This is a genomic window from Asticcacaulis aquaticus (genome assembly GCF_028550415.1).
Classification (GTDB): Bacteria; Pseudomonadota; Alphaproteobacteria; order Caulobacterales; family Caulobacteraceae; genus Asticcacaulis; species Asticcacaulis aquaticus.
Genome location: NZ_JAQQKX010000003.1, coordinates 230687 through 285564 on the forward strand (window position 1 = coordinate 230687; position 54878 = coordinate 285564).

At 62.0% G+C, this 54878-nt stretch carries 56 protein-coding genes and 1 tRNA gene (2 of these 57 running past the window's edge); 38 read left to right on the forward strand and 19 right to left on the reverse strand.

Going from position 1 to position 54878, the window contains the following annotated elements; genetic code table 11:
• From nirB to PQU92_RS05870, 7 genes are all read right to left on the reverse strand, one after another.
• Nucleotides 1–1267 carry the 5' portion of a nitrite reductase large subunit NirB gene (gene nirB / locus PQU92_RS05840; protein ID WP_272747269.1) on the reverse strand. Its footprint begins 1232 nt before the window's first position, so the window shows 1267 of its 2499 coding nt (coding positions 1–1267); its start codon is at nt 1265–1267; its stop codon lies off the left edge, out of view.
• Between the two features lie 205 nt (nt 1268–1472).
• Nucleotides 1473–2279, reverse strand: a complete 807-nt coding sequence (locus tag PQU92_RS05845; RefSeq protein ID WP_272747270.1) for an ABC transporter ATP-binding protein — start codon at nt 2277–2279, stop codon at nt 1473–1475.
• Between the two features lie 85 nt (nt 2280–2364).
• Complete coding sequence (gene ntrB / locus PQU92_RS05850; protein WP_438263808.1) at nt 2365–3255, reverse strand: nitrate ABC transporter permease; 891 nt, start codon at nt 3253–3255, stop codon at nt 2365–2367.
• A gap of 166 nt (nt 3256–3421) precedes the next feature.
• The gene (locus tag PQU92_RS05855) at nt 3422–4672 is read right to left on the reverse strand and encodes a CmpA/NrtA family ABC transporter substrate-binding protein (protein WP_272747272.1); all 1251 of its coding nucleotides are present in this window, start codon (nt 4670–4672) and stop codon (nt 3422–3424) included.
• 12 nt (nt 4673–4684) lie between these two features.
• Nucleotides 4685–5890 (reverse strand): alginate export family protein, encoded by a 1206-nt coding sequence (locus tag PQU92_RS05860; RefSeq protein WP_272747273.1) that lies wholly within the window; start codon nt 5888–5890, stop codon nt 4685–4687.
• Between the two features lie 376 nt (nt 5891–6266).
• Complete coding sequence (locus tag PQU92_RS05865) at nt 6267–7415, reverse strand: ABC transporter substrate-binding protein (RefSeq protein WP_272747274.1); 1149 nt, start codon at nt 7413–7415, stop codon at nt 6267–6269.
• The gene (locus PQU92_RS05870; RefSeq protein WP_272747275.1) at nt 7415–8002 is read right to left on the reverse strand and encodes an ANTAR domain-containing response regulator; all 588 of its coding nucleotides are present in this window, start codon (nt 8000–8002) and stop codon (nt 7415–7417) included. The genes PQU92_RS05865 and PQU92_RS05870 overlap by 1 nt, the downstream gene beginning before the upstream one ends.
• Before the next feature lie 290 nt (nt 8003–8292).
• Here PQU92_RS05870 and PQU92_RS05875 point away from each other — a divergent pair, with 290 nt between their 5' ends.
• Entirely contained in the window at nt 8293–9504 is a 1212-nt protein-coding gene (locus tag PQU92_RS05875; RefSeq protein WP_272747276.1) for a nitrate/nitrite transporter, read from the forward strand.
• A gap of 130 nt (nt 9505–9634) precedes the next feature.
• On the opposite strand, the gene PQU92_RS05880 is transcribed toward PQU92_RS05875, so the two are convergent.
• Nucleotides 9635–9708, reverse strand: a tRNA-Gly gene (locus tag PQU92_RS05880).
• A 308-nt stretch (nt 9709–10016) separates the two neighbouring features.
• Here PQU92_RS05880 and gcrA point away from each other — a divergent pair.
• The 3 genes from gcrA to PQU92_RS05895 all read left to right on the forward strand — a co-directional run bounded on the left by gcrA (nt 10017) and on the right by PQU92_RS05895 (nt 11579).
• On the forward strand, nt 10017–10538 hold the full coding sequence (gcrA, locus tag PQU92_RS05885; RefSeq protein ID WP_272747277.1) for a cell cycle sigma 70 cofactor GcrA: 522 nt from the start codon (nt 10017–10019) through the stop codon (nt 10536–10538).
• Nucleotides 10539–10602: 64 nt separating this feature from the next.
• Complete coding sequence (locus PQU92_RS05890; RefSeq protein WP_272747278.1) at nt 10603–11145, forward strand: hypothetical protein; 543 nt, start codon at nt 10603–10605, stop codon at nt 11143–11145.
• Nucleotides 11142–11579, forward strand: a complete 438-nt coding sequence (locus PQU92_RS05895; protein WP_272747279.1) for a hypothetical protein — start codon at nt 11142–11144, stop codon at nt 11577–11579. The genes PQU92_RS05890 and PQU92_RS05895 overlap by 4 nt, the downstream gene beginning before the upstream one ends.
• Here the strand turns inward: PQU92_RS05895 and apaG are convergent.
• Nucleotides 11576–11974 carry a Co2+/Mg2+ efflux facilitator ApaG/CorD gene (apaG, locus tag PQU92_RS05900; protein ID WP_272747280.1) on the reverse strand — a complete coding sequence of 133 codons (399 nt, stop codon included), beginning with the start codon at nt 11972–11974 and terminating at the stop codon, nt 11576–11578. The genes PQU92_RS05895 and apaG overlap by 4 nt on opposite strands.
• A 126-nt stretch (nt 11975–12100) precedes the next feature.
• On the opposite strand from apaG, the gene PQU92_RS05905 reads away from it, so the two are divergent.
• Together PQU92_RS05905 and PQU92_RS05910 are read left to right on the forward strand one after the other, a co-directional pair.
• The gene (locus PQU92_RS05905; RefSeq protein WP_272747281.1) at nt 12101–13105 is read left to right on the forward strand and encodes a 2'-deoxycytidine 5'-triphosphate deaminase; all 1005 of its coding nucleotides are present in this window, start codon (nt 12101–12103) and stop codon (nt 13103–13105) included.
• Between the two features lie 111 nt (nt 13106–13216).
• A complete protein-coding gene (locus tag PQU92_RS05910) occupies nt 13217–13432 on the forward strand; it encodes a YodC family protein (RefSeq protein ID WP_272747282.1) in 216 nt (71 codons plus the stop codon).
• A gap of 179 nt (nt 13433–13611) precedes the next feature.
• Here the strand turns inward: PQU92_RS05910 and PQU92_RS05915 are convergent, their stop codons facing one another.
• The 3 genes from PQU92_RS05915 to PQU92_RS05925 are packed head-to-tail and all read right to left on the reverse strand — an operon-like array spanning nt 13612 to nt 16626.
• The gene (locus PQU92_RS05915) at nt 13612–14562 is read right to left on the reverse strand and encodes a hypothetical protein (RefSeq protein ID WP_272747283.1); all 951 of its coding nucleotides are present in this window, start codon (nt 14560–14562) and stop codon (nt 13612–13614) included.
• Nucleotides 14562–15491: a glycosyltransferase family 2 protein gene (locus tag PQU92_RS05920; RefSeq protein WP_272747284.1), complete on the reverse strand. Its 930-nt coding sequence runs from the start codon at nt 15489–15491 to the stop codon at nt 14562–14564. The genes PQU92_RS05915 and PQU92_RS05920 overlap by 1 nt, the downstream gene beginning before the upstream one ends.
• A gap of 1 nt (nt 15492) precedes the next feature.
• The gene (locus PQU92_RS05925; RefSeq protein ID WP_272747285.1) at nt 15493–16626 is read right to left on the reverse strand and encodes a GNAT family N-acetyltransferase; all 1134 of its coding nucleotides are present in this window, start codon (nt 16624–16626) and stop codon (nt 15493–15495) included.
• 250 nt (nt 16627–16876) lie between these two features.
• Between PQU92_RS05925 and PQU92_RS05930 the strand changes: the two genes are divergently transcribed.
• The 8 genes from PQU92_RS05930 (at nt 16877) to argF (ending at nt 22538) form a co-directional block, all read left to right on the forward strand.
• On the forward strand, nt 16877–17086 hold the full coding sequence (locus PQU92_RS05930) for a hypothetical protein (RefSeq protein WP_272747286.1): 210 nt from the start codon (nt 16877–16879) through the stop codon (nt 17084–17086).
• A 33-nt stretch (nt 17087–17119) separates the two neighbouring features.
• On the forward strand, nt 17120–17524 hold the full coding sequence (locus tag PQU92_RS05935) for a hypothetical protein (protein WP_272747287.1): 405 nt from the start codon (nt 17120–17122) through the stop codon (nt 17522–17524).
• Nucleotides 17525–17535: 11 nt separating this feature from the next.
• The gene (locus PQU92_RS05940; protein WP_272747288.1) at nt 17536–17970 is read left to right on the forward strand and encodes a hypothetical protein; all 435 of its coding nucleotides are present in this window, start codon (nt 17536–17538) and stop codon (nt 17968–17970) included.
• A 14-nt stretch (nt 17971–17984) separates the two neighbouring features.
• Entirely contained in the window at nt 17985–18173 is a 189-nt protein-coding gene (locus PQU92_RS05945) for a helix-turn-helix transcriptional regulator (protein WP_023460808.1), read from the forward strand.
• 50 nt (nt 18174–18223) lie between these two features.
• Nucleotides 18224–19147 (forward strand): TraB/GumN family protein, encoded by a 924-nt coding sequence (locus PQU92_RS05950; RefSeq protein ID WP_272747289.1) that lies wholly within the window; start codon nt 18224–18226, stop codon nt 19145–19147.
• Between the two features lie 136 nt (nt 19148–19283).
• Nucleotides 19284–20255, forward strand: a complete 972-nt coding sequence (locus PQU92_RS05955) for a TraB/GumN family protein (RefSeq protein WP_272747290.1) — start codon at nt 19284–19286, stop codon at nt 20253–20255.
• A gap of 139 nt (nt 20256–20394) precedes the next feature.
• A complete protein-coding gene (locus PQU92_RS05960; protein WP_272747291.1) occupies nt 20395–21618 on the forward strand; it encodes an aspartate aminotransferase family protein in 1224 nt (407 codons plus the stop codon).
• The gene (gene argF, locus PQU92_RS05965) at nt 21618–22538 is read left to right on the forward strand and encodes an ornithine carbamoyltransferase (RefSeq protein ID WP_272747292.1); all 921 of its coding nucleotides are present in this window, start codon (nt 21618–21620) and stop codon (nt 22536–22538) included. Before PQU92_RS05960 ends, argF begins: the two co-directional genes overlap by 1 nt.
• A gap of 149 nt (nt 22539–22687) precedes the next feature.
• Here the strand turns inward: argF and PQU92_RS05970 are convergent, their stop codons facing one another.
• A complete protein-coding gene (locus PQU92_RS05970) occupies nt 22688–22906 on the reverse strand; it encodes a hypothetical protein (protein ID WP_272747293.1) in 219 nt (72 codons plus the stop codon).
• Nucleotides 22907–23128: 222 nt separating this feature from the next.
• Between PQU92_RS05970 and PQU92_RS05975 the strand changes: the two genes are divergently transcribed.
• The 9 genes from PQU92_RS05975 (at nt 23129) to PQU92_RS06015 (ending at nt 37917) form a co-directional block, all read left to right on the forward strand.
• A complete protein-coding gene (locus PQU92_RS05975) occupies nt 23129–26371 on the forward strand; it encodes an SEL1-like repeat protein (RefSeq protein ID WP_272747294.1) in 3243 nt (1080 codons plus the stop codon).
• Between the two features lie 146 nt (nt 26372–26517).
• Nucleotides 26518–27438, forward strand: a complete 921-nt coding sequence (locus PQU92_RS05980; protein ID WP_272747295.1) for a sulfite exporter TauE/SafE family protein — start codon at nt 26518–26520, stop codon at nt 27436–27438.
• 8 nt (nt 27439–27446) lie between these two features.
• Nucleotides 27447–28271: a TIGR02186 family protein gene (locus tag PQU92_RS05985; protein ID WP_272747296.1), complete on the forward strand. Its 825-nt coding sequence runs from the start codon at nt 27447–27449 to the stop codon at nt 28269–28271.
• Between the two features lie 65 nt (nt 28272–28336).
• Nucleotides 28337–31291, forward strand: coding sequence for an ATP-dependent DNA helicase (locus PQU92_RS05990; protein ID WP_272747297.1), 2955 nt, complete (start codon nt 28337–28339; stop codon nt 31289–31291).
• Nucleotides 31292–31384: 93 nt separating this feature from the next.
• Nucleotides 31385–33058, forward strand: a complete 1674-nt coding sequence (gene leuA, locus PQU92_RS05995; protein ID WP_272747298.1) for a 2-isopropylmalate synthase — start codon at nt 31385–31387, stop codon at nt 33056–33058.
• Between the two features lie 141 nt (nt 33059–33199).
• Complete coding sequence (locus PQU92_RS06000) at nt 33200–34261, forward strand: DUF2125 domain-containing protein (protein ID WP_272747299.1); 1062 nt, start codon at nt 33200–33202, stop codon at nt 34259–34261.
• A gap of 227 nt (nt 34262–34488) precedes the next feature.
• Nucleotides 34489–35343 carry a chorismate mutase gene (locus PQU92_RS06005; RefSeq protein WP_272747300.1) on the forward strand — a complete coding sequence of 285 codons (855 nt, stop codon included), beginning with the start codon at nt 34489–34491 and terminating at the stop codon, nt 35341–35343.
• Between the two features lie 61 nt (nt 35344–35404).
• Nucleotides 35405–36523 carry a histidinol-phosphate transaminase gene (gene hisC, locus PQU92_RS06010; protein WP_272747301.1) on the forward strand — a complete coding sequence of 373 codons (1119 nt, stop codon included), beginning with the start codon at nt 35405–35407 and terminating at the stop codon, nt 36521–36523.
• A 290-nt stretch (nt 36524–36813) separates the two neighbouring features.
• Nucleotides 36814–37917 carry a Rieske 2Fe-2S domain-containing protein gene (locus PQU92_RS06015; protein ID WP_272747302.1) on the forward strand — a complete coding sequence of 368 codons (1104 nt, stop codon included), beginning with the start codon at nt 36814–36816 and terminating at the stop codon, nt 37915–37917.
• A gap of 78 nt (nt 37918–37995) precedes the next feature.
• Here the strand turns inward: PQU92_RS06015 and PQU92_RS06020 are convergent, their stop codons facing one another.
• The gene (locus tag PQU92_RS06020; RefSeq protein WP_272747303.1) at nt 37996–38676 is read right to left on the reverse strand and encodes a TetR/AcrR family transcriptional regulator; all 681 of its coding nucleotides are present in this window, start codon (nt 38674–38676) and stop codon (nt 37996–37998) included.
• A gap of 343 nt (nt 38677–39019) precedes the next feature.
• Here PQU92_RS06020 and PQU92_RS06025 point away from each other — a divergent pair, with 343 nt between their 5' ends.
• Both PQU92_RS06025 and PQU92_RS06030 read left to right on the forward strand, forming a co-directional pair.
• Nucleotides 39020–39226: a twin transmembrane helix small protein gene (locus tag PQU92_RS06025; RefSeq protein WP_272747304.1), complete on the forward strand. Its 207-nt coding sequence runs from the start codon at nt 39020–39022 to the stop codon at nt 39224–39226.
• A complete protein-coding gene (locus PQU92_RS06030; protein ID WP_272747305.1) occupies nt 39219–39785 on the forward strand; it encodes a cob(I)yrinic acid a,c-diamide adenosyltransferase in 567 nt (188 codons plus the stop codon). Before PQU92_RS06025 ends, PQU92_RS06030 begins: the two co-directional genes overlap by 8 nt.
• A gap of 1 nt (nt 39786) precedes the next feature.
• Here PQU92_RS06030 and PQU92_RS06035 read toward each other — a convergent pair whose 3' ends face one another.
• Nucleotides 39787–40116 carry a hypothetical protein gene (locus PQU92_RS06035; protein WP_272747306.1) on the reverse strand — a complete coding sequence of 110 codons (330 nt, stop codon included), beginning with the start codon at nt 40114–40116 and terminating at the stop codon, nt 39787–39789.
• A 255-nt stretch (nt 40117–40371) separates the two neighbouring features.
• On the opposite strand from PQU92_RS06035, the gene PQU92_RS06040 reads away from it, so the two are divergent.
• From PQU92_RS06040 to PQU92_RS18850, 5 genes are all read left to right on the forward strand, one after another.
• The gene (locus PQU92_RS06040) at nt 40372–41118 is read left to right on the forward strand and encodes an electron transfer flavoprotein subunit beta/FixA family protein (protein ID WP_272747307.1); all 747 of its coding nucleotides are present in this window, start codon (nt 40372–40374) and stop codon (nt 41116–41118) included.
• Nucleotide 41119: 1 nt separating this feature from the next.
• Nucleotides 41120–42052, forward strand: coding sequence for an electron transfer flavoprotein subunit alpha/FixB family protein (locus PQU92_RS06045; RefSeq protein ID WP_272747308.1), 933 nt, complete (start codon nt 41120–41122; stop codon nt 42050–42052).
• Between the two features lie 104 nt (nt 42053–42156).
• Entirely contained in the window at nt 42157–43035 is an 879-nt protein-coding gene (locus PQU92_RS06050; RefSeq protein WP_272747309.1) for a 3-hydroxybutyryl-CoA dehydrogenase, read from the forward strand.
• A gap of 4 nt (nt 43036–43039) precedes the next feature.
• Nucleotides 43040–43498, forward strand: a complete 459-nt coding sequence (locus PQU92_RS06055) for a hypothetical protein (protein WP_272747310.1) — start codon at nt 43040–43042, stop codon at nt 43496–43498.
• Nucleotides 43495–44676: a DUF418 domain-containing protein gene (locus tag PQU92_RS18850; RefSeq protein WP_272747311.1), complete on the forward strand. Its 1182-nt coding sequence runs from the start codon at nt 43495–43497 to the stop codon at nt 44674–44676. Before PQU92_RS06055 ends, PQU92_RS18850 begins: the two co-directional genes overlap by 4 nt.
• Nucleotides 44677–44843: 167 nt before the next feature.
• On the opposite strand, the gene PQU92_RS06065 is transcribed toward PQU92_RS18850, so the two are convergent.
• Both PQU92_RS06065 and PQU92_RS06070 read right to left on the reverse strand, forming a co-directional pair.
• Nucleotides 44844–45428 carry a CDP-alcohol phosphatidyltransferase family protein gene (locus tag PQU92_RS06065; RefSeq protein WP_272747312.1) on the reverse strand — a complete coding sequence of 195 codons (585 nt, stop codon included), beginning with the start codon at nt 45426–45428 and terminating at the stop codon, nt 44844–44846.
• The gene (locus PQU92_RS06070; protein ID WP_272747313.1) at nt 45428–46108 is read right to left on the reverse strand and encodes a TlpA family protein disulfide reductase; all 681 of its coding nucleotides are present in this window, start codon (nt 46106–46108) and stop codon (nt 45428–45430) included. The genes PQU92_RS06065 and PQU92_RS06070 overlap by 1 nt, the downstream gene beginning before the upstream one ends.
• A gap of 37 nt (nt 46109–46145) precedes the next feature.
• On the opposite strand from PQU92_RS06070, the gene argH reads away from it, so the two are divergent.
• The 5 genes from argH to PQU92_RS06095 all read left to right on the forward strand — a co-directional run bounded on the left by argH (nt 46146) and on the right by PQU92_RS06095 (nt 50342).
• Complete coding sequence (gene argH, locus PQU92_RS06075) at nt 46146–47513, forward strand: argininosuccinate lyase (RefSeq protein ID WP_272747347.1); 1368 nt, start codon at nt 46146–46148, stop codon at nt 47511–47513.
• A complete protein-coding gene (locus PQU92_RS06080; protein ID WP_272747314.1) occupies nt 47510–47803 on the forward strand; it encodes a hypothetical protein in 294 nt (97 codons plus the stop codon). The genes argH and PQU92_RS06080 overlap by 4 nt, the downstream gene beginning before the upstream one ends.
• Nucleotides 47804–47894: 91 nt before the next feature.
• On the forward strand, nt 47895–49214 hold the full coding sequence (gene lysA, locus PQU92_RS06085; RefSeq protein WP_272747315.1) for a diaminopimelate decarboxylase: 1320 nt from the start codon (nt 47895–47897) through the stop codon (nt 49212–49214).
• Nucleotides 49215–49305: 91 nt separating this feature from the next.
• A complete protein-coding gene (locus tag PQU92_RS06090; RefSeq protein WP_272747316.1) occupies nt 49306–49839 on the forward strand; it encodes a DUF4175 family protein in 534 nt (177 codons plus the stop codon).
• Nucleotides 49761–50342, forward strand: coding sequence for a thermonuclease family protein (locus PQU92_RS06095; RefSeq protein ID WP_272747317.1), 582 nt, complete (start codon nt 49761–49763; stop codon nt 50340–50342). The genes PQU92_RS06090 and PQU92_RS06095 overlap by 79 nt, the downstream gene beginning before the upstream one ends.
• Here the strand turns inward: PQU92_RS06095 and PQU92_RS06100 are convergent.
• Together PQU92_RS06100 and PQU92_RS06105 are read right to left on the reverse strand one after the other, a co-directional pair.
• Nucleotides 50339–51043, reverse strand: coding sequence for a DsbA family oxidoreductase (locus tag PQU92_RS06100; protein WP_272747318.1), 705 nt, complete (start codon nt 51041–51043; stop codon nt 50339–50341). The two genes, PQU92_RS06095 and PQU92_RS06100, sit on opposite strands and share 4 nt — an antisense overlap.
• A 267-nt stretch (nt 51044–51310) precedes the next feature.
• Nucleotides 51311–53401: a glycoside hydrolase family 2 protein gene (locus tag PQU92_RS06105; protein WP_272747319.1), complete on the reverse strand. Its 2091-nt coding sequence runs from the start codon at nt 53399–53401 to the stop codon at nt 51311–51313.
• A 174-nt stretch (nt 53402–53575) separates the two neighbouring features.
• On the opposite strand from PQU92_RS06105, the gene PQU92_RS06110 reads away from it, so the two are divergent.
• From PQU92_RS06110 to PQU92_RS06120, 3 genes are all read left to right on the forward strand, one after another.
• Complete coding sequence (locus PQU92_RS06110; RefSeq protein WP_272747320.1) at nt 53576–53986, forward strand: MerC domain-containing protein; 411 nt, start codon at nt 53576–53578, stop codon at nt 53984–53986.
• An 80-nt stretch (nt 53987–54066) separates the two neighbouring features.
• A complete protein-coding gene (locus PQU92_RS06115; RefSeq protein WP_272747321.1) occupies nt 54067–54375 on the forward strand; it encodes a Dabb family protein in 309 nt (102 codons plus the stop codon).
• A 149-nt stretch (nt 54376–54524) separates the two neighbouring features.
• Nucleotides 54525–54878 carry the 5' portion of a hypothetical protein gene (locus tag PQU92_RS06120; protein ID WP_272747322.1) on the forward strand. Its footprint extends 75 nt past the window's final position, so the window shows 354 of its 429 coding nt (coding positions 1–354); it begins with the start codon at nt 54525–54527; the stop codon falls past the right edge of the window.

Genomic DNA, 54878 nt, shown 5'->3' on the forward strand with positions numbered 1-54878 from the left:
CCGCAACGGCGGCATTAGGGTCCACGCCGGCGAGCGCCTCCGTCACCGACTGACCGAAGATCAGGGTGTCGCGGATATCGGCGATCGACTCGCCCTTCTTGATCAGGTCGAAATACCAGGCGCCGTCGGCGGCTTCGCCGAACAGGACCGCGCCGACCAGCTGGTTTTCCTTGATGACGATGCGCTTATAGACGCCGCGCGCCGGGTCGCGGAACACAATGTCCTCGCAGCCTTCGCCGCCGTTAAATTGCCCGGCGGAGTAGAGATCGACGCCGGACACCTTGAGGCGCGTGGCCAGTTCAGAGCCGTAATAGGCGGCGTCGGGGTTCTTGCCGGTCAGCACGTCGGCCAGAGTTCGGCACATGTCCCAGATCGGGGCGACCAGACCGTAGCAGGCGCCGCGGTGCTGAACGCATTCGCCGACGGCGAAGATCGACGGGTCCGAGGTGCGCATCTGGTCGTCGACGACGATACCGCGCTCGACGGTCAGGCCAGCGGATTTGGCAGGCTCGACGTGCGGGCGGATGCCGACGGCCATGACCAGCAGCGAGGCGGGGATGACGCGCCCGTCTTTCAGCTTGAGGCCCTCGACGTGAGTCTCGCCGAGGATGGCTTCGGACTGAGCATTGAGCACGGAATGAACGCCGCGCTCCAGCAGGGCCCTTTCCAGCAGACGCCCGGCGGCCTCGTCGAGCTGACGCTCCATTAGGACGTCGACGAGGTGGATGACGGTGGCCTTCATGCCGCGTTTGGCGAGGCCGTAGGCGGCTTCGAGGCCGAGCAGGCCGCCGCCGATAACCACGGCCTCGCCGCCTTTTTCGGCGGCCTGTTGCATCAGGTCGACATCGTGCAGGTCGCGGAAGGCGACGACGCCCGGCAGGTCCGCGCCCGGCAGGGGCAGGCGGATCGGGTCGGAACCGGTCGTCAGGATCAGGTGATCGTAGGCGATGGCCTGACCGTCATGCAGGATGACTTCTTTCGCGTCGCGGTCGATCGACTGCACCCAGTAACCGAAGTGCGTCTTGACGCCGTTGATGTCGTACCATTCCTGCGAATGGGTGACGATCTGCTCGAAGGTCTTTTCACCGGCCAGTACCGGCGACAGCTGGATGCGGTCGTAGGTGGCGCAGGCCTCGGCACCGATGATCGATATGTCGAACATGCGGTCATCGCGCTTGAGGATTTCTTCGACGATGCGGCCGCCGGCCATGCCCGCGCCGATGACGACGATCCGGGGGCGGGGAGGGGTATCGAGATTAAAGGCCATGTGGGAAGCCCTTTTCGGGGAGGAAGCTGGGATTTTGGCCAAAAAAAATCCCGCAACCCCTTGGCTCACGCGGAGCGTCGGGATTGCGGGACATCTTTGTCCGGTTAAGCTGCCTGTGCCATCGTTGGCCAAAGGCGGCGAATATCTGTGGCCATCGTTGGCCGAAGTTTCATTACACGGGCAAATGCCATGAATGTCAAGTCCCTTATGCGGGTTCGGCCACTGAAACCGCGTGGTCGTGCTGTTCCAGGAACTGCACGATACGGCGACGGCAGTCCTGGAAATGCGCGTCTTTCAGCAGTTCCCTGCGGTCGCGCGGGCGCGGGGATTTAACCTCGACGATATCGCCGATGCGCGCCTTGGGGCCGTTGGTCATCATAACGACGCGGTCGGCCAGCAGGACGGCTTCGTCGACGTCGTGGGTGATCATCAGCACGGTCGCCTTGATGCGGTCGTGCAGTTCCATCACCGTATCCTGCAAATGACCGCGCGTCAGGGCGTCGAGCGCGCCGAACGGCTCATCCAGCAGCAGCACCTTGGGCTCCATAGAGAGCGCCCGGGCGATGCCGACGCGTTGCTTCATGCCGCCGGAGATTTCGCCGGGACGCTTGTCCTTGGCGTGGGTCATCTTGACCAGCTCCAGATTGCGCATGGTGCGGTCATGGAGCTGGCTGAGGTTCTCTTTGGCGCCATAGAGTTTGGCCACGGCCAGGCGGACGTTCTCATAGACCGTCATCCACGGCAGCAGCGAATGGTTCTGGAACACCACGGCGCGTTCCGGACCGGGGCCGGTGATTTCGCGGTTTTCCAGCAGGGCCGCACCCAGCGTGACCGGCACCAGACCGGCGACGACATTGAGCAGGGTCGATTTCCCGCAGCCGGAATGGCCGATGATCGACAGGAACTCGCCCTTGTTGATGCTCAGGGAGACGTTGTCGAGCACCTGCGAGATGACGCCGTCGCGTTCGAAATCGACATAGATGTTTTCGAGGGAAAGAATGGGTTTGGACATGGGAGTCTCCAAGCCCCCTCTCCCTTGAGGGAGAGGGTTGGGGTGAGGGGGAAATGCGTCCACGATGAAGGTGATATGATTGGGATTAATCCGCCGCCGTACCGCGCGACACGTACTGACCCAGCAGGGCGACAAGGCGATCGAGGATGAAGCCGACCAGACCGACCCAGATCAGGGCGACGATGATGTCCGACATGCGCGACGAATTGTACTGATCCCAGATGAAGAAGCCGATGCCGACGCCGCCGAGCAGCATTTCCGACGCGACGATGGCCAGCCAGCTCATGCCGACGCCGATGCGCAGGCCGGTGAAGATGTGCGGGGTGGCGGCGGGCAGCATGATCTTGAAGAAATACTCACCGGGCGTCAGGCGCAGCACCTTGGCGACATTGACGTAATCCTGCGGGATGTTGCGCACACCGACCATGGTGTTAATGACGATCGGCCAGATCGAGGTGATGAAGATGACGAACAGGGCCGAGGGTTGCGCTTCGCGCAGGGCCGCCAGCGAGATCGGCAGCCAGGCCAGCGGCGGCACGGTGCGCAGAACCTGAATGATCGGATCGGTGCCCTTGCGGGCCCATTCGACCGTACCGAGGAACGAGCCCAGCAGCACGCCGCAGACGGCGGCCAGACCGAAGCCGATCCCGACGCGCGACAGCGAGGTGAGGACATGCCAGAACAGGCCCTTATCGACCCCGCCACGATCGTAGAACGGATTGAAGATCAGCTCCTGCGCTTCCATCAGCACCATCGATGGCGAGGGCAGACCGCCGGGAAACGCCTGACCCAGCCCTTCCCATACGGCCAGCAGGAGACCGATGGTCAGCAGCGGCATCAGCACATTACCCGCCTTGTCGGCGATCTTGCGGCGTTTGGAGGCCGCGATCTGTTTCGCCTGAGCGGCAGCCAGCAGCTTTTCAGCCTGAGCGGCGACGGGATCGGGTACGGACTCTGAAACAGGGGAGGTGGTCATTTTTTGAACTTCGAATGGCATGGGGAGAAGCCTTGGGTTCTTCCGTTCCCCCTGCAAGCGGGGAGAAGGTGGCCGAATTTACGAGGTCGGGTGAGGGGCAAATTCCGCAAAGAAGTTCGCCCCTCACCCTAACCCTCTCCCCGTAAACGGGGAGAGGGGACTAAGGTTACGCCAGTTTCTTGATCGGCTGGCTGTTGAGATACGCACCGGGATTGGTCCAGTCGAAGGTCTTGCCGTCGAAGAACTTTTCCACGCCGCGCGAATCGCCGGGCGTCGCGATGCCGTACTGCTTGGCCACTTCGCGCCACAGGTCGGAGCGGTTGACCTTGTTGACCAGCGCCTTAGTGTCGACATCGTTATCGATGATGCCCCAGCGCTTGTTCTCGGTGACGAACCAGGTGTCGTGCGACTTGAACGGGAAGTTGGCGTTGTCGGCCCAGAACTTCATCACGTGCGGCGTCGAGCCAACATTGCGACCGTCGCCGTAATTGATCTTGCCCTGAAGGCGCGGCAGGATGTCGTTGATCGGCACGTTGATGTACTGACGGCCGGCGGTGATAGCGCACATGGCGGGGCGGTTCTTGTCGCACCACTGAGCGGCTTCCATGACGGCAGCGATCAGGGCCTTGGCGGCGTTCGGGTACTTGTCGACCCAGTCCGCGCGCATGCCCAGCGCCTTTTCCGGATGGTTCATCCAGATTTCCGACGTGGTGGTGGCGGTGTAGCCGATCTTCTGGTTGACCAGCTGACCGTTCCACGGCTCGCCGACGCAGAAGGCGTCCTGCGTGCCGGCCTTCATGTTGGCGACCATCTGCGGCGGCGGGATGACGATGGTCGAGACGTCGGTGTCCGGGTTGATCCCGGCGGCGGCCAGCCAGTAACGGACCCACAGGTCGTGCGTGCCACCGCGATAGGTCATGGCGACCTTGGCCATATTGCCCGCGGCCTTGAGCTGGGCGAACTTGGCCTTGGCCCCGGCGGCATTGAGGCCGACCTGCACGTTTTTCAGGTCGTTGCCGACGCTGATCGCCTGACCGTTGGTGTTGAGACGGGCCAGAATGTACATCGGCGTTTTCTTGGCGCCGACGCCGAGGGTGAACTGGTACGGCATGGGGCTGAGGATGTGCGCCCCGTCGATGCCGCCGCCCTGAGAGCCCAGCACGATATTGTCGCGCGTCGCGCCCCACGAGGCCTGTTTCAGGACCTCGACATTGGGCAGGCCGTACTTGGCGAACAGGCCCTTTTCCTTGGCGATGATCAGCGGCGAAGAGTCGGTGAGGGCGATGAAGCCCAGCTTGGCACCGGAGACTTCCGGGCCTTTACCGGCGGCATGGGCGCCCGACGGCAGGGCCAGCTTGGCGGCGGCCAGCGTCGCAGCGGTGGCGGCAATAGCCTGGCGGCGATTGAGATCGGTCATGAGGCGTGATCCTTACAGCTTATATTCGAAGCCGACCCACACCTTGGTGCGGGAGGCGGGCATGGTGGTGTTGGAACGCTCGAAATCGGCATATTTCAGCAGCAGTGAGACGTTCTTGGTCAGGCCAGCGGCGAACTGCGCATCGAATTCGGTGCCGATCGACTGGCTGAGGCGTTCGGTCTTCAGATCGTGATAGACGAGCGTCAGGGTCGGGTTCTTGATCAGCGGGAAGGACGGATGGGTGTAACCCGCCACCGTCAGGCCGTAGCTGAGGTTCTTGAAGCCGTTAGCGGTCGTCTTGTTGCCGGAAAAGGCCATGGCGTCGGACCAGCCGTTGAAGGCGTGGGTGGTCGCCAGCGGCGTGATGAAGCTGCGCGTGCCATTGCCCTCGAACACTTCGTAGCCGACCTTGACCGTGAACATGTCCCAGGTCAGGGCGGCATCGGCATTCCAAGCCGCCAGATCGAAATCGGCGGTGTTGTAACCGTAGTCGGTCTGCTTGGCGTAGTAGCCGGTATAGGCCAGCTTTACCGACGACAGCCAGGTCTGGCCCGTGGCGCGCAGGCCCAGCGTATTGGTCGAATTGGCCGGGGAATTTTCGAAATCCAGCGCGTAATCGAAGGCCTGAAGCTTCAGGGCCTCGCTGATCGGCAGGGTCACGTTGAGCAGGTGGCTGTCGGAATCCCAGTCGGCGGTTTCGCCCAGAACGCGGTTGACCTGAAACAGATAGGCGTAGGAGACGGCGAACTTGCCGACCGTGGTGTCGATCTTCAAAGCGTCGAAGGTCTGCTCGTCCTGACGCCAGCCGACATTGCCGACGAAACGCGCGTCGTCGAGGATGATGCGCTGACGGCCCGCCGTGACGGTGGTGAAGCTCGACGGCGTCCACACGACCTGAAGGCGGTTCAGTTCGGTCACGGTCGGGTCGTTGACCGCCGGATACTGCGTCTTGCCGTTGGTGGTCGAGTTGTAGTCGTCGTCAAGGGCGCGGGTATCCTCGAATTCGACGAGGAATTTCATATTCTTGAAGTCCGACGACTGGAAGCCGATGCGGCTGCGCAGCGTCAGGGCGTGACCGTCTTTCAGGCCGGACTGATCGACGCCTTCGTAGCGCAGACGGGATTCCAGAATAGGCTTTCCGGCGGCGAGCGCTTCAGAAAAAGTGTCCTCGGCATGGGCCTGAGTACTTGAGACGGCAAGTATAGCGCTACCTGCCATGAGTGCGGACGCAGTTATCCGGCGCAGCGAGAGTGGTGCCACGGTATATCCCCTGAATTTGAAACAAAAAAAACGCCTCAAGTTGCGACGTGGGCGCGTGGCGCACACGATTAACTTGAGACGTCGTTGTCTGATAAATATTCCCCGTGGCCATCATCGGCGGCGAGGGAATGATTAGTCGCCCTTGACTACGATAACAGCGTTTACCCGAACCGCCATTTCGTCAAGCAGTTTGTGACGGTTTTTATTTTTTATTCCGTCAGCCCTTTGCGTTGCAGCAAAAATGTCACGAAAAAGGGCGCGAACCGTGAAAATCAGCCGATTTGCGTGGTTTTGCGCGGCGATATCAACCGGTCTCAATTGAAACCAATTGGGTTCAATCGTGAGCGACCGGTGCGCAATGGAAGACGCCCCCGTCGAACAGCGCGTTTGGCGGCATGAGTATATCCGCCGGTTTGGCGCTAAGGGCCCAGACTTCGGCCTGTCCGCCTTCGTCCTTTTCGTCGGACAGGGGTTGATTGAGCCCCAGCCCGGCGGCGGCTTCGCGCCACAGATCCGGGCGATAGACGCTGCGGGCGATCGCGTCGAAATCGTGATCGGGCGTCGCCAGCCCCCAGCGGACGAATTGCCCCATGAACCATTTGGCGTGGCTGACCCAAGGGAAGGTGGCGGTTTGCGGGTCGAGGATCAGCCCGGCGCGATCCAGCGCCAGTTCGATCGCCGCCTCGGGCGCGCCGACATAGGCGCCCTGCGCCAGAATCCGGGCCAGTTCCGTCCGGTTTGCCGGATCGGACGCCCATCCCGCGGCGCGCAGCAGGGCGCGGGTCAGGGCGATGACGCCGTCAGGGTTCTCATCGGCCCAGGTGCCGCGCACCGCCAGAAGCTTTTCCGGCTTGAGCGTCCAGAAGTCAGGATCTGAAAACAGCACGCGACCATCGCCGTTGACCTCGGCCATCTGCGGCCACGGCGAGCCCGAGCAGAAACCGTCGATGACGCCGTCCTTAAGGTGGTCGGCCATGCGCGACGGCGGCAGCACCACCCACTGCACCTGACGGTCGGGGTCGATGCCGCCCGCGGCCAGCCAGTGGCGCAGGACGAAATGATGCGGCGAATAGGTAAAGGGGATTGCCAGAGTCACCTTGGCAGCCCCGGCCCCGCGTCGCAGCTGGATCACGTCGCGCAGGGCGCGCGCCGAGGCGAGCAGGGTATCGGCACCCTGACCTTCGAAGACCTCCATCAGGCGCGACGACACCACGACGCTGTTGCCGTTGACCCCCAGCGCCATCGGCGCGACGATCCGCCCCAGCGCCGGGCCCAGCCCCAGACCGCGCGCCAGCGGCACCGTCGCCAGAATATGGGCGGCGTCGAGCAGGCCATAGGAGAGCTTGTCGCGGATATTCGACCAGTTGGCCTCGCGGCTCAGGCTGACGTCGAGGCCTTCGCCTTCGTAATAGCCGAGGCTCTGCGCCACGACGATAAGCGCGGCGTCGTTCAGCGGACTGAATCCGATGCGTAGTGAGAGCATCATACGCCTCCCGTTTTCAATAGGTCGGCGATCGACAATATGTCGGCCGCGACGGCGGCGATGGGCCGGCCAGAGTCCATAGCGTGTTTGCGCATCAGCTTGTAGGCTTCATCTTCATTGATCCCCCGTGAGGTCATCAATATGCCCTTGGCGCGGTCGATGGTCTTGCGCGCCGCCAGATCGGCCTTGGCCTTGGACAGGTCGTTGCGCAGGGTCTGCATCAGGTTGAAGCGCTGCGCCGCCACCGTCAGGATCGAGGCGATGCGGTTGGGAGCGTAACCGTCGACGATATAGGCCGCCACACCGGCCTCCAGCGCCTGAGCGGTGGTGTTAGAATCGGAGCGGTCGACGAACATGGCCACCGGGCGCGGGGCCTGTTCGTTGGCGACCTGTAACGCATCGAGCGTATCGCGGTCCGGGCTTTCGCAGGCGATGATCACCATGTCCGGATTGATGTCGAGCCACTGGGCCAGTTCGAAGCGTGGCCAGTGATGGATGCGCGCCCCCTGCAGGGCTTCGTCCATGCGAATGCCCTCCGCCACGAGGGCGGCGCGGGCATCGTCGGGATCGATGATCAGGACATTCATTTAGGACATCTGACGCGCAAAAAAAAACAGTGTGAGCGAATCTCCCGCTACGGCTACTCCTAAATTTGTGCGCCGCGCAAGGGGCAATCTGCGGCAAGCGAAATTGACGGGGCGGCTTGACAAACCCCGGGGGTGCCGCCTTATATGCGGCCCAGCGATTGGGGAACTGACCAACGAAGGTCAGCCTCCGGAACGAACCGGACAGTCGTCTCTCACCCTAAAACGTCTCCCCAATATGCCGACGCCCGTTTCCATGCGGATGCGCCTGGCCCAAAATCGCAGGTATTCCTATGATTTCCAAAGACTTCCTCAAGGCTGGCCATCCGCCGACCCTGCTGTCCGCCTTCCTCTATTTCGACATGAGCTTCATGGTCTGGGTGCTTTTGGGCGCTCTGGGCGTGCAGATTGCCGCCGATCTCGGCCTGTCGCCCGCGCAAAAAGGCCTTATGGTCGCCGTTCCCATCCTGACCGGCGCGGTGCTGCGTATGGTCGCCGGGGTGCTGGTCGATCGCATCGGCCCCAAGACAACCGGCGCCATCGGTCAGGCCATCGTCATTTCAGGCCTGATTCTGGCCTTTCTCGTGAAAATCGACTCTTTCGCCGGTATTCTGGCGCTGGGCGGAGTTCTCGGGGTTGCCGGGGCCTCGTTCGCGGTCGCCCTGCCGCTGGCCTCGCGCTGGTATCCGCCGCAATATCAGGGCGTGGCACTCGGCATCGCTGGGGCCGGCAATTCCGGCACGGTGTTTGCGTCGCTGTTCGCGCCCTCGCTCGCCAAGGCGTTCGGCTGGTCCACCGTCTTCGGTATCGCCGCCGTGCCGCTGATTGCCGCCTTTGCCTTCTATCTGCTGTTTGCCAAGGACGCGCCGAATCCGCCCGCGCCGAAGCGCTTCGACCAGTATCTGGCGATCCTGAAGCAGAGCGACGCCTGGTGGTTCCTGCTGTTCTACGGCGTATCGTTCGGCGGTTTCGTCGGTTTGTCGTCGTCGCTGAACATCTATTTCAACACCGAATACGGCCTTGAGCCGGTAACGGCGGGCTTCTTTACGGCGGCCTGCGTGTTCGCGGGGTCGATGCTGCGTCCGGTCGGCGGCGGCATGGCCGACAAGATCGGCGGCATACGTACCCTGTCGATCATGTATGTCGTGGCGGCGTTCGCTCTGGTCATCATCAGCTTCAAGCTGCCGACGGCCATTACGTCGCTGCTGTTCTTCATCATCGGCATGGGCGCGCTGGGCATGGCCAATGGCGCTGTGTTCCAGCTGGTTCCGCAGCGTTTCCGTAGCGAAATCGGCGTGATGACGGGTCTGGTCGGCATGTTCGGCGGCATCGGTGGTTTCTATCTGGCCACCAGCCTCGGCCTGTCGAAGCAGGCGCTCGGCACCTATCAGCCCGGTCTGATCGGGTTCGCCTGTCTGGCGCTGATCGCCTTCGGCGGGCTGACCCTGATCAAGCGGCGCTGGCGCACGACCTGGGGCGGCGCGCTCAAGGACGTTCGTATTTAACCTGACCGAGACATCTTCGGCCAGAGAAAGCCCTGTCGTTCCGCGGCAGGGCTTTTTGCCGTCCGCAGCCACGCTCAGGGGGCTGTGAGAAGGCCGTGGGGGAACGATAAATTGTCTGGGATTGGTGTGTTGGAGCGGGTGAAGGGAATCGAACCCTCGTATTCAGCTTGGGAAGCTGCTGCTCTACCATTGAGCTACACCCGCGCGCTTAACGCACTGGCCGATGTCATTATCGCAACCCGACGCCGTTTCAAGCGAAAAATGTCCCAATTCGCAAACTTGCGCGAAATCTGTGGATGGGCGAGTCCGTTGCACGCCTTATCCACAGAAACTACCAGATATAGTTTGTTGTGGACATATCCTGTCAGGCGAAACACTAGATATTGCGGATTTTAACTTTTTGTTTACGATTAGTAGGTGCCGGAACGATTTAAACCGGCCGAGCGAATCAATATCTAGTGGTTATGGTTTGGCGGCCGGCAGGGCGCCTGAGGGGACGGAGGCTTTAAGTTATGAGCTGGACTGACGAACGCGTTGAAACCCTGAAAAAGCTCTGGCAGGAAGGTCATTCCGCCAGCCAGATCGCCAAGACCCTGGGCGGCGTCACCCGTAATGCCGTGATCGGCAAGGTGCACCGTCTCGGCCTGTCGGGCCGTGCGGCCCCGTCGCAGCCTGCCCGCCCCCTGTACAAGCCCGCCAAACCGCCGCGTCCCGCCACGCAAGCGACGCCTGCGCCGCAACCGGTCGCTCGTCGTGTTGCCGTCGAGCCCGTGGTTGCCCGTCCGGTCGCGCAGGTCCCGGCGATTTCCAGCGTCGAAGGTCCCGGCACGGCGACTGTCCTGACGCTGGGCGCCAAGATGTGCAAGTGGCCGATCGGCGATCCGTCGTCGGACGAATTCACCTTCTGCGGTCGCCGCGCCTCTGACGGCATTCCCTATTGCGTCGAGCATTCGCGCGTCGCCTATCAGCCGCAGCAGAAGAAGAAAAAAGACACCGGTACGGACCTGTCGCGTTCGCTGCGCCGCTACCTGTAATCTGAAACCATTGTGTAAAAGCCCCTTTCTGCCTATGATGTCATAGGTGGGGAGGGGTTTTTCTATGGACGATATGTTGCTGTGGACCTTGGTGTCGGCGGTCGCGACCGTCATGACCGCCCTGACCGGCGTCATCTTTTGGCTGCTCAGCCAGCACAATCAGGCCAAGACCGAAAAGGCCGAGTTCTACGTCGAATTCACCCGCCGCTACAACAGCTCCGACATGCACGACGCGCTGTACCGCCTGATGCAGCACTATACGCAAAACCCCGATAATTTCGTCGAGCTGTACCTGTCGGAGTTCCTCTCGCACACGCAGAAGGGCTTCGAGATCGAGCGTTCGCGCCGTATCGTCAGCCGCTATTTCAACGATATCGCCGAGATGCGCCAGAACCGGCTGATCGACCGCAAGCTGGCGCGGATGCTGTGTAATTTTCAGGGTTTGAACATCTATTACAATGTCGTCGTGCCGATGAGCCGCGCCCGTTATGGCAATTCCAAGACGCGCGAACGCATCTATGCGGCGCTTCGCGCCATTCGTCCGCATTTCGACGACGGTGGCTTCGGACTCAGCATCGCGCCGGGGACGACGGAGAAGAGGCTTTGAGCCACAAGGATAACCCTAGAAACGTCGGTTCAGGCATTTTGCGGACGGTTCTTGCCGTGATGGTTACACCCTTCCTGCCGGGGCTGATACTTGGCGCGTTGCTTCTTAGGACATGGGGCGATTTTAGCTTCGCGCTAATGATAAGTGGAATGATCGGTTATCCCGCTTTGCTTCTTGTGGGACTGCCGACGCACCTTTTGCTCTTGAAGTTACAGCGACCTCAGATTTGGGGCTATTTGATCGCGGGATTGGTGGCCGGCGTCGCTATATGGGGCTGCATAGTCATTTGGCCGCTTCTCGATAATGCGGATTTGTTAGTGCTCAGTTTTAGGGATTCAGCTATCCCCATCTTGCTTGTGTCAGTAGCTTTTAGTTTGTTATGCGCCGCCGCTTTCTGGCTTATGGCTGTCGCCCGGTTTGCGAAGCGCACTTAATTCAACACCCGCCGCGTTTCCGGCATGTCGAGCGAGAAGTCCGGAACCGCCACCTTGAGCCAGTGGCCGTCTTCGGTGACGCACATATAGTGACCACCCATGGCGCCGGACGACGTGTCGAGCGGGCAGCCCGACGAATAGGCATAGCTTTCACCCGGTGTGATGAGCGGCGTTTCACCCACCACGCCGACGCCTTCGACAGTCTGGATGCGGCCCAGCGCATCGGTGATCGTCCAGTGCCGGGTCTTCAGCCGCACCGCCGTATCGCTCTCGTTTTTGAGGGTGATGTGATAGGTCCACAGCCACTTGTTCTGGGCGATGGCGTCGTCGCTGCGGGGGACGAACTGGACGCGAACGCTGACCGTGATGTCGTGGGTGGTGGCCGAATAAAGCATCATCGCACCCTAAACCGCTTCGAAGCATTGATAAAGGCCCACAAGCGTTTGACTTTTTCTTTGCCCCGCGAGGAATCGTGTCTTAGATACTCTCCCCAAGAATTGCATAAGGCCTCGTCCGTTCCGATGACGACCCACGGTATCCTGCCCCTTCAGTCCATCCGCGATCTGGTCGATCAGGGCGCCATCATGAGCGCCTCCAAGCTCGACGACGATCAGATACAGCCCGCGTCGATCGATCTGCGTCTGGGGGCGCGGGCCTGGCGGGTACGGGCGTCGTACCTGCCGCGCGGCAAGAAGGTCGTCGATCGCCTGCCCGATGTGGTGATGCACGAGATGGACCTGACGCGCGGGGCGGTGTTCGAGTCCGGCTGCGTCTATATCGCGGAGTTGCAGGAGTTCCTCAGCCTGCCCGCAGGGATTTCGGCCCGCGCCAATCCGAAAAGCTCGACCGGCCGCGTCGATGTCTTCGTGCGTCTGCTGTCGGATCATGGCGACCTGTTCGACGATGTGCGCGAAGGCTACAAGGGGCCGATCTATGTCGAGATCGCACCGCAGACCTTTTCGGTGCTGGCGCGGACGGGGACGCGGCTGAACCAGTTGCGCCTGAAAACCGGCGACGTGCCCAAGCTCAATACGGCGGATTGCGGCGTCGATCTGACCGGCGATCTGGTCGGCTATCGCGCGCGGCGTCATGCGGGGGTGATCGACCTCGACAATGTCGACGGGCACGATCCGCGCAATTTCTGGGAACCGCTGTACCAGAACAAGGGCCAGCTTCTCCTCGATCCGGGCGAGTTCTATATTCTGGCCTCGAAGACAGATGTGATCATCCCCGTCGATGAAGCAGCCGAAATGCTGCCGATCGACCCCAGCGTCGGCGAGTTCCGTGTCCACTATGCCGGGTTCTTCGATCCGGGCTTCGGGACGGAAGAGGCGGGGGGCACTGGCTCGAAAGGCGTGCTGGAGGTGCGCTGCCATGAGACGCCGTTCCTGCTCGAAGACGGACAGATCGTCGCGCGTCTGGTCTATGAGCCGCTGACGGAAAAACCTGAGCGGTTGTACGGGCAGAGCGGGTCGCACTATCTAAAACAAGGCCTCAAACTGTCGAAGCACTTCCGTCCTTGGTAAGAGCGCCGTCTAAAGGCTGTCGCTCTTACTTTCGTGCCCTTTATCCCCATCGCTTTTTTGCGCGGAAATGACGCCTGATGGACTGCCACACGCAGACCAGAGGAGGCGACTATGGGCTTTATGATCGGCGATACGGTGCAACTGAAATCCGGCGGCCCGTCGATGACGGTGAACAATGTCGATCTGGACGATTACGTCTATTGCGACTGGTTCGACGAGCACGGCGACCGCCACTCCGACAAGTTCAAGGGCGACCTGCTGCAAGGTGCGGTCCCTGCGCAGACAGCGGCTGAGGCGCCTGTGCCGGTGGCGACGCCGTCACTCTAAATCATACCTCCCTGGCTATGCCGGGGAGGGGGACCACACGAGCCCGCGTAGCGGGTGAGATGTGGTGGTGGGGGTTCTTGCTTTCTTTAACCGAGCCCGTTGAAACTCAAGCAAGATCCCCCACCACCACGCCTTTCAGGCGCGGTCCCCCTCCCCAACAAGTTGGGGAGGTATAAGAATTAGGCCGCTTGCTTCTCAGCCGTCGGGACCTCGACGCCGTCATCGAAGTGAAGCACCTCGGCCTTTGACGCGTCCAGTGTAAAGCGCGGCTTGAGCGGCGACTTGTTGCCGTTGAAGCCGCCGCGCATCTTGACGATCCGCGCAAAGATCACCTTGAACGGTTCAAGAAATTTCGGCGATTTCGACATCGACGGGTTCAGGCCGAACCAGCGGCGCAGACAGCCGTTCGCGTAGATGACATTGGCACGCCAGATGGCCTTCGGCGTCATGAACTCGATCGATAAAGAGACATTGACCGAGTCCTGATTGACGATGCGGTGCGGGGCGTTCTGGACCCAGGTCAGCATCTGACCGGGATGGAATTCGACCTTCGTCGCCTGCGCGTCCCATTCCGGCGAAAAGCGCAGTTGCTCGTCCGACTCACGCAAGGCCACACCTTCGAGGTCATGATCCGAAACGAACGGCGCCTCAGGCGGGTAGACATAAACGTGTTTGACGCCGCGGATTTGCCAAAGCGTCACTAGCGGAATGTCGAGATGATAGAAGACGTGGGCGCGCGGCGATGAGATCAGCAGGCCGAGGTCCTGTTTGAGCGTGGATACCCCCGACTTTGCCTTGATTTCCGCGAACATGGCCTCGCACAACGCGCCGATTTCGGCGTCGGAATGGTTGACCTTGCGCAGGTTGAGCCACAAACGACCGGCGCGGACGCCTTCCATCAGCGCGCGCCCGTCGTGGTTGCCGCGCCGCCCCAGATACCACTGCCCCCAGTTGGTCGGGTCGTAGCCCATGGTGAACACTTCCAGCTTGTCGCGCGGATAGCGGTCGATCAGGGCGATCAGGGCCTCGTCGGTGAATAGCGGGCTCTTATCCAGATCGTGGGTGAAGTGCAGGTTTTCCTTGGAAAACGCGGCCTTCTGCGCGTCGGTCCAGTGAAGAATATCGATCATTATCTACCTGCCGGATTGGGCTTGAGGAGGGCGGTCCCGTAAAAGCCGAGCTTGTGGAACCAGATGAGTTTGCCCGCGCCGCGGGCGGCCTTGTCGAGGATGCGCGCGGCGGCTTTCGAGCCGGTGGCATAGAGCGCCACGCCGGCGCCACCGAAGACGGTGGCCTGAACCAGACCGTTGAGCATCCAGTAGGCGCAGGTAAACGGCTTCTTGATCTCGCCCGCCATGGCCGAGGTCGAGGGCCCCTGCCCGTAGGCGAAGGCGCGCGGCAGGGTGTAGTTCAGCGTCGAACGGCTTTCGGGGACGTCTTCCCAGACAAAAGCGTCGGCGGCCCAGACCATTTTCTTGCCCGCCGCCCTCATGCCGTAGAACAGCTTGTCGTCCTCCCCGCCGCAATTGTTGCGGTTGGTGTCGAAGACCTCGCCCTCGGGCAGGGCCGCACGGCGCAGCAGCGAATTGCCACAGCCGTAATAGTCGGGGATCGGGCCGCTTTCGGACGGACCGAAGCGCGAGAAAAAGGCTTCGAAATACGGACGGAACTGTGCCGATGGGCTGAGCAGCCGCGCGGTAACGGGGCCGAACACCACGTCGGCGTCGTAAGCCTTTTGCGCGGCGATCATCTTAGATGCCCAGTCGGCGGGGGCCTCTTCGTCGTCGTCGAGGAACAGGATGAACTCACCGGTTGCCGCGTTTAACGCTGTGTTACGAGCATTGGCGACACCGGGGCTGGGTTCGTGCAGATAGACCAGCGTCTGGCCGTCCGGTGGCGTCAGGGCGGCGACCTGATCGCGCGCCGAGCCTTCGGGGGAATTGTCACAGACGATGACCTGCACCGGTACGGTGACGCCGGTTTGCGAAAACACAGACGCCAGCGCCGTTTTCAGGCCTTGCGGCCGACGGAAGGTCGGGATGATCAGGCTAATGGTCATCCTATCCCCGCAGGCGCTTTCCGGCGCTCTTAAAGGCGTAGAGCGTGCCGTCGAGGCGGCTTTTCAGGTCGAGCTCAAGGCTGGCCATATGGTCGAGGCGGCGGGTCAGGCGGTCGGTCAGCGAGGCGACGCCCAGCGCTTTGGTGCCCCTGGCGGCGAGGTTCGCCACGGCGGCACTGGCGCGGCCATCGCCGGAATCGGCGTAGAGCCGCCCGTGTTGCACGACGGTATGGGTGTTGCAAAAGGCGTTCTTGTAATGCTGCTGACCGGTCGACAGGTCGTAATAACGCACACCCGCTTCTCGCAAGGGTTTATGGCATTCGTGCAGGAAGATCTGACCCGGCGAATAGGGGCTGTAGGCCGCGTCGAACGCCGAGACCCACGGATGGGCGCGCGCATTCAGGCGCGGGCCGAAGTGCCACAGGATCGGCGTGTCGCCCGCCATCAGAGTGACCAGCATACCTTCGAGGCCTTGTCCTGTGGGAGCGTCGAACAGGTTGCGCACCAGCGTCTGAACCCAGTCGGCGGCCAGAAAGTCGTGGATGCCGGTCTGCGCCGTCTGGGCGCGTTTGACGGCTAGCATGGCTTCGAAATTGGCAGAGTCGCGGTCGCCAACGACGAAGCGCACCGGGCCGTGATCGGCCTCCAGCTTGCGGCGCAGGCGGTTGATATTCTTCAGGTGTTTCTTTTCGACATTGTTGATGATCGAGACTTCGTCCAGCGTCAGGTCGATGCCGTAGGCGTCTTCGGGTGCGCCGTCGAAGCCGTCGAAGGCCCCGTAAGGGTCGATCAGGCCCGCGACCTGAAAGGCGCGAATGCCCGCCATAGCCAGCGCTTCTTTCGCCGGAAACGCCGTGTCGGGAAAGCTGATCAGGGTCGTGTAATCCGCGAACGGTGCCCCGACGGGTCGCGCGAAACGGTTCGGGCGGCGGTGGTGCGGCAGGAAGGCGATGGTCTTGCCGTTGCGGCGATAGACGGCGACCTTCACATCGTCTCGGACCTTGGCTACGGCAAGCGTAAATTCCGGCGACAGGATCGGTGAGCCGAACGCAAAGGTTTGCGCGGTCATCTCACGCCAGACGCTCAGGTCGGCCGCGGTCAGATCGGCGGGGGCAATCAGGTCGCAGGTGGTCATCTTGGTTCCGGAATCGGGAGGCGGAATGGGTGGCAGAATCGGGACCCGCCGTTATTTCGTAAGGGACACATTACGGCGAAAGGGTAAATTTTCGGTGGGGCGACAGGGTTAACGAGTCATGTTGCGGTACGCCGTGCCCGCATCCTTTTTAATGATGTGTAAAATTTTCGCGTCTTTTTGACAAGGATGCTTGACATGGCCATATGTCCGAATGTAAAGGTTGCTTGTCTTAATGTTAAGGGAGGTTGATATGAGGGAAAAGGAGATGCGCCACGAAGTGGTTTTCGTGCTTTGGCTCTCTTTTGCCAGTCTCAGCACCAGCCTGATGTTTGTTGCGGCACATCCGGCGTTCGCCGGGTTCAGGCCGTGGCTGGCCCTGATCGCCGGGGGTATCGGCGTCGTTATTCTGGGGACCGCGCGGCGGTTCCTTTATCGTCAGAAGACTTCGGAGGGGAAGTAGGAGATGAATCTCAAAAAATATGCAAAGCCGGGCATGACTTTTTTCTTCAGTGCCGCGCTGATTTTCGGCGGCCTGATCGGCTACAACAAAGCCAGCGGCGGCGACCTGTTCGGTGCGGGGCCGCAGGCGATCCAGATCATTTCCGCCTTTCTGTTAATTGGCGGGCTTGGGATCAGCATTCTGTGGTGGCACTCGATCGACGAGGCCCAGCGCGAGGCCCATAAATGGGCGTGGTACTGGGGCGGCTCGACCGGACTTCTGGCCATCATACCGCTGTTTCTTCTGGCCCGGACGGGGGGCGATGCGGTGTTTGCCGGTTATGCCCGCTTCGTGGATATGGAAGGGCACTATTTCGAACTGGGCATGCTGACTGCATTGTTTGCCTGCATCATCGGTTACAGCGTCGCGTGGGTCATCTGGTGGTGGCGGCATAGATAGGAAAAATGGAAATGGCTAAAAATCTGACACGTATGGTGGTTACGGCGCTGGTGACCTTCATCATGGCCGCCTTCTTGCTCGGGGTGTTTGCCGGTTACAACGGCATCGAAAAGGCGGAAGCTCTGAGCCGCTTCAGTTGGGTGCCGCTGACGGCCTGCATCATCGGCGGGATCATCGGTTTCGCTATTGCCATCGTCTGGTGGAAGCGTGCCGACGAAGCGGTGCGCGAGGCGCACAAATGGGCCTGGTACTGGGGCGGTTCGGTCGGGCTGATCGTCCCGGCGGTAATCCTGGGTATGTCGATCCTCGGCATCGAACTCCTGCCGGATGCCTATGTCGCCTCGACGGGCCTGTCGGGTCCGGCCAGCGGCATCCTGATCACGCTGCTGCCCATGTTTGCGGGTTATCTTGTGGCGTGGGCGGTGTGGTGGCTGAGGCATCGATGAGGGAGAGCTGGCTCATGAAAAATCGCCTCAAGGTGCTGCGCGCCGAATACAATCTCTCACAGGCCGATCTGGCCACGCGACTGGAGGTGTCGCGTCAGACGGTCAATGCCATCGAGACGGAGAAATACGATCCCTCCCTGCCGCTGGCCTTCAAAATCGCCTCGGTCTTCGACCTGAAGATCGAAGAGATATTCACACCTTGACAGGTGTAAAAATACCGTATCAATTTTAGTTCTCAATCGAGGGGAATACCATGTTCAATCTGAAAAACACGCGCCGGGCCGTCGTCACCGGCGCTCTCGCCGCCGCCGCCCTGCTGCCGATGGGCTTTGCCGCCCAGGCCAAGGAAGCCCCGAAACCCGCCCCGAAAATGTGGGTCATCAAGGACGCCGACTCGACCATCTATCTGTTCGGCACCTTCCACCTGCTCAAGGCCGACACTCAATGGAAACATGCCGGCATCGACAAGGCCTTCAACAGCGCCGACACGCTCTATCTTGAGGTTGCCGACCTCGACGATCAGGCTGCGGCTCAGGGGCTGGTCATGAAGTACGGCATCGACCCGACCAAGAGCCTGCTCACGCCCTATACGCCGGAAGAGCTGGAGGTCATCCGTGGCGTCTATAAGAAGTACGGCCTCGACGTCGATCAGCTGACCATGCTGAAGCCGTGGCTGGCCAGTCTGATGCTGATGATGAAGCAGATGGAAGTCCTCGGTTTCGATCCCAACGCCGGGGTGGACAAGACGCTTCTGGCTCAGGCGCGGGCGAAGAACCTGCCGGTCAAGGGGCTTGAAACCATGGACGAGCAGATGAAGATCCTCGCCACCAGCCTTGTCGACGAACAGGCCAAGAGCCTGCTTGACGCCGCGAAGGAAGACACGAAAACGCGCGCCCTGTTCGACGATATGCTCAAGGCGTGGTCGACCGGCGATCAAAAGGCGCTCGAAAAGCTGCTGGTCGACGAGATGAAGACCAAGACGCCGAAGATGTACGAGGCGGTTCTGGTCAACCGCAACCGTAACTGGATCGCGCCGATCAAGCAGATCCTCGCCGGTTCGGGGACGCAGTTCATCGCGGTGGGCGCCGGGCATCTGGCCGGGCCGGACAGCGTTCAGAACATGCTGAAAAAGGAAGGCGTCACGGTCGAGGCCTACGACTACCAGTCGGCGCAATAGGCGGCCCCTTAGGCCACTTCCCAGCCCCGTACGCGATATCCGCGTGCGGGGCTTTTGTATGCGCGTTAACCGCGTCTCTTTAGGGTGCGGCAACCTGAGGGGTGTATTTGTACCGCCGATCAATCGGGGGAATGTCATGCGCGATCAGCTATCTTTTTCTCAGGAAACGAAGCCGGCAGGGCGCAACTGGGGCCGCGATATCGGCATAGGCCTCGGCATCGGTGCCGTGGTCATCGCGCTGGCCTTCGGCGGCGAATACGCGCTCACCCATCTGAAACCGCCGCCGCCCAAGGTCGTTGCGGCCACCAGCCCAACCGGTGCGCCGCTGATGTGGGTATTGAAGGATGAGGATTCGACCATCTATCTGTTCGGATCGATCCACGCCTTGATGACCGGGACGAAATGGGCCGATACGCGTCTGTTTCAGGCCTTCGACACGGCCGACGAAGTCTATTTCGAGGTCAAGGACCTCGACGGGTTCAGCGACGGTTTCCGCCGCCGCCTTATGTCGTCGGGCGGTAATATACTGACTGGGCTGGATGAAACCGAGGTGCGGCAGTTGCAGGCCTTTGCCCGCGCCCATGAGGTGACGACCGATGACCTGTCGCGGCTCAAGCCGTGGCTGGTCGGCATGATGATCGAGGGACAGCAGACCGGCATGACCGGGATGCGGGGCGACAAGGGCGTCGACTATCTGCTGATGACGCGCGCCAAGACCCTTGGCCTGCCGATCAGGGGGATGGAGACGCCCGAGCAGCAACTGGCCTATTTTCTGAACCTGAGCGATGCCCGGTCACGCGACTATTTGCGCCAGAGCCTCAAGGCGCAGGTCGGTGGTCAGCTCTATCATCTGGTCGCAGCCTGGCAAACGGGTGACGAGGCGCTGCTGGCGCGGATGATCGCGGCGGACAAGGCCTCCGATCCGGCCCTGCATCAGGGGCTACTGGTCAATCGCAACACAGCCTGGGTCAGGCGAATCGAAACCATGATGGCGGGCGAAGGCCATATCTTCATCACGGTGGGGGCGGGGCATCTGGTCGGTGAGGACAGTGTTATCACCATGCTGAGACAGCGCGGCTTTACCGTTACGCGGGTCGATCCTTCATAGGTCGAAACCGCCTAAAATTATTGACATCGGCAGCGTTTTTATACACAAGGCGCGCCTAAGCCCCTTAATGCTTAGATATCTGGTCCCCTCAGTCGTTGCCCGACTTTGGGGATGCTTTCTTTTTAAGGGTTTCACGAAAATGAATACCACCTCGCCTACCGCTCCCGATGATCACCTGTTCAGCGTCTATGCGCGCGCTCAGGTCGAGGTCGAGCGAGGCGAGGGCGTGCGACTTTACGCCCGCGACGGGCGGGTGTTTGTCGACCTGGTGCAGGGCATCGCCACCAATGGGCTGGGCCATTGCCACCCGAAACTGGTCGAGACCGTCAAGGCTCAGGCCGAAAAGCTGTGGCACGTGTCGAACATCTTCCGCATCCCGGATCAGGAAGCGCTGGCCGGGAAACTGTGCGACGATTCCTTCGCCGATCAGGTGTTTTTCACCAATTCCGGCACGGAAGCGATCGAGTGCGCGCTGAAACTGGCGCGTAAGTACCACGACGCCAAGGGTAATCCGGAGCGCATCGACGTCATCACCTTCAAGGGCGCCTTCCACGGTCGTTCCTACGCGGCGGTGAACGCGGGCGGCAACGAGTCCTATACGAAGGGTTTTGGCCCGAAGCTGCCGGGCTTTGTGCACCTGTCGCTCGATGACCACGACGCCATCAAGGCGGCGGCCGAGGCCCCGACGGCGGCGGCGATCCTCGTTGAGCCGGTGCAAGGTGAAGGCGGCGCGCGCGCGCTGACCGAACAGGAACTGCGCTTCCTGCGCGACCTGTGCGACGCCAACGGTCTGCTTCTGATGTACGACGAAATCCAGTGCGGCGTTGGCCGGACCGGTAAGATCTGGGCCTATCAGTGGTCGGGCATCGAACCCGACGTCCTGACCACGGCCAAGGCGCTGGGCGGCGGTTTCCCTATCGGCGCCTGCCTCGCCACGCGCGACGCGGCGTCGGGCATGGTGCCGGGGACGCACGGCTCGACCTTCGGCGGCAATCCGTTCGCCATGGCCGTCGGCCTGACCGCCTATGGCGAATTGTCGACGCAGGCGTCGCTCGACCACGTCAATGAGGTGTCCGGCTTCCTGCGTCAGCAATTGCAGGGCCTGAAAGCGGCCTTCCCCGACGTGATCGAGGATATCCGTGGCAAGGGCTTGCTGGTCGGCATCAAGATCACGCCGAACAACCGCGAGGTTATGGCTTTGGCGCGTGACAAGGGTCTGCTGATCGCCGGCGGGTCGGACAATTGCGTCCGTCTGCTGCCGCCGCTCAACCTGACCATTGATGAGGCGCGTGAAGCCCTCGGCCTGCTGGAACAAACCTTCCAGACGGCGCGCGAAACCCTGCTCAGCAAGGAGCCGGTCTGATGGTGAAGCATTTCCTCGATATCGCCGATCTGAGCGCCGCTGACCTGCGCGGCATCCTTGACGACGCCCACGCCCGCAAGGCCGCCCGCAAGGGCTGGCCCAAGGGCCGCGTGGACGCCGACGCCCCGGCGCGCGACCGCGTGCTGGCCATGATCTTCGAGAAGAACTCGACGCGCACGCGCTTCTCGTTCGACGCGGCGATCCGGCAACTGGGTGGTGACGCCATCATCTCGACGGCGACCGACATGCAACTCGGGCGCGGCGAAACCATCGAAGACACAGCGAAAGTCCTGTCGCGCATGGTCGACGCGATCATGATCCGCGCCAACCGCCACGACGATGTCCTGCGTCTGGCGCGCACGGCGACGATCCCGATCATCAACGGCCTGACCGACAAGAGCCACCCGTGTCAGATCCTTGCCGATCTTCAGACGATCGAAGAACATCGCGGCAATATCAAGGGCAAGACTCTGGCCTGGGTCGGCGACGGCAACAATGTCTGCGCCTCGTTCATCCACGCGGCGGCGCGCTTCGACTTCACGCTGAACATCGCCTGTCCGGCGGGTTATAAGCCGTCGAACGCCGACATGTTCTTCGCCTCGGAAAACCGCGCCCGCGTGACGGTGACTCAGGACCCGGAAGCCGCCGTGCGTGGGGCCGACGTGGTCATGGCCGATACCTGGGTGTCGATGGGCGACCTCGACCACGACGAACGTCTTGAGGCCTTCGAGCCGTATCAGGTCAACGAAGCCCTGATGGCGTTGGCGAAGCCTGACGCGCTGTTCCTGCACTGCCTGCCCGCCCACCGCGGCGAGGAAGTGACGGACGGCGTCATCGACGGCCCGCAATCGGTGGTCTGGGACGAGGCCGAAAACCGCATCCATGCGCAGAAGGCTGTCATTAACTGGTGCTTTAGCTAAACATCCTCCCCTGCGCAGCGGGGGAGGTGGCTGCGAATGAAATGAGCAGACGGAGGGGGCATTTCTGTAGGCGTGCCCCCTCCGTCTTTTGTCGCTATGCTCCAAAATCCACCTCCCCCGTACGCTATGGCTACAGGGTAGGATGTTCTCTAATACTGCACCGGCGGATCGCTCTTGAGGCCAAGCAGAGTCAGGGTATGCACGATCAGGATGATCGTAACCGTGACCGACAGCAGCATGATGAACCGCCACGGCATCAGGCGCGGCTTTTCCGAGCGGAAATCGGGCGGTCGGGCGCCCAGCCAGCCCGACACGAGGGCCAGTAGCGCGAAGCCGCCGAGACAGATCAGGGTGAGCGGTAAAGTCATATCCATGCGTGCCATATGGGGCAGGGGATAAGTTTTGGGCAAGCCCCGTCGCGCAATTTTGTGGATAAGTCTTCACCGCATTGAATTTTCGCGCAAAACGCGATTCAAGAACGTTGCTCTTTCCACAGAAGAATAATGTTACCCCAGATATTGGGGTTAACAAAAGGTTTACACCCCAGATAATGAGTATTAGCCTTTCGGAAAGGTGAATAGGGGATTCGTATGACCGGCGGCACGCCCTGGAGCGTTAAGGGTATCGATTCGAAGGCGAGAGAAGTCGCCAAGGACTTGGCGCGCCGGTCGGGCATGACCCTCGGCGAGTGGTTAAATCACACCATTCTGCAAGGCGAGGACGTCGAGGCGGTGATTCGCCGCGAGCGTCAGAAGGCCCAGAGCGCCGGGAGATCGGCCAACCGTGAGCGCCGTCCGGTCGAGCCCGTTTACGACGAAGACGACCTGTACGCCGAGGACGATTACGCTCCGCGCGCCGCCCGACCGGCACCGCGCTCAGAGCCCCGGTATGATTCCCGCGCGTCCCGTCCCGCGCCCTATTCGCTGGCCGCGCAACGCGACGCGCGCCGTCCGGTGTCCGAGGCCTATTACGACGAGCCGTGGCCGGCGCGTGAATCGGCGGAACTGGGCCGCGTGACGCGCGTTCTGGAAAGCCTCGGCACGCGTATCGAATCCTCCGAAACGCGCTCGGCCTCGGCGGTGCGCGGCGTGTCTCAGGCCGTCGAAGCCTTGCTCAACCGTCTGGAACGCTCCGAATCCGCCATCGCCGAAACCCTGGCCGAGAGCGAAGGTCGTCTGGAGGAGCGTCTGGGCGAACGTTTCAGTGGCCAGACGCGCCATGTCCTCGATACGGTCAGTTCGGCTTCGGAACGCCTGTCGCAGGCCGAGGACGAACAGGCGGCGCTGGCCGAGCGACTCTATAATGCCGAACGCGTGGTCGATGCTCAGGCCGAGCGTCTGGAAGGCCTGTCGGGCCACCTGCGCGAGGAGCGCGAGCGCGTGGCGCGGCTTGAGGCCGAGTTGAAGGCCTCGCCGGTGAAGGATACGGTCGAGGCCGTCGAAGGCGCGCTCGGCAAGCTGGCCAACCAGCTTTACGAGAACGACGCCCGGGCGCGCGATACGGTCAAGGATATTCGCGGCGATATGGTCAACCTGTCGCACCGTTTGGCCCAGATGGAAATGAAGGACCACGACGCGGCGGCGCAACAGATGGTCGATCGTGTCGTCTCGCAGCTGTCCAAGCGCCTTGAGGCCGCCGAGGCCCAGACCGCCACGGCGATCCGCACGCTGGAACAGGCCTTTGCCTCGCTCGATGCCCGCCTGCTGCGCTCCGAAGAGCGCGGCGACGTCACCGATCCGGAAAGCGTCCATTCCCTCACGCGACTGACCGCCGACCTGACGCGCCGCGTCGAGGAGTCGCGCTACGATGTCATGCGCGCGCTGGAAACCGCCACGCGCCAGAATCTCGATCAGACGGTGTCGCTGCTCAATACGCGACTGGGCGAGGCTGAGGCCCGCTCGGCGCGCGCCATCGAGACCCTGGGTCAGGATGTGCTGAAAATTGCCGATAACCTCAATCGCAGGATGACGGGCGTGGTGCAGTCGAGTGAGGATGCGGCCGAGCGCGCCTCGGCCGAGGTACGCCGTTTGAGCGAGACTCTGGACGAGCGTTTTGAAACGGCCGATCAATCCCATGCCCGCGCTTTGGAGCGCCTGAGCGGTGAAATCGCGCGTATCTCCGAACGCCTGACGCAGAAGGTCGCCGAGACCGAGCGTCGTACCACACAGGTACTGCAGGGCGTTGGCGAAGAGCTCGACACCCGTCATCAGCGCGTCAATTCGGACATCGCCGATCGCATCCGTCAAAGCGAGGAGCGTACGCAGAAGCTGCTCGACGAAGCGCGCAGCAAGATCGATTCGCGTATCGGTCAGGTCCAGACTCAGACCCTGCTGCAGGAGGCCGCGCGCCCGTCCCTGCGCAAGGCCGTGGCCGAGGACATGCCCAATCCTTTTGAGGGAAGTGCGTTTGCGCCCGCAACCACAGAATTGCAGCAAAAGCCGTTCGCAGCCTTCGAGCACGGCTTCGACGAAGCCGTGGACGCGCCTGCACCCGTCGTGACGCCCGAACCCGTGGCCAGACCTGCGGCGAAAGCGCCGGTCGCCGAAGACGACGATATTGACCTGACCGGCCGCCTCCTGAGCTCGGCGCTCGATTTCGGCGACGATCCGTTCGCGGAAACGCCGGCGCCCGAAACGCGCAAAACGGCTGAGCCCGATGCGTTCAATGCCGGTCACAAGCCCGATATCGATCCGTTCGGCGATGACGACGACTTCGACGGCGGGGCGGCCGAACTGGCCATGCAAGCGCCGCTGACGCCCCGTCCGGCATCGCGCAACGACGCCCTGAACGATCCGTTTGCCGATCTGGCGGACGATCTTGACCCGTTTGCCGATGTCGATGCGTCGCGCAAGGTGTCGCCCGCTCCGAAGGCCTCGACAAACGATGTGTTCGACGCGCCGTTCGATGAACCGGCGGACCGTCCGGCCTACGAAGACGGCGGCGTGTCCATGTCGACCCGTGATGCGCTGGCCGCGGCCCGCGCCGCCGTGCGCGCCTCGGTCGAAGGCACGGGCACCGACAAGAAGCCGCTGGGCGGGCTCAAGCTCGGCCTGTCGCGCACCAAGGATACCAAGCCGGCAAAAGAAAAGCCGTCCAAGGAAAAGGGCAAGACCCTGCTCAACGCCTTTAAGGCATCCTCGGTCGCCGTCGTGCTGACGGCAGGGGTGGTGGGCGGCTATATGCTGGTCCGTGATGGCGGTGCCGAAAAGCCCGCTACGGCGGCGCCGGTGCTCGCCACGGCGGTTGCCACGGCACCGACCGCGCAGGACCTGACGCGGATGAAGGCCATGTACGAGGCGGCGTCGATCGCTCTCAAGGCCAATGATCCGAAGGGCGTCGAAGCCCTGCGTACCGTGGCGGACATGGGCTATCCGCAGGCGCAGTTCGACCTCAGCGTGCTGTACGACAAGGGGACCGAAGGCCTGATCGCCGCCGACAAGGCGCAGGCGCGCCGCTGGGTCGAGCGCGCGGCTCAGGGCGGTATCCCCGAGGCCATGTATAATCTCGGGCGCATGTACTATAACGGCGAAGGCGGGCCTCAGGACCTGCCCGGGGCGATGTTCTGGCTGCGCAAGGCGGCCGAACGCGGCGAGGCTGAAAGCCAGTACGGCCTCGGCATCATGTACATGCAGGGCATCGGCGCGCCGATGAACCTGACCGAAGCCTATAAGTGGCTGTCGATTGCCGCCGCGGGCGGGGACGGTGAATCGGCGGAAACCCTCAAAGGGCTGCGCGGCCAGATGAGCCCGGAGCAGATCGCCAGCGCCGAAACCCAGGCCAAGGCGTTTAAACCCATCGGCCAGAGCGCCCCGACCTCCGTTGCGGCGAAATAACGAGCTATTACACTTGCTTCGATACACGCCCGTATGACATCGTGCATACGGGCGTTTCGTTAAGCGATAGGCTAAAAAGTGTAGCTAAATTCTTCTTTGGCGTTTTTAGCTACAATATCGCGCCCCTCCAAGACTGAAAGGTTCGCGTGGAAATCTACCTCCCCATCGCCGAAATGTCGGTGAATGTCTGGCTGATGGCCGGGCTGGGGGTGGTGGTCGGATTCCTCTCCGGCCTGTTCGGGGTGGGCGGCGGCTTCCTTATGGCACCGGTGCTGGTGGCGCTCGGTATTCCGCCGTCGATCGCCGTAGCGTCTCAGGCCGGGCACGTGCTGGCGACCTCGACCTCATCGGTTCTCAGCTATGGCCGCGAGGCCAATGTCGATATGCGCATGGGCACGCTGATGGCCGGCGGCGGTATCCTGGGCGCCATTGCCGGGGTCGAAATATTCCGTATCCTGCGCCTGCTCGGTCAGGCCGACCTGATGGTGGCGCTGCTCTATCTGCTGCTGCTGGGGACCATCGGCGGGCTGATGCTCAATGAGAGCCTGCGCGCCCTGTTCCGCACGCGTCAGGGCCTGCCGCCGGAACGGCCCAAAAGCAAACGCCCGGTCTGGCTCTATTCCCTGCCGTACAAGATGCGCTTTCCGCGTTCAGGGCTCTATATTTCGGTCATACCTCCGCTGGCCATCGGGTTTACGGTCGGCATTCTGGCGGCCCTGATGGGGGTCGGCGGCGGTTTTCTCATCGTTCCGGCGATGATCTACATACTGCGTATGAAGGCTTCGGTCGTGGTGGGCACCAGCCTGTATCAGATCGTCATCACGACCCTGGTCACCATGATCCTTCAGGCCGTGCGCAACCACACGGTGGACGGTGTTCTGGCCTTTATCCTGCTCATCGGCGGGGTGGTGGGCGGGCAACTGGGCATCCGCGCCGCGACGCGGTTTCGCGCCGAGCAGTTGCGCGTCATTCTGGCGGTAATTATCCTGATGGCGGGCCTGCAGATGGGCTTTACGCTCTTTGTCCCGCCGGAAGACCCGTTCATCCTCGCGCCGACGAACGGGTAGGGGGGATCATGGTCGCCGCATCCCTGCCCCCGGATATTAAACAGGCCGAAACACCCGCGCCCTATGTCGAAAACCTGCCGGTCGCACCGACGATTGCCCCCGATAGCCTGTCGACCGACCTGACGCAAAGCCGCATCGAGGTGTCGTCCTCGTTTCAGGGGGCCAAGGTCATCCTCTATGGCGCAGTGTTCCAGCCGAAGGATCAGCCGTCCGACGTGGTGGTGGTCATTCGCGGGCCCAAGGCCTCGATGCGCCTGATCCGCAAGACGCAACACGCCGGGGTGTGGCTCAATTCGCGCCCGGTCGTGTTCGAGGGCGCGCCGGGCTATTACATGGCGGCCTCGTCGCAGCCGCTCGACCGCATCACCGACTTTTCGCACCGGCGCTTGCTGGGGCTGGGCCTCGACTATATCGCCATGGACACCTCGCGCGAAAACAAGGTGGTGACGCGCTATGGCGTCAAGGATGTGGTGGTCAACGGGCTTGAGGCCGACTATCTCGACTGGCGCCGGGCGGTCATCAGACTGAAATCGAAGGCCGGGCTCTATGCGGACAATCCGCTGGGGGTGCGGTTTGTCGATCAGAACCTATTCCGCGCCGAGGTGACCCTGCCGTCGGAAGCGCCGATCGGCGACTACACCGCCGAGGTCTGGCTGTTTCGCAACGGTCAGCCGGTAGGCTATTCCGAAAAGACTATGACGGTGGAAAAGGTCGGCTTCGAACGGTTCATTTTCAATTCCGCCCATCGTCACGCGTGGCTCTACGGTCTGGCCTGCGTCGCCATGAGCATGGGTATGGGCGCACTGGCGTCGCGACTGTTCAGACGGGGGTAAGCAAATCTTATACCTCCCCGACAAGTCAGGGAGGTATAAGACGTTCGACACGTTTCGCGCGCACAATGCAGTCGTTGTGGGGGCTTTTGTTTGTCGCCCATAACCGTTACATTGCCCGCGTGAACGATTTCCCCGACATCGAGGTCCCGACCGCCGTCCCTGTGCCGGACGCGTCTCTGCGTCAGTTCCTGCCGCAGCAGGGGTTTGCGCTGTTGCCCTCGCACGCGGCCTTGAGCGACGGTCACATCGCGCGCCGGGTCGGGGTGCCTGAAGCGCGTGAGGCGTGGGGCCGGGAAGGGCTGCTGGTCGCCAATGCGCCTCTGATCCGCCAGCGCCTGTTCAATGGCCGCAATCACCGCGAAGCCAAGCATTTCGACCTTCTGGAGCTGTTCGCCTTTGTGCGTCCGGCGAAGTTCTGCGCGCCGTCGGTAGCCGGGGTTGCTCTGGCTGTCGGCTTCACCGAACCCGAAGGGGCCGAGGCGCAGTCGGCCATGGTTGTGCAGGTGGCGCTGGCGCTCGGCCGCGAACTGGCCGAAGCGCCGCTGGCGTTCCGTTTGATGGCGAAGGCATCGCTCGCCTATATGCAACAGCAGAACTGGGTCTGGAGCCCGTTCGTCGAGGCGGCGTTAAATGAAAAGCCCGTGCCGGAAGGCTATGTCGCGCCGCCCGCCCTGGAGGTGTGGTCGCTGCTCGAAGAGTGGGAGGATCAGGCCCCCGCCGGAGATGCGCGTCAGGTCAGTCTGAGCGACGACGAGATTACCGGCGGTCTGGGGGCGAATCTCAAACGCGCGGGGCTGGCCGAACTGCGCCCCGAACAGCAGTTGTTCGCGCTCAGGGCCAAAGAAATCTTCGCGCCGAAATGGGCGTCGGAACAACCGAACATGCTGCTGCTGGAAGCCGGGACCGGCACCGGCAAGACGCTCGGCTACCTCTCGCCGGCGCAGGTCTGGGCCGAAAAGGCGCAGGGTCGCGTGTGGATTTCGACCTATACCAAGGCCCTGCAAAAGCAGATTTATCATGATACGCGCGCCCTGTTCGATACCGAGGCCGAGCGTGAGGCCAAGGTCTCGATCCGCAAGGGGCGCGAGAACTATCTGTGCTTGTTGAATTTTCAGGAACGCCTCGCGCCGTTGACGCAAGGCCCCGGTGAGGCGATTGTCGCGGCGCTGGTGGCGCGCTGGATCGTCTATAGCCGCGACGGCGATATCGTCGGCGGCGATTTTCCGACCTGGCTGCCGTCGCTATTGCCGCCGCAGTCGGCCGCCGCCATATTCGGCGCGCTCAACCCGGCGAACCTTGTCGACCGGCGCGGCGAGTGCATCTACAGCGCCTGCGCCCACTACCGGACCTGCTTCGTCGAAAAGTCGATCCGCAAGTCGAAATCGGCGCAGATCATCATCGCCAACCATGCGCTGGTCATGGCGCAGGCGGCCTACGACCTGCGTGAAGCGACGAAAGCCGCCGACGGCCAACCGACCGTCGAGCCCGAATCGCCGGGTCTGTCGCGGCTGGTTTTCGACGAAGGCCACCACGTGTTCGAAGCCGCCGACGGGGCGTTTTCTAGCGAACTGTCGGGCTTCGAAGCGGCCGAATTGCGCCGCTGGATTCGCGGCAACGAAGGGCGTGGGCGGCGCTCGCGCGGGCTGGAGCAGCGGCTGGGCGACCTGCTGGCGACACGCGAAGCCGCGCAGGAAGCCTTGAAAAATCTGATCCGCGCCGCCGCCGCCTTGCCCGCCGAGGGCTGGTCGCAACGCCTGACCACGCGGACGCAGTCGGGCGAGATGATGCAGCCGGTCGGCCCCATCGAGGCGCTTTTGGCAGCCGCCCTGAAACAGATCGAAGTGCGCGGCGCGGAGAGCGCCGCCAAATCCCGATTCAAACCCGACGCCGAAAACGGCGAATGCGAAGCCCATCCGTGCCTGCCCGAAGTGGCCGAGGCGGCGTCACTGGCGGCCAAGGCCCTGCAATCCATCGAAGCGCCGTTGCTGGCGCTGGTCCGAGCCATGGAAGACATCCTGACCGGTGAGGACGACCTCGATCTGGCCGAGCGGACGCGCCTCGACGGGGCCCTGCGCGGGTTGGAGCGACGGGCGCGCATGACCCTGCCGGCGTGGCGCAGCCTGTTGCAGCAACTGGCCTATGCGGAAGGTGACGATCCAACCGCACCCAGCCCGTTTGTCGACTGGTTCGCCACCGTGGCGCACAACGGGCGGCTGGTCGATGTCGGCCTGCATCGTCACTTTGTCGATCCTTCGGTACCGCTGGCCGACTACGTGCTGAAACCGGCGCACGGGGTGCTGATGGCCTCGGCGACCCTGTCGGATTCGTCGCAGGAAGAGCCGTTCGCTCTGGCGCGGCAACGGACCGGGGCGGCGCATCTGGTCATGGGGGCCAAATCTCTGCGCATCGCGTCGCCGTTCGATTACGAAGCGCAGGCCCGACTGTTCGTCGTCACCGACGTGCCGCGCGACGATCCGCGCGTCGTGGCAGGCGCGATGAAGGCTTTGTTCCTTGCGTCCAAAGGCGGGGCGCTCGGCCTGTTTACCGCCATCCGCCGCCTGAAAGCGGTCTATGAGCAACTGTATCGGCCTCTGGGTGAGGCGGGGATTTCGCTTTATGCCCAACACGTCGATCCGCTGGACGTGTCGGACCTGATCAGCGTGTTTCGCTCCGAACAGCATTCGTGTCTGTTGGGCACCGATGCCGTGCGCGACGGCATCGACGTGCCGGGTCAGGCCCTGCGGCTGATCGCCTTCGACCGCATTCCGTGGCCGCGCCCAGACGCCCTGCACAAGGCGCGGCGGGCGCATTTCGGGGCCAAGCTGTACGACGACGCGCTGGTCCGTGCCAAGCTGGCTCAGGCCTTCGGGCGACTAATCCGCAAGGCTGACGACCGGGGCGTGTTCGTCATGCTCGATTCGGCGGCGCCCACGCGGTTGTTCGCGTCCCTGCCCGAGGGCGTGGTGGTGCAGCGCTGCACGCTGGCCGAGGCGATTGTGGCGATCGAGGGGTTTTTATAATTCCCCTCTCCCCGCATGCGGGGAGAGGGGGTGGCATTGACCCGATGTCGGCTAAGCCCTAAGAGTGCGGCGATCTTTCCAGAGTGCCCTTCCATGATGCTGAAAAATCCGTCGGCCAAGTACCGTCCCTTCGTCTTCCCGCACGACATGTCCGACCGGACCTGGCCGTCGAAAACGCTCGACAAGGCCCCGCGCTGGCTGTCGACCGATCTGCGCGACGGCAATCAGGCGCTGGCCGATCCGATGGACATCGAAAAGAAGATGCGCTTCTGGAAGCAGTTGATGATCGTCGGCCTCAAGGAGGTCGAGGTCGGCTTCCCCTCGGCGTCGCAGATCGAGTTCGACTTTGTGCGCAAGCTGATCGAGGAAGACCACATCCCGGACGACGTGACGATTCAGGTGCTGGTACAGTCGCGCGAAGACCTGATCAAGCGCACCTTCGAGTCGCTGAAAGGTGCCAAGCGCGCCTGTGTGCACCTCTATAACGCCACATCGCCGCTGTTCCGCCGCGTGGTGTTCGGTCTGGAGCAGGCTGACGTGATCGGCCTCGCCGTCAAGGGTGCGACGTGGATCAAGGAAGAAGCTGCGAAACAACCCGACACCGAATGGTCGTTCGAATATTCGCCGGAAACCTTTTCGGCCACCGAGCCGGAATTCGCCGTCGAGGTGTGCGAGCGCGTGATGGACGTGTGGGACGCCTCGCCGGATAAGCCGGTCATCCTCAACCTGCCGGCCACCGTCGAGGTGTCGTCGCCCAACATCTATGCCGACCAGATCGAGTGGTTCTGCCGCAAGCTGACGCGGCGTTCGTCCGCCATCGTCTCGCTGCACCCGCATAACGACCGCGGCACGGGCATCGCGGCCGCGGAGCTGGGTGTGCTGGCCGGGGCCGACCGCATCGAAGGCTGCCTGTTCGGCAATGGCGAGCGCACCGGCAATGTCGATCTGGTGACGCTGGCGCTCAATCTCTATACGCAGGGCGTCGATCCGGAGCTGGATTTTTCCGACATCCGCGCCGTGGTCAACACCGTCGTCCACTGCAACAATATCCCCGTCCATCCGCGCCATCCCTATGCGGGTGAGCTGGTCTTCACGGCCTTTTCCGGCTCGCATCAGGACGCGATCAAGAAAGGCTTCGCCGCCCACGAACAGCGCAATGACGGCGTGTGGGAAATGCCCTACCTGCCGATCGACCCGGCGGATCTCGGCGAAAGCTACGAGGCGGTCATCCGCGTCAATTCGCAATCGGGCAAGGGCGGCATCGCCTGGATACTGGAGCAGGACAAGGGGCTGAAACTGCCGCGCCGGTTGCAGGTCGATTTTTCGCACAAGGTGCAGGACATCGCCGACAAGACCGGCAAGGAAATGCAGGCCGCCGACATCTGGCACGCCTTCGAGGACGCCTATTTCCTCAAAGGCACCACGACCTACGAACTGGTCGAATATACCGATTCCGGCGCGCGTCGGTCGGGCGTCGATCGTCTGTTTGCGGGCCGCGTGACGCATGACGGCGTCGAGACCCCGATTAACGGGCGCGGCAACGGCCTGATGGCCGCCGCCGTCGATGCGCTGAACGCCGCCTACGGACTGGGTCTTGAGGTGCTTGATTTCCACGAACACGCCCTGAGCCGTGGCACGGACGCCAGGGCCGTGGCCTATGTCGAATGCCGCACGAAGGACGACCGCAAGGTCTTCGGCGTCGGCATGGACGTCGATAGCGCGACCGCGTCGGTCAAGGCGTTGCTTTCTGCTGCAAATGCGTTGTAGGCTACCATAAACCCCCTCTCCCCGAGGGAGAGGGCTGGGGTGAGGGGGGACTGCTGGTTACGAGCGCGGTTTTACCATTTCCCCCTCACCCGGCCTATCGGCCACCCTCTCCCTCAGGGAGAGGGGATGAACGGAGTTCCTATGACTGAAGCGTCCGTTTCCAAACCCAAAAAGAAACCCTCGCGCTGGGGGCTGTTCGGGCCGATCCTGATCTTTCTGGTGCTTTTGGCCGGGTGGACCGGCTACTGGTTCTACGTCGCCAGCCAGCTTGAAAACCGCATCGCCCTGACGCGTCAGAACCTGATCGATGCGGGATATCACGTCGGCTATTCGCCGCTGCACGTACAGGGCTACCCCTTCCGCATGTTTATCGCGCTCGACAAGTTCGAGGCCATCGCGCCCACTGGCAAAGGCTTTGCCGCGCCGCGCCTCGAAGCCGAGGCTTCGGCCTTCGTGCTGGATAAGTGGGTGTTCGTGGCCACAGAGGGGTTAACCTATTATCGCGGTCGTCGCGAAACGCCGGATCTGGGGGCCATCGATCTGGGCGAGGTCAAGATCACCGGCGATGCCCTGCGGGCTAGCGTTTCCGGCTGGACCCAGCCGATCCAGACTATCGCCGTCGAAGGCCTGAACCCCATCTTTACGGTCTCGAAGGCCGAGTACCCCTTTCTGCTGCAAAGCGCCCAGCGCTTCGAGGCCTATCTGCGTCCGAATGCCGCCGCCGTGGATAATGCCGATTTCCTGTGGCGTGTGACCGGTGCCAAGGGCCATCCCGAAAGCCTGATCGGGCGGATGGGGCCGAACAAGACCTTCGACCTGCACCTTGAAGGCACGGTGGGTCAGGCGGCGAAGTTCAAAGACGGTCGGCTGACGGCGTGGCGCGACGGCGGCGGCGTAATGACCGGCGTCAAGGCCTCGCTGCACATCGGCGATCTGGAAATCTTCGGCCAGAGCGACGCCATGCGCGTCGACCCCAATCTGGCGCTGCAAGGGCCGCTCAATGTCGAGATCAAGGGCTCCGGCGATCCGGTGACCTTCCTGTTGGGGGCCGGGCTGATCGCGCCGGAATACGAGCCCCTGGCGCGGCCTTTTGTGGGCACGACCATGACGGCGGACAAACCGGTGAAACTCAAATTCGACTTCCGCGACGGCGGCACCTATGTCGGGCCGTTGAAGGTATCGGACGCCCCGGTCGTGCGTTGAGTCAGAGGGCGCTTAACGCACCTGCGAATAAATTTGCAGTGGCTCTATTGTAAAGCGCTCGATTTTGGACTGTAATCATCAAAGATACACATTCGTTTCCTGTGAAACGAATGTGTGGCCTGTGTATAATTTGCAATAAAGGCGTGTCCATCAGAAGAGACGCCAATAAAAGACCGGTTTTAGTCGTGCAGACGGCTTAGACACGAGGTTCGGAGAACGGTGTGGCCATGACGGCACGTGCGCAAACCAAGGCGAAGCCCCAGACAAGTATCGAGGTAAAAGCGGAAACCCTGCAATCGCTGCGGCTGAAAATCGATGCGCTCGATACCGATTTGCTGCGCCTGATCGACGAACGCTCGGCCCTGGCGCGCGACATCGCTGCCGCCAAGATCCGCGAAGGCGTGGCCGGTCAGTCCGTTTCCCTGCTGCGCCCCGACCGTGAAGCCCTGCTGCTGCGCAAGCTGACCGACGCCCCGCGCAAGGCCGCTTCGGACGCCGCCGTCATTGCCATCTGGCGCGAGCTGATCTCGGAATCGCTGCGTATTCAGGGTGAAGATCAGGGTGGTCTTCACCTTAATTTTTGGGCGGGCGACAAACCGGCGGAGATTTTCCAGTGGGGGCGCGAACGCTTCGGGGCCGCCCCGACGCAAGGCCCGCTGGCCGAGCCGCTGCATGTGATTGCGGCGGCGCGCGACCCGCAGAATATCGGTATCATCAGCCTTGAGACGCGCGCCGGAGCGTGGTGGGCGCGGTTGCTGGCCGAACCCGCCGTGCGCGTGATCTGCGCCCTGCCGGAACGCAATCCCGACCGCCCCAAGGCCTTTGCCATCGCCGCGCTGACCCCTGAACCGACGGGCGACGACGTGTCCTACTGGGTGACCGACAGCCGTCTGAGCGAATCCGCCCTGATCGAGGAACTGGGCCATCGCGGTCTGGCGGCGGAGTGGCTGTACAATGTCGGCGGCATGAAGCTGTTTGCTCTGTCGGGCTTCGTACAGGCGCATGACGGCCGCCTCGACCCGGCGTCGGGCAAGGTGTTGGGCGGTTTGTCTGGCATTATCGGCACGTCTGCGCGAATTTAGGCCGAAAAACAGCATGTCTATGCGCTGAAAATCCTCTATATCGCCGGGGTACTTTGTAATTATGCCGGAACCGATCATGGACAGCTTCGCGCCGCCTTCCAAACAACCCGAACCGAAACAGGGCATCTGGGGCATCGCCGCCTATGTCGGCGGCAAGTCGAAGATCGACGGCGTGGCCGAACCGGTCAAGCTGTCGTCGAACGAAAACGCCTTCGGGTGTTCGCCCAAGGCCGCGGCGGCGTTCACCGAGGCCTCGGCCAAGCTATTCCGTTATCCCGACGGTCACGCCGGCCCGCTGCGCGCAGCGGTCGCCGCCTATCACGGGCTTGAGGCCGAACGTCTGGTGTTCGGTAACGGCTCCGACGAGGTGTTCGGCCTGCTGAACCAGACCTGGCTGGAGGTTGGCGACAATATCGTCACCGGTGAACACGGCTTCCTCGCCTATCGTATCAGCGCCGAAGCCTGTCAGGCCGAGGTGCGTCTGGCCGCCGAACCCGAACAGCGCGTCGAGATCGACCGTTTGCTGGACCTCGTCGATGCGAAGACCAAGATCGTCTATCTGTCGAATCCTGCCAATCCGACGGGGACATGGAACACGCCGGACGAGATCGCCGATCTGCGTCGTCGCTTAGACCCGGCGATCCTGCTGGTCATCGACGAAGCCTATGCCGAATTCGCCGACGTGCCGAGCTATGAAAGCGCCTTTGGCTTAGCGCGCAGCCACGACAATATGATTGTCACGCGCACCTTCTCGAAGATCCACGGTCTGGCCGGTCTGCGGGTCGGCTTCGGCTATTGCCCGGTGCGCGTGATCGAGGCGATGGAACGCATCCGCATGCCGTTCAACGTCAACCTGCCGGCGCAATATGCGGCGGTGGCGGCCCTGTCGGATCAGGCGCACATCGATGCCTCGAAGGATCAGGTCGTCGAGTGGCGTCCGCGCTTTTATCAGGCGGTGCGGGCCTTGGGTTACCGCATCGATCAGAGCCTCGGCAACTTCGTCCTGATCTACTTCAAGGATGAGGCACAGGCCGCCCGCGCCAACGAGCACCTGATGCAGAAGGGCTTCATCATCCGTCATGTGGCTAACTATGGTCTGCCGCAGGCTTTGCGCGTGACCATCGGCAAGGACCATGAGAACGAAGGTTTCCTCGCCGCGCTGAGTGAGTTTGCGGGTTAATTCCTTCTAATACCTCCCTGCACTTGTGCGGGGAGGGGGACCGCACGAACCACGGAGTGGTGAGATGTGGTGGTGGGGTGTTTTACCGGATACTTCGTGCCTGTTGACGTTCCGCAAGCCACCCCGCCCGTCATCGCTGGCGAAAGCTATACTTTCGCTGCGCTATACCCCGCCAGCGGGGAGGTATAGGTTAAGGCCTGCCAAATTCCCTGCGACAACAAAACGCTTTTGAGGGTTTTGCGGCGTCTGATATATACACGGTTTGACCTTCTGACCCGCAAAAGTCCCCTATGCCCGATCAAACCGCGCCCGCCCCCGCAAAAGAACGTCTTGTCTTCGGTCAGGGCTTCCTGAAGGACGCCTGGTGGTTCGCGGCCCTGTCCGGCGACCTGAAACCCGGCAAGCTTCAGCGCTATGAAATCCTCGGTGAGCCGGTGCTTCTGGGTCGCGATACGAACGGCGATGTCTATGCCATGCGCGACATCTGTCCGCACCGCGCCGCGCCGCTGTCTGCCGGGCAGATGATCCCCGATCCGGTTACCGGAAAACCCATCGTACAGTGCCCCTATCACGGCTGGACCTTTGGGACGAATGGCGGCTGTACGGCGGTGCCGTCACTGACTGCCGATCAGCCGATGGATGTCGAGCGCATCAGGGTGCGGTCCTACGCCGTGCGCGAGCAGCAGGGCATGGTCTGGGTCTATATTACCGCTGATCCGCGCCGCCCGACCGAGCCTGATCACGAACCGCCGGTGCTGCCCGGTGTCGTCGGCGGTAACCCGATTATCGTCGAGACCATGGATTTCGACAGCCATATCGACCACGCCATCGTCGGCCTGATGGACCCGGCGCACGGCCCTTACGTTCACCAACAATGGTGGTGGCGCTCGGCCAAGAAACAGTTATCGAAGGTCAAGGCGTTCGAGCCGCGTGAGCACGGCTTTGCCATGATCCGCCACGCGCCGTCGAAAAACTCCCGCGCCTATCGCATCCTCGGTGGCGCACCGGCGACCGAAATCACCTTCCGTCTGCCGGGCATCCGCTACGAGCATATCCAGATCGGCGAGCGTCAGGTGCTGGCCCTGACCTGCCTGACGCCGATCACGCCGACGAAAACCCGCATCACGCAGATCTTCTGGTCCGACCACAGCCTGTTCCGCGCCATCGCGCCGCTGTTCCGGCTGGGGGTCAAGGCCTTCCTCAAGCAGGACGGCGACATGGTCAATCTGCAAAACGAGGGGCTGAAATACGACCCGTCGCTGCTGTGGATCGACGACGCCGATACCCAGGCCAAGTGGTATCAGCAACTCAAGAAAGAATGGTTCGCCCACCGCGCCGAACAGCGCGACTTCGTCAATCCGGTCAAGCCGGCGACGCTGAAGTGGACCAGTTAGAGCACCTCTAAAAAAGACAACAAAAAAGCCGCCGAAGTCCCCTCGGCGGCTTTTTTGTTGGTTATTTCGAACAGTAGTTTACGCGGCCTTGAGGCCCGACACGATCAGCGACACCTGAAAACGCAGACGAGCCGTCGTCGAGGCGAAGGTCTGGCCCTCGCGATAGGCGCGGCGGATGTTCGAGAAGATCAGATCTTCCAGAATTTCGGCCCCGTGGGCGACGTCGGCCGCGACCGGCAGTTCCTTTTCCGCCTGGGCGTGGCGCAGGGTTTCCAGCACCACCTGACGGACCAGATCGGTCAGGCGGGCGATTTCGGCCTGAGCCGGCTGGGTCGCTTCACCGGTCGCGTTGCCGCTCCAGTTCATGACGAAGGCCGACAGGATCAGTTTCACGTTTTCCTCGGCGGCGGCGTAGGCCGTCATCACCTGATGGTGCAGGCGGTCATCCAGCGGACGCGAGGTGTCGTGCGCGTCGATCATGGCGGTCATGACGCGGGCGGTTTCTTCCTCGACGACCTTGACGAAGATTTCGTTCTTGTCGGCGAAGTTGGCGAAGACGGCGCCGGTCGACAAACCAGCTTCCTTCGCGATATCGCGCAGGGTGGCGGCTTCGAATCCGCGATCGCGGAACAGGGCCTTGGCCGAGGCGAGGATCTTGAGGCGGTTGAGTTCCTTCGATCGGGCCCTGGCCCCTAACGGCAAGCTGGCTTCTTCCTGCACGAGTTTCTCTTTCAGTTCATACGCCTGATACATGGTCATTTACACACGATAAGCTAAGGGGATGATGCGGGTCAGCCCGATGACGCCCCCTGCGCCTTTAAATGGGGAGGGGCGCAGGTAATTCAATGGGTTGCGTGACTTAAAGCCTAAGGGCTCGGTGGCGGCAACCCGGTTTAGGTTACAATTGCGTAATAATCGCCCGAAACAGCCATTCCCCCTGTTCAGGGGTAGCAAATTCTATGCTTTTCACGTGAACGAGCGTTCATTCCGTCGCTGAACGACATAAATATGCAATAAAGGGGGCGAAAAATAGACGCTGCGTCCAAAAAAGCGTATGAGGTCCGGATTGACGTCCGAATTCGCTCAAAACCCGAGTTTATCGATGCACGGTTTTCTGTTTTCCTTGTCGCTGGTGGCGCTTTTTGCGGTCTTTGCCGTGCTGTGCGTCGGCATCTACAGCCTGTTCAAGGGCGGCAAATTCGGCGAGCGCTGGTCGAACAAGCTGATGCAGCTGCGCGTCCTGATGCAGGCGATTGCGATTGTGATCCTATGCCTGTTCGCCTGGTGGTCGGCCAACCACAGTGGTTAAGCTCAATAAAATCTATACCCGGACCGGCGATGACGGGACGACGGGACTGGCGGACGGTTCACGCCGCCCGAAGACCGATGCGCGCTTTGCCGCCATGGGCAGCGTCGATGAAGTAATTGCGGCCATCGGCGTGGCGCGGCTTTATGCCGCAGGCGAAATGGATGCGCTGCTGGCTCAGGTGCAGAACGATCTGTTCGATCTGGGGGCCGATATCGCTGTGCCCGACGACGGTCAGCCGAAGTCGTGGACGCCGCTGCGGCTGAAAGCGACGCAGGTCGAAGCGCTTGAAGCGGCCATCGATTTGTACAATGCCGACCTGTCGCCGCTGACCTCGTTTATCCTGCCCGCCGGCAGCGCCCTCAGCGCGCACCTGCATCTGGCGCGGACGATCGCACGGCGGGCCGAGCGTGACGCAATCGTGCTGATGCAGGACGCGGCACCGGTGAGCGCCGAGGTGGTCAGGTATCTGAACCGCTTGTCCGACCTGCTGTTCGTACTGGCGCGCCACGCCAACGATCAGGGCCGCGCCGACGTACTGTGGGTGCCGTCGAAGGCTTGATCTACTGCGAAGCCGCCACGGACGACGATGCCGACGCGCTGGCTGGCTTTTCTTCAGGCCTGGGCGCACCGTTCGAGGCCTGACCGGCCTTTTGCGCGTCGGGCCAGATGATCTTGCGCGGTTCCCCGGCCTTGCGACCGGTCAGCAGGGGCAGGTAGATCGGAGTTTCGCACGACCGGTATTTGTCGGTCCACCAGCCGCCCGCGGCCTCGCACTTGCGACGCGGCATCTCATAAAAGACGCCATAGATCAGGATGCCCGCGCTGATCAGAATGAACACAGCGAGAAAGCCGAGCTTGACGCGAAAGAGCGTACGGTCGTGGTTGCGCATAAAACCTACCTCAAAAACTGCGCCTCTTCTAAATCGCCGGAGGAAAAGAGGGAAGCGCTTTCCGTGGCGACCAGGTGATTTCGACTGAAACGGCCCTTGCGGCAAGGGGCCGCAAACGGGGTAAAATCGCGGAAATGTCACTGAAATCCGGCTGTTTCCGCCACGGCACCGATTGACTTTAACGTCAGGCAGCTTCACTAAATCGCCAATAATTGCGGTCCGTTTGGGCCATTTCTCGGACAAGGGAAGCACACAATGAAGGTTTTGGTGCCCGTCAAGCGGGTGTTGGATTACAACGTCAAGGTCCGCGTCAAGACCGATCAGTCGGGCGTCGATCTGGCCAATGTCAAGATGGCCATGAACCCGTTCGATGAAATTGCCGTTGAAGAGGCCGTGCGCCTCAAGGAAAAGGGCGTGGTGACCGAGATCGTCGCCGTCTCCATCGGCGTGGCGCAATGCGAAGCCATCCTGCGCACGGCGCTCGCCATGGGCGCCGATCGCGGCATTCTCGTTCAGACCGAAGACGATCTGGAACCGCTGGCCGTCGCCAAGGTGCTCAAGGCCGTCGCCGGTGAGGAAACCCCCGACGTCATTCTGATGGGCAAGCAAGCCATCGACGGCGATAACAACGCCACAGGCCAGATGCTGTCGGCTTTGCTCGACTGGCCGCAGGCGACCTTCGCGTCAAAAGTCGAAATCTCTGGTGGTGAAGCGCTGGTCACGCGCGAAGTCGACGGCGGCCTGCAAACGCTGGGCGTCACGCTGCCAGCGGTGATCACCACCGATCTGCGCCTGAACGAGCCGCGCTATGCGTCTTTGCCCAATATCATGAAGGCCAAGAAAAAGCCGCTCGATACCAAGGCTCTGGCCGATTGCGGCGTCGATACCGCCGCGCGTCTGAGCGTTGTCAAGGTCACCGAGCCGCCGAAGCGTTCCGCCGGGATCAAGGTCGCCTCGGCCGATGAGCTGGTTGCTAATCTCAAGTCCGCAGGAGTGCTGTAATATGGCTGTTCTGGTTATTGCCGATCACGACGGCGCGCACCTGCGCGACACGACGCTGAAAACCATCGCCGCGGCGCAGAAGCTTTCGAGCGATATCGACGTGCTGGTCTATGGCGAGGCGTCCGCCGTCGCCGCTCAGGCCGCTGCCGCTGAAGGCGTGCGCAAGGTCCTGACGGCGGAAAGCGCCGAGCTGAAAGCCGATATTGCCGAGGCCATTTCGGCCCTGATCGTTTCGGTCGCCGGTGGTTACGACGTCGTCGCGGTTCCGGCCACCGCCTCGGGCAAGAACTTTGCGCCGCGCGTGGCGGCTGTGCTCGACGTGGCGATTATCTCGGATGTGGTCGAGGTCGTCGATGCCTCGACCTTCGTTCACCCGATCTATGCCGGTAACGCGCTGGAAACGGTGAAGACGTCCGACGCCAAAAGAGTCATCACCGTGCGCCCGACGGCGTTCAAGGCGGTGGCGGCCAGCGGCGGTTCGGCTTCGGTCGAAGGCGTGGCGGTGCCTGCGGTGACGCTGAAGACGCGCTTCGTATCGGACGAGAAGGTCGTGTCGGACCGTCCGGAACTGGGCTCGGCCAAGGTCATCGTGTCGGGCGGCCGGGCGCTGGGTTCGGCGGACGAGTTCAAGGGCGTGCTGGAGCCTCTGGCCGACAAGCTGGGCGCGGCGGTCGGTGCGTCGCGCGCGGCGGTCGATGCGGGCTATGCGCCGAACGATTATCAGGTGGGTCAGACCGGCAAGGTCGTGGCCCCGAACCTGTACATCGCCATCGGGATTTCGGGGGCGATTCAGCACCTGGCCGGGATGAAAGACTCCAAGGTCATCGTGGCGATCAACAAGGACCCCGAAGCCCCGATCTTCCAGATCGCCGATTACGGCCTTGTCGAAGACTACAAGACGGCCATCCCGGCGCTGACCAAAGCGCTCGGTTAAAGACCGGACCCGGAGCTTGTCTCCGGGTTTTTCTTTGTCTGGCCCTTGATTACCCCGTGCGGGCGGTTAAAGCTTGGTGACACAAAGCACCGGATGGGTTCATCATGACTGAGATCAAGAGCGTCGGTATTATCGGCGCCGGACAAATGGGTTCCGGCATTGCGCAGGTCTGCGCGCAGTCGGGCTATGAGGTCTTCCTGTACGATCAGTCGGCCCCCGCCGTGGTCAAGGCCGTCGAGAAGATCAACAAGGGCTTCCTCAAGTCGGTCGAAAAAGAACTGATCACCGCCGAGGCCGGGGCGCGCGCCGCGACCCTGCTTAAACCCGCCGCCCTGGTCGCCGATCTGGCCGACTGCGATCTGGTCATCGAGGCGGCGACCGAAAACGAAGAGGTCAAGAAGGCCATCTTCGCGGCGGTGTGCGAACACCTCAAACCCGAGGCCATTCTGGCGTCCAACACGTCGTCGATCTCGATCACGCGACTGGCGGCGGCGTCGGACCGCCCGGGCCGCTTCATCGGCCTGCACTTCATGAATCCCGTACCGATCATGAAGCTGGTCGAGATCATTCGCGGCATCGCCACGGAAACCGAAACCTACGAAGCCGCGCTGGGTTTTGCCGAAAGCCTCGGCAAGATCACCGCCAACGCGCAGGACTATCCGGCCTTCATCGTCAATCGCGTCCTGATCCCGATGATCAACGAAGCGATCTATACGCTGTATGAAGGCGTCGGCACGATCGAGGCCATCGACACCGCCATGAAGCTGGGGGCCAATCACCCGATGGGGCCGCTGGAACTGGGCGACTTTATCGGTCTCGACACGGTTCTGGCCATTATGAACGTCCTCTATGACGGCCTGTCGGACTCCAAATACCGTCCGTGTCCGCTGCTGGTGAAATATGTCGAGGCGGGCTGGCTGGGCCGCAAGACCGGGCGCGGCTTCTACGACTATCGCGGCGAAAAGCCGGTGCCGACCCGATAATATCTTGCTTACCGTCCGGCAACCTTCCTATCTGTGGGTCGTGATCGCGCTGGCCGCCGCCAGCGTGGTACACGCGGTCGCGTGGTTCGTGGCGCGCGCCACGGTCCTGCCGGTGCCTGAGGCCCTGCACGAGACTCAGCGTCAGGTCATGCTGGCCCTGTTCTGGATGGTTTGTGTTTCGGCCTTGTGGATGATTCAGGCCCCAAAGTCGCGCCTCAAGGCCCTGCTGCACGTCTTAGGGTGTGCCTTTTTCGTCTGCCTGCTCGGCTCGATCGTCGCCTTCACCAACTGGATGGTGGCGCAGAATGTCGGCTTCGACCTGACCAATCTGACGACCTTCAGCTTCTATGCCCTGCTGATGATTCTGGGGCAGATGTTCCTGTCTCTGCCGTCGGCGGCCCTGTTTCAGCAGGTGCTGCTCGCCCCGCAGCGCGAAGCCCCCGACCCTGTGGAGACGGCGTGACGGCGCCGCGCTACGCTGCGCTGGACTATATCCGCGGCTTCGCCCTGCTGGGTATCCTCATCGTCAATGCCATAGCCTTTGCCTGGCCGCTGGAGGTCTATTCCAACCCCATGCGCTCTCCGCTGGGCATGAGCGCGGCGGACAAGGACGCCTGGTGGGTCATCCATACCTTTTTCGAGTCGAAGTGCATTACACTGTTCGCCCTGCTGTTCGGGATCAGCGTATTTCTGGTTAAGCGGAAGGATCAACCGCAAACCCCGACCGGTAAAACCATCCTGTTCCGCCGGCTTATGTGGCTGGCCGTGTTCGGTGTGGCGCACGGGGCTTTGATCTGGCTGGGCGACATCCTTTTAATGTACGCGATATGCGGTCTGGTCTTTGCCTATATGGTGCGCACGGATAAGCTGCTGACCTTCGGCAGTCTGCTCTATATCGTCGGGTCACTGATGATTGTCGGCTCCGGCTGGGTGCTGATATTCGTACCGCGCGACCAGATCGCCGAGCTGATCAGCGGCAGCGACGGCTTCACCTTCGCGCAGGAAATGGTACTGATGAAGGGTGATTTCGCGTCGTCGCTATATGGCAATTTCGTCATGTGGGCGACGCAGATCGTCTCGCAGATCGTGGCCTTCGGGCCGAAGATCCTCGGTCTGATGATGCTGGGACTGGGCCTGTTCAGGGCGGGTTATTTTGATTCCAAAAGCAAAATCGCCCTCCATCTGGTGATGATTTTACTCGGTGGCGCAGCACTGATCGTCATGGGCTGGCAGAATCTGATCATCCTGCGCGAAGGCTTCCCGGAGCCGGAAATCTACGGCAGCCACCGCGCCGCGGCGGAGTTCCTGAGTCTCTTCACCAGCCTCGGTTACGCCAGCGCCCTGATGCTGATCGGTCGCATTCCTGTGGCCAATCTGATCACCCAAACGCTGGAACCGGTGGGGCGAATGGCCTTTACCAACTACCTCAGCCAGTCGCTGATCATGACGGCGATCTTCTACGGCGGTCGGGGGTTTGGCCTCTATGGCACGATGGGCCACGCGCAGATTATTCCGATCGTGGCCGGTATCTGGATCGGGCAGATCGTGGTCAGCCACCTGTGGCTGCGGGCCTTCCATTATGGGCCGTTCGAGTGGGTCTGGCGGTGTCTGAGCGAAGCGCGTTTCGTGCCGATCCGTTGAAATTCTCCAAATAGGAGAATTATTCTCCTGATATTCTCGTTATTTGGGAAGTGTCGGCGACGAATTCCATGTTTCAGGTGTGATTCAGGTGGTTATGGTTTGGTTAACCACCCATGTCTCTGAATTTAAAATGAAATATGAAATACCAATACCGCAAACATTTCCAATTAAACAGAATCATTATGCGCTAATTTTCGCGCCTGTTTAAGCGATTTCACGTCGCAAACCCACGTCGGTACGGTCAGCATGATCAGGGCCGCTTCGAGTTGCGATACGACGCCCAGCGCCAGAATCAGCCAGAAAAATACGCCCGCCTGACCGGTCACAAACATCTGACTGAGCAGCGCCCACAGGCCGAGCGTAAACAATTTCGACAAGATGTGATGCGTCGAGGCTTCGCGCTTGAAACGCACATAGCTGATCAGGTGGACGCTCAGTTCCATCGCCCCCAGAACCGCGATCATAACCCACGTCGTGCCGATCAGGGCCGGATGCAGCAGGTGCACGGCAACCGCCACACTGAGCCAGAAAACGACATCGGCGCGGCTGTCCATCACGCGTAAGGCGGGCGTCACGCAGTCGAGTTTCCGCGCGATGACTCCGTCGAAAATGTCGGAAACCACGCCCACTGCCAGAAGCCCGACACAGAGGATGGAAGCGTGCGGCACGTTCAAAAGACACAGCGCGATCATCACCGGTCCGGCCAGCAATCTGAACCCGATCAGCCACCACGGTATCTGCCGCGCGATCATTATTTCGCGGCGACGGCGTCGATCAGGGCGTGCGCTTCCGGCGTATCCCATTTGGCTTCACCGCCCAGACGCGCGACCTCCATACCGGTCTTGTCCAAGATGATCGTCGTCGGCATGCCGATGACGTTCCACTTCGACAGGGGCTGCACTTCCGGGTCGTTGTAGAAGACCAGCGGTTCATGCACATCAAGGAAGTTCTTCGCCTCAGCCAGCGATTTCGCCTCGTCGATGCTGAGGGTCAGCACGGTGACCTTCGCGGGATCATAGCTCTTTTGCAGGGCGGCCAGCGTCGGCATTTCGACGCGGCACGGGGCGCACCACGTCGCCCACAGGTTCAGCACGACAACGCGGCCCTTGAATTCGGCCAAGGTGTGCGGTTTGCCGTCACGGTCGAAAAAGGTGATGTCGGTCAGTGGCTGAGGTGTTTCGTGCGTGATCAAAGTGGCCAAAGACCCCGTCGCGTAGCCTTTCAGCGGGCCTTGCGCGGTTTCAGTTTCCGCCCTCTGTTCGGGCGTGTTGGCTTGACGGAACCACATCACCCCCGCTACTGAGGCGGCAATCACCAGAACCAGTACGCCGAGCACGATAAAATTAAATCGCTGTTTCCGAACGGACTTGGTTTTGACCTCTTTTGCGGATTTAGCTTCCGCGACCTTGTTCTCGTCCAAAGGCTCATTCATGTCCGATAGTTCCCAAAAGCCTTCAGAAGGTCAAAAAATGTGGGGTGGACGTTTCTCTGCCCAACCCGACCAGATTATGCAAGCGATCAACGTCTCGATCGAGGTCGATAAGCGCCTGTGGGCGCAGGACATCGCCGGGTCGCGCGCCCACGCCGCCATGCTGGCCAAACAAGCTATCATAAGCGCCGACGCTGCCCAAGAGATCGACGCCGGATTGGCGAAAATCGTCGAGGAGATCGAAGCCGGCACCTTCCCGTTCCGCACCGAATTCGAAGACATCCACATGAATGTCGAGGCGCGTCTGCGCGAACTGATCGGGGCGACGGCAGGTCGTCTGCACACCGCCCGGTCGCGCAACGATCAGGTGGCGACCGATTTCCGCCTGTGGGTCCGCGATCGTGTCGACTATACGATCGCGCAATTGCGGGGGCTCCAGAAGGCGCTGGTCGCCCGCGCCGATGAATATGCCGACGCCCTGATGCCGGGCTTCACCCATTTGCAACCGGCGCAGCCGGTGACCTTCGGCCACCACCTGATGGCCTATGTCGAAATGTTCGGACGCGACGCCTCGCGCTTCGAAGACGCCCGCAAGCGCATGAACGAGAACCCGCTGGGCTCGGCGGCGCTGGCCGGATCGCCGTTCCCCATCGACCGTCACATGACCGCCGCAGCGCTCGGCTTCGACCGCCCGACGGCCAACAGCCTTGACGGCGTGTCGGACCGCGATTTCGCGTTGGAATCCCTGAGCCATGCCTCGCTGTGCGCCGGACACCTGTCGCGCCTAGCCGAAGAAATCGTCATCTGGACGACGCCGCAGTTCGGCTTCGTGCGCCTGTCGGACGCGTTCTCGACCGGGTCGTCGATCATGCCGCAAAAGCGCAACCCCGACGCCGCCGAGCTGGTCCGTGCCAAGACCGGCCGCATCAATGGCGCGTTCATCGCTCTGACGACTGTCATGAAGGGCCTGCCGCTGGCCTATTCCAAGGACATGCAGGAAGACAAGCCGCCGGTGTTCGAAGCCTTCGAGGCGCTCGATCTGGCGCTGGCCGCCATGACGGGTATGATCGGTGACCTGACCGCCAATACGGAGCGCATGAAGGCCGCGGCGTCCAGCGGTTTCTCGACGGCGACGGACCTGGCCGACTGGCTGGTGCGCAATCTCAACATGCCGTTCCGCGACGCCCACCACGTCACCGGCGCGGCGGTGAAGCTGGCCGAAGGTCAGGGTGTGGATTTGGCGCAACTTTCGCTGAGCGATCTGCAAAATCTGGAAGCGGGCATCACGGAAGATGTGTATAGTGTTTTGACGCCGGAAGCTTCTGCGGCTTCGCGTCTGTCCTACGGGGGCACCTCTCCGGTAAAGGTGCGTGAACAAATCCAGCGCTGGAAGGACCTCCTGGCATGACCCTCTCTGTTTCGCGTACCGTTGTGAAAGCCGTTGTACTGGCCGCCGCGCTTGGCGTGTCCCTGACCGCCTGCGCCAAGCAGGGCGATCTGGAAACCGCGCCGCCGCTGTGGGGCAAGCGCGCGCAGGAAGAGGTCGCGGCCAAGAAGAAGGCGCAGGCCGAGGGCAAGGCGACCGAGCGCGCCCTGCCGCGCAAGGAATTCAAGAACGAGATGGCCGACCCGTATCAGCAAAACCAGAAGGTCGGCGACGCGCCTCTGGAAGGTACCGGCAACGCCCAGCGTCAGTAACCAATCATACCTCCCCACTTGTGGGGAGGGGGACCGTCGGCGGAGCCGATGGTGGTGGGGGCCTTTTCCTTCACCGCACAAGGCAGACTAAATGAACCATTTCGAATACAAGAACGGTGAAATGCACGTCGAGGGCGTCGCGGTCAGGGAACTGGCCGAACGCGTCGGTACGCCGCTCTACCTCTATTCGTCGGCGACGCTTGAGCGCCACTTTCAGGTCTTTTCGCAGGCCCTGTGGAGCAAGGAAGCCCTGCAAAGCCCCAAAGGCGAAGCCCCGCTGATCGCCTATGCGACCAAGGCCAACTCCAACCTTGCCGTGCTGCAAACCCTGGCCGAACAGGGTGCTGGGGCCGATACGGTCTCTGAGGGCGAAATCCGCAAGGCGCTCATGGCCGGGGTCGCACCGGAAAAGATCGTCTTTTCCGGCGTCGGCAAGACCAATGACGAAATGGCCTTTGCCCTGAAAACTGGCATCTATCAGATCAATGTCGAGTCGCGCCCCGAGCTTGAACGCCTGAGCCATGTGGCAGGCTCGCTGGGACTCGTCGCGCCGATCGTCATCCGCATCAATCCCGGTGTCGGGGCCGGCGGCCATTCCAAGATCACCACCGGCGGGGCCAAGGACAAGTTCGGGGTTTCGGCGGCGGAAGCCATCGCCCTTTACGGTCAGGCGGCGTCCGATCCGAACATCGCGCCGATGGGTATTGCCTGCCATATCGGTAGCCAGATTTCCGACCTGACCCCCATGCAGGCGGCGTTCTCGAAGATGAAGGGCTGGGTGCAGGAACTGCGCGCCAATGGCCTGAGCGTCGAGCGCCTTGACCTCGGCGGCGGGCTGGGCGTGCCCTATTTCAACCAGCCGGAACCGCCTTCGCCTGCCGATTTTGCCCAGATGGTCGCGCTGACCGTCGGTAATCTGGGGGTACGCTATACCTTCGAGCCGGGCCGCCTGATCGCCGCCAATGCCGGGATTCTGGTCTCGCGCGTCATCCATGTGCACGAACGCGCCGATTCCGGTCAGAAGTTCCTTGTTGTCGATGCCGCGATGAACGACCTGATCCGGCCTGCCATGTACGACGCCTATCACGACATCCGTCCGGTATGTGAACCCAAGGACACCAAGAAGGGTACCTACGACGTGGTCGGTCCGGTGTGCGAAACCGGCGACACCTTTACCCGCGGGCGCGACCTGCCGGTGATGAAGGCGGGCGACCTGATGGCCTTCATGTCGGCGGGCGCTTACGGCGCGGTGATGGGCAGCGAATATAATTCGCGGCCGCTCGCCCCAGAAGTGCTGGTCCGTGACGACAAATGGGCCGTCGTGCGCCCGCGTCCGTCCTATGAGGACATGATGAATCAGGAAGTCCTGCCCGACTGGTTCCGGCCGCGCAATATGCGGGCAAGCGCGTAATCCCGTCTTAGGATTCCGCTCTTGATTCGTACGTTAACCTGAGCGAAAGTCGAAGGGTTAACGGGACGGGTCAGGTTTTGGGGAACCGGTGATGACGCTTCAACGCACCAAACGCTTTTCGCGCCTGAACCGGGCGCTGGGCTGGACGGCGACGGTCATGGTGTGGGAACGCCTGTTGCCCGCCCTGACGCCGTTTCTGTTGCTGGCGGCAGCGATCGCCGTCGCCTCGCAGTGGGGCCTGTTTCTGGCGCTGGGGACCGTCGTCCATATTGCCGTTCTGGTGGTGGGTAGTGCTGTTGCCATAACTGCCGCTGTGCTGAACCTGCGCGGCTTCAAGACCCCGACCTTTACCGAGACCAATACGCGGCTGGCTTTGGATAATAAGGTCACGCCGGAATATCTGCTCGGCCTGCGTCACGCGAAAAAGCAACCGAGCCTGAAAATCGGCAAGGCCAAGGCCGGTCTGGCCAAGGGCGATCCGTTCGCCCTGCGCTATCTGATGCTGGTCCTGATCATGTTCGGCTACCTGTCGCAGGGCCCTGTGCCATGGACGCAGGTTGCCAGCGGTTTCGCGCCCTTGGGCAAGCCGGGTGTGGTACTGGTCGCGATGGACGCTCACCCCTGAGCAGGCGATTAACGCTTATCGGACTGGCATTAGCCGGAATCGCTGCTGTCGCATGGCTGGCGGTCTATCGCGATCCGCCGAAATCCGATCCTGCTCCACCCGTTGCCGCCATTACCGGCGAAGCCGAAGCCATCGACGGCGACTCCCTGCGGGTCAGCGGCATTGAAATCCGGCTGGAAGGCGCAGATGCTTTCGAATACGACCAGAGGTGCGGGGCGTTCGCTTGTGGTACGGCGGCCAGCGCCAATCTGCACCGCCTGATCGACGGCAACACTGTCCGTTGTCAGCCCGAAGGCGAGGACCGCTACGGACGCACTTTGGCGCGTTGTTTTGTCGGCGACACCGACATCGCCGCCGCGCAAGTTCGTGCCGGTCTGGCGGTGGCTTATCGCCGCTATTCCGACCGCTATGTCCGCGAAGAAGAGGCCGCGAAAGCCGTTAAATGCGGGGCATGGGCCTACAGTTTTCAGGCACCGGAAGACTACCGGCATTCCAAAACCTAAACCGCGCACACCCCGTCATCGCAGGCCCCATCTTTACGGATTTGGCCGGCATTGCGCTGTTCCGGCGGCAGATCGTCCCACGCCCGCTGGAGCACCTGCGCGAAGGCCTCCGCCGGTTGCGCGCCCGACACGGCGTATTTGTTATTGATGACGAAGAACGGCACGCCATTGGCCCCGCGCTGGGTGATGAAATCCTGTTCCTCTACCACAGCGTCGCTGTAGCGGTCGGTTTTGAGGAAGGCTTCGGCCTCCGACGCGTCGAGGCCGGTCTCGGCGGCCAGTTTGACCAGCACGGCGTCGTCAAACAGTGACTGGCCTTCGCTGAAATAGGCGCGGTAGAGGCGTTCGACCATTTCCGCCGCCAAGCCGCGATCCTCGGCGAATTTAATCAGCCGATGAGATTTGAGCGTGTCGCCGGAAATCGTGTCGTCGAGGTGGTAGTCCAGCCCGACAGACGCTGCCATCTGCACGACGCGCGCCTGATTCTGGGCTACCTGATCTGCCGTCATATTGTACTTGCGCTGGAGCATTTCCTTCACCGGCGTAGGGGCGGCGTCGGGCGACAGGCGGAAAGCGCGATGCCTAACGGTGATCGCATCCTTACCGGCAAAATCGTTCAAAGCGCGCTCGAACTGACGCTTCCCGATCCAGCAGAAGGGGCAGATGATATCGGACCAGATGTCGACGGTAATGGCGGTCATGCTCTCGGTTTCCTTCATACCTCCCCACATCGTGGGGAGGGGGGCCGCACGACGCGCGAAGCGCTAGATGCGGTGGTGGGGGCCTGCGCTGTCGTGACAGCGGATCAATGGGCCAGCAGATTTATGCGCGGCAATCTACGCGAGCCCCCACCGTCTCGCTGCCTACGGCATCGATCCACCTCCCCCGGCACGCCGGGGGAGTATGAAGGGGGCGTCGTGTTTATATTAGGTCGCGCATAGAAACCGCAACCCGGCACCCCCACGTAACTACCGTCGATCCGGTTGCGCCAGCGCGCCGACCGGCGCTTGCAGGTTCCAGCGCACACGGTCGCGTACGACCTGTCCCTTGTAGGGGCTTTCGGCGGCAATCTGGTTCAGGCCTGGCGACAGGGTTATGTTCTTGAATACCACGATCCCGCCCGCCGCCGTTTGGGTGGCGATCGTCACGCCATTGACCTTGAGCGTCACCTGCGGCTGGTTGGTGTAGATCTTCACGTCGGTCGCCGCCTTGGTGCGTTCATCGAAACGGCGCGAGGTAATATAGACGACCGGTTCCGCCGACCACTGCGCCTTGTAGAACCAGAAGGCGTCCTTCTTCGTGCGTCGGTCGTAGGTCACCAGACCCTTGTCGTTGATGCCGCTGTGGTCGCCTTCATTGCGCCCGTCCGACGCGGCGTCGAACATCTGCCAGACAAACGCGCCCCAGATGAAGGGCCGCGCCTTCAACTGCGCCCAGTTGGCCTCGTGATAGAGCGCCTGATATGGCTCCGGATGCCAGCCCGACGGCGGATCGACGCGCGCGGGCGGCGATTCCTGATGCCTGACACTACCTCCCGCACCGTATTCCAGCACGGCGAAGGGTTTCGTCGGGAATTTCGCATGGTAAGCGTCGGCCCATTTACCCATGTCGGCGAATTCGTCCTTGTACCAGCCGAAATAGCGGTTGAAGCCGATCAGGTCCGAGGTCTGGGCCAGAGGGGCATCATCGGCCTGACAGCAATGGGCATAGATCGTCGGACGCGAACGGTCTTCGGCTTCGGCGACCGCGTTCAGCCCTTTCAGCGTCGCTGCGACAAACGGTTCGGTGCCGTGGACCTCGTTGCCCAGCCCCCAGGCGATGATGCTGGGGTGGTTGATATTCTGACGGATCAGTTCGCGCATCTGCAAGGCGGCATTGGCGCGGAAGGCCTCGGTATCGACGACCGTGCCGTTGACGGGCACTTCCGTCAGGACCAGAAACCCTCGGCGGTCGGCCTCGTCATAGGCGGTCTGGGCGTGGGGATAGTGGACGAGGCGCACGGCATTGGCCCCCATCTCCGCCATCAGGTCGAAGTCCTCGACGATATCGAGATCGCTGATCGCCCCGCCTTTGCCGGCACGGCTGGCGTGCAGATTGACGCCATGGACGGCATAGGGCTTGCCGTTGAGCAGCAGGCCTTTCTGCGCATCGAAAACGACGCTGCGCACACCGAACGCCGTCACCGTGCGGTCCAAGGTCGCGCTGTCGTCGGTGACTTCGGTGACCACCGAATAGATGTACGGATCGGCCACGCCGTTCCACAGGTGCGGATTGGGCAGCTTGCCCGCGATGACCACGCGTCCGGCCTCATTGGCCTTGAGATTAACTGGTTTCGAGGCACTGAACACCTGTTTACCATCGGCGCTGAAGATGCGGGTCTGAACGATCAGCTTTGATCCGCGCGACCGGCTGTTGCGCACGGCGACGGCCATGCTCAGGTCGGCATTGCGCTCGGAGACATTGCTGGTAGATACCGCTACGGCAGGCGAACCGTGATCGAGCCAGTCGAACCCGGCATCGCGCGTCTGGATCAGCGACACCCCGCGCGTGATGCCGCCGCAAAACGTATAGTCCCCGGCCAGAGGCGCGACGTGCGGCCAGGCGGCGTTATTGACGCGCACGGCCAGGACGTTCTTGCCCGTTTTGATATGCCGGGTGATATCGAAGCGGAACGTCGTGAAGCCGCCTTCGTGCCGGCCCACGAAGACACCATTGACGAACAGGTCGGCGACGAGGGCCGCCCCGTCGAACTGGAGATAGAGGCGCTCATTGGCGGGCACGGCGCGCATGTCCAGCGTCTTGCGATACCAGGCCGTGCCACGATAAAAGGACGGTCCCGCGGTTACCGCGCCGTCATCGCCGTCACTGAGGTTGAAGGTATGCGGCAAACTGGCGACCTGCCATTTGGTGTCGTCGAAGGCCGGGGCTTCGGCGCCCTTGATATCCTCGCGCTTGACGCGCCATTCTGTGTTGATCGAGGCGACCGATCGCGCTTCGGCGACCGACGCCGTAAGGCACAGACACAGGGCGGCCAGAATGGCGGACAGCGATCGGATCATGTCATCAAGCCCTGTTGTTTTTTATATCTGGGGTATTAGGCACCGAATATGACCCAATAAAGACCAAATAATCAGCAAGCGATAGCCTGCGCCGTGCGTTAAAATTTTCGTCACGCCCTTGCAAAAAGTTACGGTATAACATATGTCCTGTGTCCCGAAGACAGGACGTTGCGAATGGCCGTTGCCCCCAATCCGGATAAGCCGAACACGGTGATGGACCTGCTGGCCATTGCCCTGTCCGGGCTGTGTCTGGCCCACTGTCTGCTGTTGCCGTTCGCCATTGCTGCCCTGCCGGTGCTGGGGCAGGTCGCCGGCAGTCACGTCGTCCATCAGGTGCTGATTCTGGTCGCCGCCCCCCTGAGCATCTGGACGCTCAGCCGTTCGAAAGGCTGGCGCAAACCGGGTGTGGCGGTGCTGGCCGGTCTCGGTCTGGGGCTGCTGACCGGTGCGGCCTTTATCCCGGTTCTGATCGCGCATGAAACCCTGATCAGCGTCGTCGGTGCCCTGATGGTCGCCGCGGCGCACTATATCAACACGCAACGTCACCGCGACGCCGACAGAGCCGCGAAGGCCCTGCGAGTCTGAGGGCTTTTCTACTGCATACTATTGACTGAGACGCCTGACCCTATATGACGGGCGACGGTTACATTTGTCCGGATATTCCCATGCTGCGCCACATCGTCATGTTCAGTTGTAAAGACACCCAGAGCCGTGACGATATCCGCAAAGGCCTGTCGATCCTGACCGGTATTCCCCACGCGCAGAAGCTTGAGGTCGCCTTCAACGAAAAGGTCGATCAGCTTGGCAACGATATCGAAGTCGTCGTCTATGGCGAATTTGCCGATGTCGAGGCGCTGCGGGCTTATAAGGCGCATCCGCTGTATCAGGAATCGATCGATCGCGTCCGCCCGATCCGTGAGCTGCGTGTGGCGGCGGACTATACGGTCGAAAGCGCGGCAACGACCGCGCTCTGAAATCAGTGATCCATAAATCTGCGGCGTACGTAAGCAAGGGGAACATAATTTCGCCTTTGCAGTGCAGCATCATGCCTGTCACGCGCGGTTGATTTGCCTTTTCGCCTCTCAGGCGTAGGCTGCACTCTCATAATGGACGGGGGCGTTCGATGAACAGGTTCAGAACCCTTATCGCCTTGATGCTACTGGTCGCCTCCGGCGTGGCGCAGGCTCAAACCCAGACGCCTGTGACCGCGCCCCTGACCGCTGTTGAGGCCACCCAATGCCGGGCCATTGCCGAAACCCTGCGCGACCGTGAATACGAGGTGATGAGCAGCCTGATCATCCGCATCGAGCGCTCGCCGAATTTGTCGGTCGAAGGGCTGAACGCCGTGCAGAAGCAGGTCGCGCTGACCGAGGCCAGCGTCAAGACCTACGAAGGCCAGGCCGATCGCTTCGCCTTTGCGGCGGTGCCGAACGACAGCCTGAAAAGCCTGATCGGCAAGCAGGATAGCGAGGCGCTC

What these genes read in the sequence shown, in the direction of transcription:
- PQU92_RS05845 (WP_272747270.1), bottom strand. Translation starts at nt 2,279, where the DNA reads ATGTCCAAACCCATTCTTTCCCTCGAAAACATCTATGTCGATTTCGAA.
- ntrB (WP_438263808.1), bottom strand. Translation starts at nt 3,255, where the DNA reads ATGACCACCTCCCCTGTTTCAGAGTCCGTACCCGATCCCGTCGCCGCT.
- PQU92_RS05855 (WP_272747272.1), bottom strand. Translation starts at nt 4,672, where the DNA reads ATGACCGATCTCAATCGCCGCCAGGCTATTGCCGCCACCGCTGCGACG.
- PQU92_RS05860 (WP_272747273.1), bottom strand. Translation starts at nt 5,890, where the DNA reads ATGGCAGGTAGCGCTATACTTGCCGTCTCAAGTACTCAGGCCCATGCC.
- PQU92_RS05865 (WP_272747274.1), bottom strand. Translation starts at nt 7,415, where the DNA reads ATGCTCTCACTACGCATCGGATTCAGTCCGCTGAACGACGCCGCGCTT.
- PQU92_RS05870 (WP_272747275.1), bottom strand. Translation starts at nt 8,002, where the DNA reads ATGAATGTCCTGATCATCGATCCCGACGATGCCCGCGCCGCCCTCGTG.
- PQU92_RS05875 (WP_272747276.1), top strand. Translation starts at nt 8,293, where the DNA reads ATGATTTCCAAAGACTTCCTCAAGGCTGGCCATCCGCCGACCCTGCTG.
- gcrA (WP_272747277.1), top strand. Translation starts at nt 10,017, where the DNA reads ATGAGCTGGACTGACGAACGCGTTGAAACCCTGAAAAAGCTCTGGCAG.
- PQU92_RS05890 (WP_272747278.1), top strand. Translation starts at nt 10,603, where the DNA reads ATGGACGATATGTTGCTGTGGACCTTGGTGTCGGCGGTCGCGACCGTC.
- apaG (WP_272747280.1), bottom strand. Translation starts at nt 11,974, where the DNA reads ATGCTTTATTCGGCCACCACCCACGACATCACGGTCAGCGTTCGCGTC.
- PQU92_RS05905 (WP_272747281.1), top strand. Translation starts at nt 12,101, where the DNA reads ATGACGACCCACGGTATCCTGCCCCTTCAGTCCATCCGCGATCTGGTC.
- PQU92_RS05910 (WP_272747282.1), top strand. Translation starts at nt 13,217, where the DNA reads ATGGGCTTTATGATCGGCGATACGGTGCAACTGAAATCCGGCGGCCCG.
- PQU92_RS05915 (WP_272747283.1), bottom strand. Translation starts at nt 14,562, where the DNA reads ATGATCGATATTCTTCACTGGACCGACGCGCAGAAGGCCGCGTTTTCC.
- PQU92_RS05920 (WP_272747284.1), bottom strand. Translation starts at nt 15,491, where the DNA reads ATGACCATTAGCCTGATCATCCCGACCTTCCGTCGGCCGCAAGGCCTG.
- PQU92_RS05925 (WP_272747285.1), bottom strand. Translation starts at nt 16,626, where the DNA reads ATGACCACCTGCGACCTGATTGCCCCCGCCGATCTGACCGCGGCCGAC.
- PQU92_RS05930 (WP_272747286.1), top strand. Translation starts at nt 16,877, where the DNA reads ATGAGGGAAAAGGAGATGCGCCACGAAGTGGTTTTCGTGCTTTGGCTC.
- PQU92_RS05935 (WP_272747287.1), top strand. Translation starts at nt 17,120, where the DNA reads ATGACTTTTTTCTTCAGTGCCGCGCTGATTTTCGGCGGCCTGATCGGC.
- PQU92_RS05940 (WP_272747288.1), top strand. Translation starts at nt 17,536, where the DNA reads ATGGCTAAAAATCTGACACGTATGGTGGTTACGGCGCTGGTGACCTTC.
- PQU92_RS05945 (WP_023460808.1), top strand. Translation starts at nt 17,985, where the DNA reads ATGAAAAATCGCCTCAAGGTGCTGCGCGCCGAATACAATCTCTCACAG.
- PQU92_RS05950 (WP_272747289.1), top strand. Translation starts at nt 18,224, where the DNA reads ATGTTCAATCTGAAAAACACGCGCCGGGCCGTCGTCACCGGCGCTCTC.
- PQU92_RS05955 (WP_272747290.1), top strand. Translation starts at nt 19,284, where the DNA reads ATGCGCGATCAGCTATCTTTTTCTCAGGAAACGAAGCCGGCAGGGCGC.
- PQU92_RS05960 (WP_272747291.1), top strand. Translation starts at nt 20,395, where the DNA reads ATGAATACCACCTCGCCTACCGCTCCCGATGATCACCTGTTCAGCGTC.
- argF (WP_272747292.1), top strand. Translation starts at nt 21,618, where the DNA reads ATGGTGAAGCATTTCCTCGATATCGCCGATCTGAGCGCCGCTGACCTG.
- PQU92_RS05970 (WP_272747293.1), bottom strand. Translation starts at nt 22,906, where the DNA reads ATGACTTTACCGCTCACCCTGATCTGTCTCGGCGGCTTCGCGCTACTG.
- PQU92_RS05975 (WP_272747294.1), top strand. Translation starts at nt 23,129, where the DNA reads ATGACCGGCGGCACGCCCTGGAGCGTTAAGGGTATCGATTCGAAGGCG.
- PQU92_RS05985 (WP_272747296.1), top strand. Translation starts at nt 27,447, where the DNA reads ATGGTCGCCGCATCCCTGCCCCCGGATATTAAACAGGCCGAAACACCC.
- PQU92_RS05990 (WP_272747297.1), top strand. Translation starts at nt 28,337, where the DNA reads ATGCAGTCGTTGTGGGGGCTTTTGTTTGTCGCCCATAACCGTTACATT.
- leuA (WP_272747298.1), top strand. Translation starts at nt 31,385, where the DNA reads ATGATGCTGAAAAATCCGTCGGCCAAGTACCGTCCCTTCGTCTTCCCG.
- PQU92_RS06000 (WP_272747299.1), top strand. Translation starts at nt 33,200, where the DNA reads ATGACTGAAGCGTCCGTTTCCAAACCCAAAAAGAAACCCTCGCGCTGG.
- PQU92_RS06005 (WP_272747300.1), top strand. Translation starts at nt 34,489, where the DNA reads ATGACGGCACGTGCGCAAACCAAGGCGAAGCCCCAGACAAGTATCGAG.
- hisC (WP_272747301.1), top strand. Translation starts at nt 35,405, where the DNA reads ATGCCGGAACCGATCATGGACAGCTTCGCGCCGCCTTCCAAACAACCC.
- PQU92_RS06015 (WP_272747302.1), top strand. Translation starts at nt 36,814, where the DNA reads ATGCCCGATCAAACCGCGCCCGCCCCCGCAAAAGAACGTCTTGTCTTC.
- PQU92_RS06020 (WP_272747303.1), bottom strand. Translation starts at nt 38,676, where the DNA reads ATGACCATGTATCAGGCGTATGAACTGAAAGAGAAACTCGTGCAGGAA.
- PQU92_RS06025 (WP_272747304.1), top strand. Translation starts at nt 39,020, where the DNA reads ATGCACGGTTTTCTGTTTTCCTTGTCGCTGGTGGCGCTTTTTGCGGTC.
- PQU92_RS06035 (WP_272747306.1), bottom strand. Translation starts at nt 40,116, where the DNA reads ATGCGCAACCACGACCGTACGCTCTTTCGCGTCAAGCTCGGCTTTCTC.
- PQU92_RS06040 (WP_272747307.1), top strand. Translation starts at nt 40,372, where the DNA reads ATGAAGGTTTTGGTGCCCGTCAAGCGGGTGTTGGATTACAACGTCAAG.
- PQU92_RS06045 (WP_272747308.1), top strand. Translation starts at nt 41,120, where the DNA reads ATGGCTGTTCTGGTTATTGCCGATCACGACGGCGCGCACCTGCGCGAC.
- PQU92_RS06050 (WP_272747309.1), top strand. Translation starts at nt 42,157, where the DNA reads ATGACTGAGATCAAGAGCGTCGGTATTATCGGCGCCGGACAAATGGGT.
- PQU92_RS06065 (WP_272747312.1), bottom strand. Translation starts at nt 45,428, where the DNA reads ATGATCGCGCGGCAGATACCGTGGTGGCTGATCGGGTTCAGATTGCTG.
- PQU92_RS06070 (WP_272747313.1), bottom strand. Translation starts at nt 46,108, where the DNA reads ATGAATGAGCCTTTGGACGAGAACAAGGTCGCGGAAGCTAAATCCGCA.
- argH (WP_272747347.1), top strand. Translation starts at nt 46,146, where the DNA reads ATGTGGGGTGGACGTTTCTCTGCCCAACCCGACCAGATTATGCAAGCG.
- PQU92_RS06080 (WP_272747314.1), top strand. Translation starts at nt 47,510, where the DNA reads ATGACCCTCTCTGTTTCGCGTACCGTTGTGAAAGCCGTTGTACTGGCC.
- lysA (WP_272747315.1), top strand. Translation starts at nt 47,895, where the DNA reads ATGAACCATTTCGAATACAAGAACGGTGAAATGCACGTCGAGGGCGTC.
- PQU92_RS06090 (WP_272747316.1), top strand. Translation starts at nt 49,306, where the DNA reads ATGACGCTTCAACGCACCAAACGCTTTTCGCGCCTGAACCGGGCGCTG.
- PQU92_RS06095 (WP_272747317.1), top strand. Translation starts at nt 49,761, where the DNA reads ATGGACGCAGGTTGCCAGCGGTTTCGCGCCCTTGGGCAAGCCGGGTGT.
- PQU92_RS06100 (WP_272747318.1), bottom strand. Translation starts at nt 51,043, where the DNA reads ATGACCGCCATTACCGTCGACATCTGGTCCGATATCATCTGCCCCTTC.
- PQU92_RS06105 (WP_272747319.1), bottom strand. Translation starts at nt 53,401, where the DNA reads ATGATCCGATCGCTGTCCGCCATTCTGGCCGCCCTGTGTCTGTGCCTT.
- PQU92_RS06110 (WP_272747320.1), top strand. Translation starts at nt 53,576, where the DNA reads ATGGCCGTTGCCCCCAATCCGGATAAGCCGAACACGGTGATGGACCTG.
- PQU92_RS06115 (WP_272747321.1), top strand. Translation starts at nt 54,067, where the DNA reads ATGCTGCGCCACATCGTCATGTTCAGTTGTAAAGACACCCAGAGCCGT.